The following is a 54,520-nucleotide window of genomic DNA, read 5'->3' as shown; positions in this document are numbered from 1 at the left end:
TGCTGTTTCGCACCATGAGCCGGGTGCGCGTCGAGCAGCTTGATTTCAAGCCGGTGCTGGCCTATTTCCTGGCCGTCATCGTGCTCTTCGGCGGCACCCTGCTGGTGCAGGGCTTTAACCGCCGCGCGGCCGTGCTGGCGCTGGCCAACACCTTCTCCAACACCGTGATGATAGGTATCGCGCTGATAGGCCTGATGTACGGGCCCCAGGGGCTGGTAACGCTGTTCACGCTGGTGTCCGTGCACTCGCTGGTGCTGCTGACCAGCGCCACGGTGGTGCTGGAACTCGCGGTGGCCCATGAACAGAAAATGGGCGCCACGGACGAGGTGACCAGCGCACCGCGGCACCCGGTGGCCACCGTGATGATGGCCGTGAAAAACGCGCTGCTGCACCCGGTGCCGCTGCCCATCATCGCCGGCCTGCTGTTCGCGCAGACCGGTTTCACGATTCCCGCCGTCGTCGACAAGCCGCTGGAACTCATGGCCAGCGCCTTCGGCCCGCTGGCGCTGGTGCTGGTCGGCGTGACCCTGGCCAACACACGCGTGGGCGAGCACTGGCGCCAGGCGCTGGCACTGGCCGGGGTGAAGAACCTGCTGCACCCGCTGCTGGTGTTCGGCCTGTGCCGGCTGCTGGGCGTGGGCGGCGTGCCCATGGCGGTGATGGTGGTGGCCTCGGCCCTGCCGATAGGCGCCAATGTGTTTTTGTTTTCCCAGCGCTACAAGGTCGCCGAAGAGCTGATCACCGCCAGCGTGGTGGTGTCCACCGCGCTGGCCCTGGTCACGCTGACTTTGGTGCTGATTCTGGTCGGCCATTTCGGCTGACACCTGTCCCGGAGTCCCCTGATGCAATTCCTCCAGTCATTGCCCGTGTCGGCGCAGACCATAGGCCTGCTGCTGCTGTCCAACATCTTCATGACCTTCGCCTGGTACGGCCACCTGAAGAACCTCGCGACTTCGCCCTGGTACATCGCGGCCCTGGTCAGCTGGGGCATCGCGCTGTTTGAATACCTGCTGCAGGTGCCCGGCAACCGCATAGGCTTCACCCAGTTCAGCGTGGGCCAGCTCAAGATCATGCAGGAGGTCATCACGCTCAGCGTGTTCGTGCCCTTCGCCGTGTTCTACCTGAACGAGCCGCTCAAGCTCGATTACCTGTGGGCGGCGCTGTGCATGGTGGGGGCGGTTTACTTTATCTTCCGCAGCGCCTGATTCAGCCTCTCTTTAACCCAGCAGGGCCGCGGAACCGGCTTTGCCGGGCCGCAGGCGCAGCGCCCCTCTCGTGATGACAGGGGCAGGGAGACGCCGCAGGCTACACGCAGTGAACGAACGTGGGGGCGTTACACTTTCGTCATATTTTTGACTTACTCCTGAGGAAACCACATGCTGTTTGGCAAATTGCTGCCGCGCGAAGGCAATTTTTTCGAGATGTTCAACCAGCATGCCGAACGCATCGTGGAGGCGGCGCATGCTTTTTCCAAGCTGGTCGCCAACTACAGCGACGTGGAAAAGCGCGAAGCCTTCAACCGTGAGGTCGACCATGCCGAGCGCGCCGCCGACCGCATCACGCATGAAGTCAACCGCGCGCTGCACAGGACCTTCATCACGCCGATAGACCGCGAGCAGATCCACAAGCTCATCAATACCATGGACGACGTCGCCGACCTGATCCAGGACTCGGCCGAAACCATGGCGCTGTACGACGTGCGCCACATGACGGAAGACATCGTGCGGCTGACCGACCTCAGCGTCAAATGCTGCGAACGCCTGCAGGACGCCGTGGCGCTGATCGAAAAAGTCAGCGACGCCGCAACGGCCGAAGCCGCGCTCAAGACCTGCGAGGAAATCGACAAGCTCGAATCCGACGCCGACCGCGTGATGCGCTCGGCCATGAGCCGGCTGTTCCGCGAGGAACCCGACGTGCGCGAGGTCATCAAGCTCAAGGCGGTGTATGAACTGCTCGAAACCATCACCGACAAGTGCGAGGATGTGGCCAACCTGATCGAGGGCATCGTCCTCGAGAACTCCTGATCGCGGGCGCCTGAATCATGCAAACCGTACAGGCCGCCCTGTGGGTGGTGTTCCTGCTGGTCTTCCTGGCCATCGCCTTCGACTTCATGAACGGCTTTCATGACGCGGCCAATTCCATCGCCACGGTGGTGTCGACGGGCGTGCTCAAGCCGGGGCAGGCGGTGCTGTTCGCCGCCTTCTTCAACTTCCTCGCGTATTTCATCTTCCACCTGAGCGTGGCGGCGACCATAGGCAAGGGCATCGTGGCGCCCGGGGTGGTCGACACCCATGTGGTGTTCGGCGCGCTGACGGGCGCGATCACCTGGAACATCGTCACCTGGTTCTACGGCATTCCCAGCAGCTCCTCGCACGCGCTGATTGGCGGCATCGTCGGGGCCGTGATCGCCAAGGCCGGCGCCAGCGCGCTGATCGCCTCGGGCGTGTTCAAGGTGGTGGCTTTTATTTTTGTGTCGCCCCTTCTGGGCTTTTTGCTGGGCTCGCTGATGATGGTGGCGGTGGCCTGGATTTTCCGCCGCGCCACGCCGTCGCGCACCGACCGCTGGTTCCGCCGGCTGCAACTGGTGTCCGCGGGTGCCTACAGCCTGGGCCATGGCGGCAATGACGCGCAGAAAACGGCCGGCATCATCTGGCTGCTGCTGATCGCCGCGACCACCAGCAATGTGCAGGGCCTGCCGGTCTGGATGATGGCGACCACCGAGCACCTGCCGGTCTGGGTGGTGATCGTCTGCTACATCGCCATCGGCTTCGGCACCATGTTCGGCGGCTGGCGCATCGTGAAAACCATGGGCCAGAAGATCACCAAGCTCAAGCCCGTGGGCGGCTTTTGCGCCGAAACCGGCGGCGCGCTGACCTTGTTCCTGGCAACGGCGCTGGGCATTCCGGTTTCCACCACGCACACCATCACCGGTGCCATCGTGGGCGTGGGCTCCACCCAGCGCGCCTCGGCCGTGCGCTGGGGCGTGGCCGGCAACATCGTCTGGGCCTGGATTTTCACGATCCCGGCTTCAGCGTTCGTGGCCGCAATCGCGTATTGGGTCAGCCTACAGGTGTTCTGATCACTGAGATATCTTCTTCGCTTCTTCAACCTGGTATTCGAAGTAGCGCTGAAAGCTGAAGACGATGCTGGACATCAGTGAGATGGTGCCGAACAGCAGTGCAAACACCACCGCGCCTATGGTCAGCCAGTTGGTGTTGCCGGCCTGGGTGGCGGGCGTGCCGGCGTTGTGCAGTGCATTCCATTTTTCCGTCGGCATCAGGCCGTAATAAATCGCGGTCAGCGCCGTGCCGGCCAGGGTGAAACCCAGCAGGGGGATCAGCACCCAGGCCAGGTGGTCGTCCTGGCCGTACTGCCGCACACGCTCCACGCCCCACCAGCCCAGCGCCGCGACGATGGGATGCAGCCAGGCCCAGACGTCGCCCAGGCCGAACAGGTAAAGGCGGTGGATGCCGAGCTGGCCGCCTATGAAGGCCAGCCAGGCGGCGAGGGTTTTGTTTTTCGGGGCTTTGGGGGAGGACGCTGTGGCGGTTTGCATGCGGCGATTATGCGGCGGGCGGCTCGGGCGGCGGCTGGGTGTCGCCCGCGCCCAGGACTTTTTCCATGATGACGATGTCGCGCCAGGCGCCGAATTTCCAGCCGCAGGAACGGACGGTGCCGACCTCGGTAAAGCCGAGCGCGCGATGCACGCCCACCGAGCCGGCGTTGGCCGAGTCGCCTATCACCGCCATGGCCTTGCGAATGCCCACGGCTTCAAACCGCGCCAGCAGTTCGGCCAGCAGGGCGCGGCCCAGGCCTTTGCGATGCTGCCCGGGTGCCAGGTAGATCGAATCCTCCACCGAAAAACGGTAGGCCGGGCGCGGCTTGAACCAGTTGCCGTAGGCAAAACCGGCGATTTCCCCGTCCTGCTCGGCGACCAGGTAGGGCAGGCCCTTGGACAGCACGTCGGCCCGGCGGGCCGCCATGTCGGCCGCGCCGGGCGGCTCGGTTTCAAAGGTGCCCGTGCCGTGCAGCACGTGGTGGCCGTAAATGGCGGTGATGGCGGGAATGTCCTGGTCGCGGCTGGGGCGTATGAGGGGCATGGGGAAGGGGCGCGGGGCGGTTGGAAGCAGCGAAAGGGCAGGAAGAAGGGCAAATTTCCGGTAAAACCCTCCGGCAGGCTATAATCTCAGGCTTTGCAGCAATTCGCTGGCCGGGTGGCCATGTCGTGTGTCTCAAGCGCTGCAGAACATTGGGGTAACTACTTTACCGGTAAGCCCCACCACCCGAAGGATAAATCATGGTCGTTATTCGACTTGCACGCGGCGGTTCCAAGCACCGTCCTTTTTTCAATATTGTTGTGGCTGACAAGCGCGTCCGCCGCGACGGCCGTTTCATCGAGCGCATCGGTTTTTACAACCCGATCGCCACCGGTGGCGAAGAAGGCCTGCGCATCGCGCAAGACCGCCTGACCCACTGGATCGGCGTGGGCGCACAGCCGTCTCCGACCGTGCTACGCCTGGTCAAGCAAGGCGCCGCCAAGGCCGCCTGATCTCCGAAGCTTTTAATCCAAGTTTCGATGCAGCCCGGCCTCTCGCCGTCCGCGGGCTTGACACCCTCAAGCCTTCCGGACGACGCTGTTGAAGTCGGGCGCATCCTGGATGCCTGGGGCGTCAAGGGCTGGGTGAAAATCCTGCCGCACAGCTCCGATCCGGAAGCGCTTTTCGCGGCCAAATCCTGGTTTTTGCAGGCGCCCGACGCCAAATTCCGACCGGGTTTCACCGTGTTTTCCGGCACCGTCACGCTCGGCGTAGACGAAGCCAAGGTCCACTCCGATTCCGTCGTCGCCAAGTTCGCCGGCCTGGACGACCGCAATGCCGCCGAGGCCTTGCGCGGCGCCCGCATCTTTTTGCCGCGCAGCAGCTTTCCCGCCGCCTCCAAGGACGAGTACTACTGGGTCGATTTGATCGGCCTGAAAGTGGTCAATCGCGAAGGCGTTGACCTGGGCCTGGTGCGCGACCTGATGGCCACCGGCCCGCATTCCGTGCTGTGCGTGGAATACACCGCCCAGCAGGAAGACGGCGGCAGCGCCACCGCCGAACGCATGATTCCCTTTGTCTCGGTCTATGTCGACACCGTGGACATCGCCGGCAAATGCATCACCGTGGACTGGCAGCCCGACTACTGAGGCCCGCCGCTAACCGAGGTCTCTTGCGGGGCCTTTCCGGGTCCATTTCCCCTCGGCGCACGGCTCGCGCAAAATAGCCTATCCATGCGCTTTGACCTCATCACCCTGTTTCCTGAACTTTTCGCGCCTTTCCTGGCCAGCGGCGTCACCCGCCGTGCCTATGAATCGGGCCTGGTGCAGGTCAAGCTCTGGAATCCCCGCGATTTTGCCGATGGCAATTACCGCCGGGTGGACGACCGGCCTTTTGGCGGCGGCCCGGGCATGGTGATGATGGCCGAGCCGCTTGCCTTGTGCCTCGAAGCCATACACACTGATCGCGCCGCCGCCGGCGCGCCCAAAGTGCCAACGGTGCTGTTTTCCCCCGTGGGCAAGGTGCTTGACCATGCCGGCGTCGAAAGCTGGTCGGCCAGCACCGGTGCCGTGCTGGTGTGCGGCCGCTACGAGGGGCTGGACCAGCGCTTTATCCAGACGCATGTGGACCTGCAGATCAGCCTGGGCGACTTTGTGCTGTCGGGCGGGGAAATCGCCGCCATGGCCTTGCTGGACGCGGTGGCCCGCCTGCAGCCCGGCGTGCTCAACGACGAGGGCAGCCACCAGCTCGACAGCTTCAATCCGGCGCTCGACGGGCTGCTCGACTGCCCGCACTACACGCGGCCCGAAAATTGGCGCGGCCAGCCCGTGCCGGCCACCCTGATGTCGGGAAACCACGCCCATATCGAGCGCTGGCGGCGTGAGCGGCGGCTGGCTTTGACGCAGCACGAGCGCCCCGAATTGGTGCAAAAAGCGCGCGCGAGTGGCCATTTGAGCGAAAGCGACGAGGCTTTTCTGGCCGATCTGCTTGAAAACCCCGACAAGGATGCCTGAGAAAAGCCCTGGCTTGCTATAATCAAAGGCTTTTCGATCCTCTGGCGGCCACTGCGACCATCTGAATCATCTGCGGATGAATCCATGGATTTGCGGTCTTTAGCGTAGCGCGTGCATGAACGAAAAAGTTAGATGGAAAAATCATGAATCTGATCCAGACCCTCGAGCAGGAAGAAATTTCCCGCCTCAACAAAACCATTCCCGCTTACGCACCTGGCGACACCGTCATTGTCAGCGTGAACGTGGTTGAAGGCACCCGCAAGCGTGTGCAGGCTTTTGAAGGCGTGGTGATTGCCAAGCGCAATCGCGGCCTCAACTCCAGCTTCATCGTCCGCAAGATCTCCAATGGCGAAGGCGTTGAGCGCACCTTCCAGGTGTACAGCCCACTGATCGCCAAGATTGAAGTCAAGCGCCGCGGTGATGTGCGTCGCGCCAAGCTGTACTACCTGCGCAGCCGCAGCGGCAAATCCGCACGTATCAAGGAAAAGCTGGGCGCCTGATCTTCCGGTCCGGCTTGGCCGGACCCAGGGCAGCCCCAACAGCCCCTTTGGAAAAGCCGCTCACCGAGCGGCTTTTTTTATGCCCGGGCCTCAAGCCAGCAACCCATCGCCCACGTCAACGCACTCCATGAACTCCTTCAAGCCGCTGCCCAAGTTTGACCCGCGCAGCATCCCTGTGCTGGGCATTGACGACCACCTGGCGGGCGTGCCGCTGGAGCGGCTGTCGCCGCAGGCCCTGCGCGAGCGTTTCCGGCATCCGCCGGTCTGGACGCCCGAGCACAGCGTCGAGAAAAAATTCACCGACCGCACGCCGGCGCTGGCGGCCGTGCTGGTGCCCCTGGTCATGCGCGATGAAGTGACCTTGCTGCTGACCGAGCGCACCGCCAACCTCTCCACGCATTCCGGCCAGGTGGCCTTGCCGGGCGGCCGCACCGACGACACCGACCGCGATGCGGCGGACACCGCCATGCGCGAAGCCCACGAGGAAATCGGCCTGCCGCGCGACCATGTGGAGGTGCTGGGCACCTTGCCCACCTACGTGACGGGAACGGCCTTCATCATCACGCCGGTGGTGGCGCTGGTGAAACCCGGCTTCACGCTGCAACCCAACCCCGGCGAGGTCGCCGACGTGTTTGAGGTGCCGTTGGGTTACCTGATGAATCCCGCCCACCACCGCCGCCACGAGGCCGAGTTCGACGGCGTTCTCCGGCAGTGGCTGTCCATGCCGTATTCCGATCCTTCGATCGAAGCAGACAGCGGCGAAGCCCGCGAACGCTACATCTGGGGCGCCACCGCCGGCATGCTGCGCAACCTCTACCGTTTCTTGGTTGCGTAACACCCCTGTCCAAGCTCACTGCGTGTAGCTTGTTCCCCCCTCGAGGGGGGCGGCGCCTGCGGTCTGGCAAAGCCAGTCCCGCGGCCCCCGCTGGTAGTGTCCCTGAAATCTCCAGGCCAGCATGAGCCGTGGAACCGGCTTTGCCGGGCTACAGGCGGGCGGCCCCCTCGGGGGGCAGGGAGCGACACGCAGTGCGCGACCGTGGGGGCAGTATCATCCTTGCATGAGCTTTCTCGCCGTTTTGTTTGCACTCATCATCGAACAGGCCCGGCCGCTGGCCCGCGGCAACTGGGTTCATGCAGGCTTTCGCGGATGGGCGCGCTGGACCAACCGCAGCCTGGACGCCGGCAAACCCCAGCACGGCTGGATCGCCTGGACGGTCGCCGTCATCGTGCCGGCGCTGGTCACCATGCTGATCCACTGGCTGCTCTGGAACATCAACGTCGTGCTGGCCTTCGCCTGGAGCGTGGCGATTCTTTACGTCACGCTGGGTTTTCGCCAGTTCAGCCACTACTTCACCGACATACGCGATGCGCTCGACGACGGCGATGAAGCCACGGCGCGCGAGCTGCTCGCGCAGTGGCGCCAGGTGGACGCCAGCGAACTGCCGCGCAGCGAAATCGTGCGCCACGTCATCGAGTATTCGGTGCTGGCCGCCCACCGCCATGTGTTCGGCGTGCTGGCCTGGTTTTCAGTGCTGGCCGCGCTGGGCCTGGGCCCCGCGGGCGCGGTGCTCTACCGCATGAGCGAATTCGTCTCGCGCTATTGGGCCTACAAGCGCAAAACCGCCGCCGCGGCCGGCGAGGGCGCCAGCATGGCGCTGCAACTGGCCGCCAGCCGCGCCTGGGGCGTGATCGACTATGTGCCGGCGCGCGTCACTTCGCTGGGTTTTGCGGTGGTTGGCAGTTTTGAGGATGCCATCGACGCCTGGCGCAACTACACGCAGCGCTTTGCGGCCAATGCGCCGGCCGCTGCCGAGAACCGCAACGACGGCATCATCCTGGCCGCCACCTCCGGCGCCGTGAACGTGCGCCTGGGCGGCGAGGCGCTCAAGGCCGCGTTTTCGCCGAACACCTCCCAGGGTTTCCAGGCCGGCGGGCTGGACTCGGAAGACAACATCGCCACCGAGACCACGCCGGGCCGGGAGCCCGAGATCGCGCACCTGCGCAGCATCGTGGGGCTGGTGTGGCGCTCCGTGGTGCTCTGGATGGTGCTGCTGGCCTTGTTGACCCTGGCCCGACTGCTCGGTTGAGCGGCGCGGCGGCCCGTCAGGCCGCCGGGGGTGTCAATAACGGCTCTGCGAAAGCTCCGCGAACAGCTCGCTGTACAGCCGGTAGCGGTTGGCGCTGATGCTGCTGGGGTGGCCGCTTGCATTTACCTCGGCAATCACGCCGCAGCCCGGCTCATGCAGGTGGGTGCAGTTGTAAAACTTGCAATCCTGCGCATGGAGCCTGAGGTCCGGCATATAGCCGGCCAGGCGCATGGGCTCGATGTGGTGCAGGCCGAATTCCTGGAAACCCGGCGAGTCGATCAGGGCCGTGGCGCGCGTGTTGCCGTCCCCGGTATCCACCCAGTACAGCGTGGTGCTGGTGGTCGTGTGCTTGCCCGAATTCAGCGCCTGCGAGATCTCCGCCGTCAGCACGCGCGCATCGGGCACCAGCAGGTTGGTCAGGCTGCTTTTGCCGGCGCCCGAGGGGCCCAGCACCAGGGTTTTTTTTCCGCGCAGCAGCTCGACCAGTTCATGCAATTCCGCGGCCTGGGTATGCGCCGGCCTTGATGCTTCGACCTTGGGCTTGATCGCCAGCGAGAGCATGCGGTAGCCCATGGTGCGATAGGGCGCCAGCTTCGCCCAGGCGCGGGTGAAGGGCTCGCCCAGGTCGCTTTTGTTCAGTGCGATGACAGGGGTGATGCCTTCGGCTTCGGCGGCGATCAGCGCGCGGGTCAGCTGGCTTTCCGAAAACTCAGGCTCGGCGGCGATCAGGATCAGCACCTGGTCCAGATTGGCCGCGAAGGACTTGGTGCGCATCTCGTCCTGCCGGTAAAACAGGTTGCGGCGCTCCTCGATTTTTTCGATGGTGCCCTCGTCCTCCGAAGCCAGCCAGCGGATGCGGTCGCCGACCACGGCCTGGCTTTTTTTGCCGCGCGGGTGGCAGATCAGGCGCTCGCCGGTTTCGGTTTCCACCAGCACATGGCGGCCGAAACCGGCCACCACCAGCCCCGGCTGCGTTCCCGCCATGGGGGCCGCGGCGGGACGCCGGGGTTTGCTCAAGCGAGCAGGGCGTCTGCCTTGGACGCGCAGAAGAAGTCGCTGACGGAGATGCCGTTCACATCGTGTGTATTGAAGCGCACCGTGCATTTGCCGTAGCTCACCGCGAGGTCGGGATGGTGATCCTCGGCGTTGGCGATGAAGGCCAGCGCGTTCACGAAGGCAATGGTCTCGTAGTAGTTCTTGAAGCTGTAGGTTTTTTCCAGCGAGCCGTCGATCAGGCGCCAGCCCAGGGCCTGCTCACCGTTGAGTTTGCTCAACTGCGTGACGATTTCGGTGGCGCTCAGGGCTCGCCGGTTCTGGTGGATGGGGTTGCTCATGTCGCGGCACTTTCAAGGGAAGGGGCCATGCGGCCCAGCCGCTCGGAGGCGGGAGGGTGCGAATAGTAAAATTTCACGAACACCGGGTCGGGTGTCAGCGTGCTGGCGTTGTCCTTGTAGAGCTTGAGCAGCGCGCTCTGCAAGTCCCTGCCGTCGGTCTGGGCCACGGCATAGGCGTCGGCCTCGAACTCGTGCTTGCGCGAGAACTGCGCGAACACCGGCGAGATGAAAAAACTGAAAAGCGGCACCACCAGCAGGAACAGCAGCAGGGCCAGCGCGTCGTTGGCACCATTCAGGTTGGGACGTACTCCCAGGCCGGTATAGAACCACACCTGCGACGACAGCCAGCCGAGCAGCGCGAAGCCGGCCAGGCTCATGGCGAACATCGAGACGATGCGCTTGATGATGTGCTTGTGCTTGAAATGGCCCAGCTCATGCGCCAGCACGGCGTCGACCTCGCCGGGACTCAGCTGCTTGAGCAGGGTGTCGTAAAACACCACGCGTTTGGCCGCGCCGAAACCCGTGAAGTAGGCGTTGGCATGGGCCGAGCGCTTGCTGCCGTCCATGACGAACAGGCCCTTGGCCGCGAAGCCGCAGCGCTGCATCAGGGCCGTCACGCGCGCCTTCAGTGTTTCGTCTTCCAGCGGCTGGAACTTGTTGAACAGCGGCGCGATCACGGTGGGATAGAGCACCAGCACCAGCAGGTTAAAACCCATCCAGGCGCCCCAGGCCCATAGCCACCAGAGGCGCCCCGCGCTGCCCATCAGCCACAGGATCAGCGCCACGATAGGCAAGCCTATGACCAGGCCCACCAGCGTGGATTTCACCAGGTCGGCCAGCCAGAGCTTGAAAGTCATCTTGTTGAAGCCGAAACGTTCTTCGATGCGGAAGGTGCTGTACAGCGTGAAGGGCAGGTCCAGCGCGCCGCTGATGAGGCCGAAGCCGGCTAGCAGGGCCAGTTGCGGCGCCAGGGTGCCCCAGGCGGCGAGGCTGGAGCCGGCCAGCGCCTGGTTCAGCGCGTCTATGCCGCCCAACAGGGTCCAACCCAACAGTATGGCCGAGGCGAAAGCCGTCTCCAGCAAGCCGAAGCGCGCCTTGGTGATGGTGTAGTCGGCCGCTTTCTGGTGGGCTTCGAGCGAGATGGTGCCGGCAAAGGCCGCGGGCACGGCATCGCGGTGGCGCGCCACATGGCGGATCTGCCGCGAAGCCAGGTAGAACTTCGTGAGAAGGCCCAGCACCAGCAAAGCCGAGAACACCCCGGTGAAAAGAAGCGAATAGTCGGTCATAGCGGGCAGTTTAGGCGATCAGCGAGAATCTCGGCATGCCCGAAATTGAAACCACACTCAAAAAATCAGACCAGAACCTCGTCTGGCTGGACTGCGAAATGACCGGCCTGGACCCGGAAAAGGAGCGCCTCATTGAAATCGCCGTGATCGTGACCGGCCCGCAGCTTACGCCGCGCATCGAGGGCCCGGTCCTGGCGATCCACCAGACCGACGAATTGCTGGACCAGATGGATGCCTGGAACAAGGGCACCCATGGCCGCAGCGGCCTGATCGACAAGGTCAAGGCCAGCACGGTGGACGAGGCGGATGCCGAAGCGCAGATACTGGCCTTCCTGGCCCAGTACGTGCCCAAGGGCAGCTCGCCCCTGTGCGGCAACACCATCAGCCAGGACAGGCGTTTCCTGGTCAAGTACATGCCCAGGCTGGAAGCCTTTTTGCACTACCGCAACGTCGACGTCAGCACTTTCAAGGAGCTGGCCAAGCGCTGGCGGCCTGAGGTCTATAGCGCTTTCAAGAAGCGCCAGAGCCATACGGCGCTGGCCGATGTGCACGAGTCCATCGACGAACTGGAGCACTATCGGGAACACTTCCTGAAGTGATTCTTTGACTGGTTTTGTTAGGCTGGGTAAGTGCAACCTGCTCCTGAAATGAGAGCGTCTGCAAGGCCCGATAGCCCTTGATCAAGCGGGGGACTGGTAGAAACCCGTAAAACACACTATAATCGTGGGCTTGCGGTTGCACAGGGTGCGCTGCATTTGTACATCTACCTCACACTTTTGGACTCCAACAACGGAGTCACCGCTTCGGGCACAGCGTCAAGTTTGCCGCCCGGGCCGCATATTCGTTTGATGGTTGATGTTTTATTAACCATGAACGAATCCTTCCGCATCGCGGGAGGGGAAGTTTCCTGTTCCTTCGCCAAAAGCGCTGCGAACAGGTGATTAGTGAGAAAAACATGACTGACTCTTTTGAGGCTCGTGGCGACTTTTTGCCTGAAGCCATTGCCAACGACAACAACGACACCGCTTTCAACGCCGTTCCGGATTTTTCCGATGCGCCTGAGGCCTCCACTTCGCTCGACGCAGTCGTGGCCGAACCCAACGGCTTTGTAGCGCTCGGCCTGGCCAAGGAACTGCTGCAGGCCGTCGCCGACATGGGCTTTACCAAGCCCACCGCGGTGCAGATGGCGACCATCCCCAAGGCCATGCAGGCCCTGGATGCCGACCCCAAAGCTGCCAAGTTCACCGACCTGCTGGTTTCCAGCCAGACCGGCAGCGGCAAGACCGCTGCTTTCCTGCTGCCCGTGCTGCACACCCTGCTCAAGCAGCAGGAAGAAGCCGAACGCTTTGAGCGTGCCGAGTTCGAACGCCTGAGCGCTGAAGCTGTCGCCCGCGGCGAAGCGCCGCTGAAAAAGCCCAAGCGCAAGGACCCGACCAGCCCCCGCAACTTCAAGGCCGCCACGCCCGGCGCGCTGATCCTGTGCCCCACGCGTGAGCTGGCCCAGCAGGTCTGCGCCGACGCGATCGATCTCGTGCGCCACTGCCGCGGCCTGCGCATCGCCAACGTCGTTGGCGGCATTCCTTACCAGTTGCAGATCGCCAAGCTGCAGAACGCCAACCTCGTGGTCGCCACGCCCGGCCGCCTGCTCGACCTGCAGCGCAGCATGCAGATCAAGCTGGACCAGGTGCAGTTCCTCGTCGTCGACGAGGCCGACCGCATGCTGGACCTCGGCTTTGCCGACGACCTGACGGAAGTCAACCAGCTCACGATAGAACGCAAGCAAACCATGATGTTCAGCGCCACGTTTGCGCCCCGCATCATGCAGCTGGCCACCCGCGTCATGCGCACGCCGCAGCGCGTCGAGATCGACTCGCCGCACGAAAAGCACACCTCCATCACGCAATCGCTGCTGTGGGCCGACAACATGACCCACAAGCGCAAGCTGCTGGACCACCTGCTGCGTGACACCACCATCAACCAGGCCATCGTGTTCGCGAGCACCCAGGTTGAGTGCGACGGCCTGGCCAACGACCTGGTCCAGGAAGGCTTCAGCGCCGTGGCGCTGCACGGCGCGCTGAGCCAGGGCCTGCGCAATCGCCGCCTGATGGCTTTCCGCGACGGCCGCGTGCAGGTGCTGGTGGCAACCGACGTGGCCGCCCGCGGCCTGGACGTGCCCACCATCACCCACGTGATCAACTACGGCCTGCCCATGAAAGCCGAAGACTATGTGCACCGCATCGGCCGCACCGGCCGTGCCGGCCGCGAAGGCAAGGCCGTCACCATCGCCGAGTTCCGTGATCGCCGCAAGATCCAGGACATCGAGCACTACATGCAGCAAAACCTCAAGCCCAGCGTGATCGCCGGCCTGGAGCCGCAGCAGCGCTTCGCCCCCACCTCGGAGCGCCCGCGCGGCAACTTCGGCGGTGACCGTGGCGGCCGCGGCTTCGGCGGCGGCGGTGATCGCGGCGGCTTTGCCGGCCGCAAGCCGGCGGGTGGTTTTGGCAACGGCGGTTTCGCCGGTTTTGGCAACAACCGTTTCGAGCGCGACGACCGCGGCTCCTTCCAGGGCCGTCCTCCCGCACCGCAGGGTAACGGCTATGCCGACCGCTCCGGTTTCAACGACCGCGGCCCGCGCCGCCAGGACGATCGCGGCGGCTTCGGCGGCGGCCACAACGCCGGCTTCGCCCAGCGTGACGACCGCAATTTCGGCGCACGCAACGAAGGCTTCGCACCGCGCCCCGACTTCGCCAACCGCAAGCCTGGTTTTGCCAAGCCCGCCGGCAAGGTCTTTGTGCCCCGTGATGCGGCCAAGAAGGGCGGCAAGTTCTCCAAGCCCGTGCGCGACTGATCTTTAGCGTCGTCGTCACGACGGCAAACAAAAAAAGCCGCTGCAGACATTGTCCGCAGCGGCTTTTTCTTTTCCGCATCCGCGTACCCTGGGCCGCGCCCGTGCCGGCAAGTGCGGCCGCCCAGACGCTATGATGCGATGGCGGTGCCGGCAGTCCGGCGCCCTCCAAAAAGCATAGACATGTACGCAGCCGCCTGGCCCCCTCTTTCAAAGAACTGAAATCTTGCTTCTGCCGGTGCCCGGGCCTTTGTCCTGAGGTACCGCGGAAGTATTGCCCGCACCCCGCTGGATAGCTTTCCGGCCGGTGTGCCCGATCACGACCGCGCTTTCGATTGACGACGATCCACGTCGTGCCCGCGGTCTTGTCCATTTCATTTCTTTGGAAACTGTCATGTCCCTGTTCAATACCTTGATGGCTTCGGCCATTGCCCTGGCGCCGCGCGCGCTGATTCGTAAAATCTCACGCCGTTACATCGCCGGTGACACTGTGGCCGATGCAATTGAGCGCGTTGCAGCGCTCAATGCCGCCGGCTTTGCCGCGACGGTCGACGTCCTTGGTGAAACCACCGAATCACTGTCTCAAGCCGACGCTACGACCCGTGAATACCTCAAAGTGCTCGAAGCGATTGCGCGTGAGGGTTTGCGCGCAAATATTTCGGTGAAGCCCACCGCACTTGGCTTGTTACTCGATGAAGCGCACTGCGAGCGCAATCTCGAGCGTTTGCTCGATGCCGCCAAGGTTTACTCCATCTTTGTGCGCATGGATATGGAGGATGCGAGCTGCACGCAGCGCGAGATCGATCTGCTGCTGCGCCTGAAGCGCCGCGGATACGGCAATGTCGGTCTCGTGTTGCAGGCCTACCTCAAGCGCACCGACGCGGACATCGCTTCCTTGCTCGGTGCGCGTGAAAACCTGCGCATCTGCAAAGGGATTTATGTCGAGGATCACGAACATCTCGTTGAAAGGGCCTGGCAAGACCGGCGCGCGATCAATCCGCACTTTCTGCGGCATGTCGCGTCTTGCTTCGAGAGCGGCACCTTCGTGGGCGTTGCGACGCATGACGAAGAACTCGTCGACGAAGTGATCGCACTGGCGCGCCGCCGGCAGGTGCCCCATGCGGCGTTCGAGTTCCAGATGCTGCTCGGTGTGCGCGAGAGCCTGCGCGACCGCCTGTTCAAAGAGGGTTACGCGGTCCGCATCTACGTGCCCTACGGCAGGGACTGGTACGGCTACAGCATGCGGCGCATCAAGGAAAATCCGCGCATCGCCGGCTACCTGTTGCGCGCCCTGCTGACCCGCTGAGGGATTCAGCTCATGCCGTTGCGGCTGGCCAGTTCGACAAACAGCGCCGACTGGTCCAGGTCGGTCAGGCCGTTCTCCACGCCCCCGGCATAAAGCCGCTCGAACAGCGACGTGATCGGTACTTCAAAGCCGATCTCCTGCGCGGTCGCCAGTGCGTTGCGCATGTCCTTGAGCTGGATGTCCATGCGCGCGCGCGGCGCGAAGTCGCGCTCCAGCATGCGCTGGCCGTGCACTTGCAGCACGCGGCTGTCGGCAAAGCCGCCGGTGATGGCTTCCCTGACTTTGGCCATGTCGGCCCCGCCGCGCGAGGTGAACAGCAACGCTTCGGCCACCGCGCCAATCGTGATTCCCACAATCATCTGGTTGGCCAGCTTGGTGAGCTGGCCGCTGCCGTGCGGGCCCACGTGGGTCGCGCGGCCGAAGTGATGGAGCACCGGCAAGGCCCTGGCGAAATCTTCCGGCTTGCCGCCGGCCATGATGGCCAGCGTGCCGGTTTCCGCGCCGCCGGGGCCGCCCGACACGGGGGCATCGAGGTGCGAAATGCCCAGCGCGCCCAGGCGCGCCGCATGGTCGCGCGCTTCGCGCGGCTGGATGGACGCCATGTCGAGAAAGAGGGCGCCCGGCTTCATCGCGGCGGCCACGCCTTGCGCGAACAGCACCTCTTCGACCACCGGGCCGCTTTCGAGCATGCTGATGACGATCTCGGCGTTCGCCACCGCGGCGGCGGCACGCGCGTGCACGGCGGCGCCCAGCGCCGCCAGCGGCCCGGCCTTGGCCGGCGTGCGGTTCCACACCTGCGGTGCGCAGCCGGCTGCGCAAAGCCGCCTGGCCATGGGAAGCCCCATGATGCCCGTGCCCAGGAAGGCGATGCGGGGAAGGGGCGTGTCGCTGGCGGTGGTCATTCGGGTCCTCACAGTGGCTTTTAGCCATCATGAGGCCGGCCGCGCGAGAAGGCTGTCAGCGAGCTTTCTAGGCAGCGTTTCAGGATGTTTTTATGCCGCTTTTTTCAGGGCCGGCGCGAACATGGCTTCCATTTCCTGCCGCACTTTACAGGCCGGGGTGGAGGTGTCCATGGCCACGTCGCCCCAGCTCAGGCTCTGGCCCTTCTTGACCGCGCGCACCACCTTGACCTGGTGCGCCAGGCCCAAGGGCAGGCCGCCCATCTTTATGGAGGTATCGGCCGGCAGCAGCTTGCCCCAAACGGTGTAGCCGCCTTCGCCGTCAAGCATGTCGCCGGGCTGCAGGTCGCGCTTGGCCGTGGCCACCACGTCGGCGTTCCAGCAGGTCGCCACGCCGGTCGGCTCGCCGCGCAGCGCGACGCTGGCGACCGAGACGCCGACCTCCAGGCCTATCAGGTGCCAGCGCTTGTACAGCGTGAAATAGCGCCCGCTCGGATCGGTGTGGGCGTTGTATTCCTCAAAGCAGTTCTTGATGTAGTCGGTCTCGGCCTCCACCGTCACCCAGACCCCCATGCGGATGTCATAGGGGATCTTGCGGCCGTTGGCTTCCAGCGAAGAGATGACTTCCACCATGCCCTTGCGCTCCAGCACGCCGCCTTCGCTGATGGGTCGTGTCACATAAGGGATGTCTTCCACGCTGGCAGGCGGGTAGAGCAGGCCGTTGCTGGGCACCGTGAGGCCCGTGGCGTTGGCGACAGCCGTGGATTCGATGGAGGGCTTGGAGCCGTCCAGGAAACTGTTAAACATCTTCGGGTTCAGCCCGCCGCGCGCGGCCTGCTCGGGCGTGAGGCCGTAATTGCCCCACACGGTCTCGGGCGTGGACTCGCAAAAATGCGGCAGCCATTTGTGGCCGCGGCCCGCCGCCACCACCGGGAAGCCACAGGTGCGCGCCCAGTCCACCAGGTCGCAGATCAATGCCGGCTGGTCGCCGAAGGCCAGCGAATACACCACACCGGCCTGCGCCGCCTTGCGCGCCAGCAGCGGGCCGCAAAAAGCGTCGGCCTCCACCGTGACGTTGACCACATGCTTGTCGTGCGCGAAGGCCTGCAGGCAATGCTCCACCGCGGCAATCGGGTTGCCGGTGCACTCCACAACGATGTCGATCTGCGGATGCGTGACCACCGCCTGCCAGTCGTCGGTAACCCAGGTCGTGCCGGCCTTGATGGCCGCCTGCGCCGAGGCGGCCTGGGCCATCTCGGGTTTCCAGCCCACGCGGGCGAGGTTGGTGCGCGCCGCCTCTGGCGACAGGTCGGCAATCGCCACCAGGTGCACGCCGGTCGTGCGGGGAATTTGCGCCAGGTACATGGAACCGAATTTGCCGGCGCCTATCAGGCCTATGCGCACCGGTTTGTTGTCGGCCGCGCGTTGCTGGAGTTTGGAGTAAAGATTCATATCACTTTCTCTGTTGGGCTCCGCGCAACCTGGGATGGTGGGAGTGGAGCGCGCATCTTTTCGAGGGATCACCGTGGAACTGGCTTTGCCAGGCCACTGGTGATGCCCCTTGAGGGGGAGGCTGCTACACGAAGTGAGCGAGCAACGGGGGGAACGACATTTATGCTGCCTTGCGCTCAGGCGAGATTTCCTCCATCGAGGTCTGCAGCGCCGAGGCCGGCACGCCATCCTTCCAGGGCAGGTCCACCGGGTAGTCCTTGAGCAGGCAGTCGTCGGGCAGGCAGCTGATGGGCCTGAAGTCGCGGTGGGCGATGTACTCGGGGCGCTTGTGGCGGCGTATGTGGTTGCTGACGGCGCACAGGCTCAGGTAGACGCTGACCCGGTTAAAGGGCGAGAGGTTGCTGCCCGAGGCGTGCACCAAGCAGGAGTGGAACAAAATCATGGAGCCGGCCGGGCCCTTGGGGCTGACGATGCCGCCTTGCTTGCCGCCGGCGCGCTGCACCAGCTGGCGTATCAGGTCGTTGTCCACCGTCCAGAGGGGATAGCTGGTGGTGGTGAGGTCGTGTTTTGCATCGACCACGCCTTTTTTGTGGCTGCCCGGGATGAACATCAGCGGACCGTTGTGCTCGGTTACCTCGTCCAGGAAGATGGCCACGTTCATCGCGCGCTCGGTCGGCATCATGTCGTCGTTGAGCCAGGTGCCGTAGTCCTGGTGCCATTGCCAGACATCGCCTTCAAAAGCCATCTTGCCGTTGATCTTGAACTGGTGCATATAGAGCTGCTCGCCCAGCAGGTCCTCCACCGGCTCGACCATGCGCGGGTGCTGGGCCAGGCGCGCAAAGGGCTCGCTGTACATATGCGCCGCGAAGTTGGTGCGCACCGCGTCCTTGCCTTTTTCGCGGATGTTGTAGTTCTCGCGCCGCTCGTAGAGTTCGGGCACGGCGTCATTGAGCACCTGGGTTTCCTCCGGCGTGAACAGGCCGGGGAAAAACAGGTAACCGTCGCGGTCGAATTGGGCAAGCTGTTCGGGGCTCAGTCTCATTGCATGTCTCCTTCGGTCGTTGTTCGGATGCTTCAGGGAGCGGTGGACGCGGCGGGCTGGGCCAGCGCGCTGGACAGCAGCCTGGCCAGGTTGTGGCCGGCTTCTTCACCATGCTCGCGTATCAGCGCCTCGGCCTTGTCGGCGTCGCCGGCGGCAATGGCCTCGGCGATGGCCTCGTGTTCGTCCCAGATCGATTCGCGCATGGTCGACAGCTGCAGCACGGCGCCCATGGCGCGGCGTATGTGATGCCAGTGCAGCTGCGCGCTCTGGGCGATCAGCGGGTTGCCCGAGGCTTCATAAATCGCCGCATGAAAGCGCGCATCGGCCGCCATCATGGCCTTGACGTCACTGCCGCGCGCGGCTTCGCGGCCCTGGCTGACCAACCGCGGGTCCAACCGGGCGCGAGCCTGCGCGGCCAGCCGGGCGGCCAGCGCATCCAGCGCGCTGCGCACCTGGTAAATCTGCACCAGCGAGGCCACGTCCAGCGGCGCGACCAGCACGCCGCGGCCGGGCGCATCCAGCACAAAACCGTCTTTTTTCAGCAGCCGCAAGGCCTGCAGCACCGGCTGGCGCGAGACCGCGAGCTGCGCGGCAATCTCTTCCTGCGTGATGCGCGCGCCCGGCGCCAGCGAGCCCTCGCTGATGGCGTCCAGCAGGTTGCGGTAGACCTGGTCGACCAGGTCGGGGGTGGATTCGATTTTGATCAGCTGGGATGGCATATTTGTACTCTGTATACAGAATACGCTGATCGACTGACCAATGGTTCCGGGTTTACCCGTATCCGGCTGCGCGCGGGCCGGGCTGTGCCAAGATGGCGGCCACTGACTGCTTTGCCATTTTTCAGGAGAACAACAATGAACCCCTTCGATCCCGCCTGGCTGGACCGCATGTACAACAACCGCGCGCTGGTGCCGGACCACCCGGCCTACTTTGCGCGCTGGGCCGCCGACTCACAAGCCGTGCGCAAGCGCCTGCCCTGCCAGGTCGATGTGCCCTACGGCAACCATGCGGGCGAAATGCTGGATGTGTTTCCGGCCGGCGGCTTCGGCGTCCACGGCGCCCAGCTGGGCAAGGGAGCGCCGGTGCTGGTGTTTATCCACGGCGGCTACTGGCGGGCCCTGGACAAGTCCGACCACTCCTTCATCGTGCCGCCCTTCGCCGAGGCCGGCGCCTGTGTCGTGGTGCCCAACTACGCCCTGTGCCCCGCGGTGACGATTCCCGAGATCACGATGCAGATGGTCAAGGCCCTGGCCTGGACCTGGCGCCACATCGCCCGCTACGGCGGCGACCCCAGCCGCATCACGGTGGCCGGGCATTCGGCCGGCGGACACCTGGCGGCCATGCTCTTGCTGTGCGACTGGAAGGCCTATGCCGACGACCTGCCGGCGGACCTGGTGAAAAATGCGCTGTCGATTTCAGGCCTTTACGACCTGGAGCCCATGCGCCACGCGCCTTTCGTGAAAGACTCGCTCAAGCTCACGCCCGAGCAGGTCGCCAAGGCCAGCCCGGCGCTGCTGCCGGCGCCGCGCCGCGGCACGCTCTACAGCGTGGCGGGGGCTGACGAAAGCGCCGAGTTCCTGCGCCAGAACCTGCTGATCCAGCAGGCCTGGGGCGAGCGCATCGTGCCGGTGTGCGAATCGCATCTGCGCCGCAACCACTTCAGCGCGTTGGATGCATTGGCTGAAACGGATCACCGCCTGCACGGCCTGGCGCTGGACTTGCTGGGGCTTTCCGCCAAGACCTGAGCGGCGGGCCCTACATGAGCAGGTGCTCACCCGCGTTGTCGCCGCCCAGCGTGACGTAGTTGACCTTGCGGATGTCCAGCAGCCGGGTGCCGCCGGCATAGCTGATGGAGCTCTGGATGTCTTCCTCCATTTCGCGCAGCGTGTCGGCCAGCGTGCCCTTGACCGGCTCCAGGATGCGCTTGCCCTCGACGTGCTTGTACTCGCCCTTGTTGAAGTCCGAGGCGCTGCCGTAGTACTCCTTGAAGAGCTTGCCGTCGACCTCGACGGTCTTGCCCGGGCTTTCTTCCAGGCCCGCGAGCATGGAGCCGATCATGACCATGGTCGCGCCAAAGCGCACCGATTTTGCGATGTCGCCGTGCTCGCGGATGCCGCCGTCGGCAATGATGGGCTTGGTCGCCACGCGCGCGCACCACTTGAGCGCGGACAGCTGCCAGCCGCCGGTGCCGAAGCCGGTTTTCATCTTGGTGATGCAGACCTTGCCCGGGCCAATGCCGACCTTGGTCGCGTCGGCGCCCCAGTTTTCGAGGTCGATCACGGCTTCGGGCGTGCCGACGTTGCCGGCGATCACAAAAGAGGCCGGCAGCTTCTGCTTGAGGTAGGCGATCATCTTCTGCACGGTATCTGCATGGCCGTGCGCGATGTCGATGGTGATGTACTCGGGCACCAGGCCCTCGGCGGCCAGGCGGTCCACCGTGGCGTAGTCGGGCTTTTTCACGCCCAGCGAGATGGAGGCGTAGGCGCCGCGGGCCTTCATGTCTTTCACGAACTGGACGTTGTCCAGGTCGAAGCGGTGCATCACGTAGAAGTAGCCGTTCTTCGCCATCCAGGCGCAGATCTCCTCGTTGACCACCGTCTTCATATTGGCCGGCACCACCGGGATACGGAAGCTGCGCCCGCCCAGCGTCGCGCTGGCGTCGCATTCTGAACGGCTCTCCACGCGGCATTTGCGCGGCAGCAGCAGGATGTTGTCGTAGTCGAAGATTTCCATGATTCCCAAGCTCCTGAAAAAACTGTTGAAGAACAGAAGGCGCTTGGACTGGACCGGCTTTCGTTGCCTGGGCGGCAACAAAAAAACTCTCGCAAGAGAGTTTCAGCGGAAGCTGACAATTGCCCGCAGGGCTTGTCATGCTGAAGCTAAAACCGGGCGCAATTGCTTGGGCCCGGTGATTGATTCTAGGCGCCTCTCATGCCGGCGGCATTCGCCAAAGCGGTATAGCCTTTATATGCACAGTGGCATCACGCTTTTGGGCGGCTTCAGCGCAGCTCGATCTCGGCCACGCGCACCGTTTCCTGGCCGCGCGTGAGCCGCAAGGTGGTCCATTCGTCGCGCGCCTGCGGTGTGCCGAAGCCGGTGGTCACGCGCACCATCACCGTGGTGCCGGCCGACAGCACCTGCTGGCGATGGCCGAAAAACTGGGCTTCCACGCCGTACTTGCCGGGTTTGGCCGTCTTGAGCGAGAACTCCTCCGGGCCGTAGCCGCCCGTCGCGTCAGGGCTCATGGCGCCGCCCTGGTAGCTCAGGCGGTTGGCGTAGCTGGCCCTCTCGCCATTCGGGTCGCTCACCCACATGTCGATGTCGGTGTCGTCGGTATCCCAGGCCATGACCACGCGCAGGGCCAGCGGCAGGTTGCGGCGCAGGCGGGTGTCCACCCGGCCCAGGTCCAGCGCGGGCTGGCCGCTGGCGTTTGCCTGGGCGGCAATCGCGTTGAGTTCGGCCAGCGCGATCATGTTGATGCCGGCGAAGCGACCGTTCCAGGGCTGCGACACCACCTCCCACAAGGCATTGACGGCACGCTGCGGCTGGCCGCTCTCGGCCAGCGCCAGGCCCAGGTCGCGCCAGGACTGCGGCTCGTTGGGCGCCAGCTCGCTGATGCGCTCGAAGACCGGCACGGCCAGGTCGTTGCGGCGCGCCTGCACCAGGCGGTAGGCGTAAAGGCGCAGCAGCTGGCGGTTTTCCAGGTTCATCTCCGCGAGGTTGGAGAGCACGCGCAGGCCCAGCTCGGGCAAGCCGCGCTCAAAAAACACACCGGCCGCATCCATGTAGAAGGAGCTGCTGCTCAGGTAGGCGGCGCGCTCGTCAAGGTAGACGCGGTACAGATCATCCTTGCCGGCATTCTGCAAGCGCTTCATGTAGGGCGCATCGGGCGTCCAGGCCTGCAGCGCGATGGTGGCGGCGGGCGCGGCGGCGGCGGCTTTGGCGCTGCGCCTGTCGGTGTCGGCCGCGCGCGCCGTGGCCTCGGCCATGGCGGGTGCGGCTGCTGGTGCCGCCGCAGCGGGAGCAGCCGCTGCGGGTGCCACGGGCGCCGGCATCGGTGCGGCCCTGGCCTGCTCGCGTGAGCGCGCCGTGCCGGCCAGGCTGCCCAGCCCGCCCTGGCTGACCTGCATCTCGGCCTTGGGCTCGGCACGTTTGGGCGTGTCCTTGGGGAAGTCCTTGTCCCACCAGCGTTGTTTTTCATCAAACTGCCGCACCATGGCCTCGATGTGCGCCTGCCGTGTCTGTGCCGCCTGGGCGAGCTGCTGCTGGCCCAGCCGCGCGACTTCGTCGGCCAGGTCGGGCGGGGCGGGCAGGCTGTAGCGCGCGTAGTCGGACGCCAGCTCCAGTACGATCAGCGAGCTGTTGGGCCCCACGATGCCGTGAGCCGCCGCGATGCGCTGGAGTTCGCCGCTGTGAAGGCCGGGGTTTTCGGCCAGTTCGGCGCTGCGCCACTGGGCCCATTGCTGGCCGGGCCAGTGGCCGCTGACCGGCCTGGCATTGACCTGCAAGGCCAGCGTGCGCCGGCGCCCGTCCGGGTGCGCGAGCATGATGTCGACGCGGGCGCTGCTGTCGAGCATCTCTCCGGCCACCGAGACGCGGCCCTGGCTCACGCGCGTTGTCGGCGCCACGAGCTGCCGCGCCGACAGGCTGGATAGTTTCTCTATGCGCCAGCCATGCATCAGCATGGCCTGCGCGCCCTCGTCCGGTGATTGCAGGGCGGCATCCACCAGCGCGCCGCCGGTGCGGTCGGCCAGCAGGGCCAGCCGCGCCATGTCGGCGGAAGCCGCGCCGTTGATCACCATCACCGGCGCCGTGTGGGTGTAGCGAATGGTTTTTTTGCCGTCCGTCATCAGGCCGTCGGTCACCATCAGGGTGGTGTCCACGTCGGAGGGAATCGGCAGGTCGTCGAAATTGCTGGAGCCGTCGAAAGGCTCGGCGCGCAGCATGTCGGCCAGTTCCTCAAAGCGGCCCGGCGCCACGGTGAGGCTGCGCACGGCTTCGGCCTTGTTGCGCACCACCAGCAAGCTGAGCCTGACGGGTTGTCCGAGCCTGCGGAAATAAGCTTCCAGCACCGGCAGCACCCGGGCCTGCACGGCGGCCGAAGCCGAGGCGTCCCACACCAGCGCGATGTGCGACGGCGCGGGCCGCCTCACGGGCTCGTCGCGCACATCGATCTGTCCGGCAAAAAAAGTCTTGCCACCGGTCTCACCGACCATGACTTGCGGCTTGCCCGTGCGGCGCAGCGCGAGCTGCAGCCAGCCGGCCGGGCCCTGCGGCGCCTGCCACTGGTTTTTTTGCAGGCTCAGTTCCATGCCGGTGGTGCCGGCGTTCAGCCCGGTGCCGGCGGGTGCCTGCAGCAGCTGCACATCCTGGCGCGAGGCGCCGTGGGCGCGAACGCTGACTTGCAACTGGCCCACAGTGGAGGCGAAGGCCAGCGGCACCCTGAGCACGCCGGCATCGCGCTGGCGCGCCAGGGTTTCGGTGATGCTGAGCACCACGCGCCGCTCTCCCATGGCCGGGATGGGGTAGACGCGCAGCTTGTACTGGTTGCCGGCCGCGGCTTCCAGCAGCCCCGGATCCACACGCCGGCGGCGTATGTCTTCAAAGATTTCCTGGCCCTTGGCCTTGGGCACGGGTACCGCATCGCGCAGCCGGCCGTTGACGTCCAGCGCGAAGCCGGTCACCACCTGGCCCTCCTGCAGCGGGAACTGCAGTTCGCCTTCGAGCACGCGGGGGTTGGGGTTGAAGAGGCGCAGCTCGACACGGGTGCGGGCCTGGTCGCCGAAGACGTCGACTTCCACCGAAGCCGCGCGCAGTTGTATGGGCTGGCCCGTGTTGTGGTTGACAGCGATGGCCGGCGGCCGCCAGTCGGGCGGCGGCATGAATTTGATGCCGGGAGGCGGCGGTGGCGTCGGGCTTGTGGCCAGCGCCTGGAGGCTGAGACAGGCCGCAACCAAAGCCTGGAGGAAACGGATGGCGCTGCGCGCGGTGTAGCCGAGTGGCATTGAAATCCCCTTGTTGTTGGCGATGCACCCTGAAACGGGGCTCGCGCCGAAAAGGGGTTAAACGGCGCGAACTATTTTTTAAGAGGTACAGCGCGACTGGGCCGCAGCCAGCACACGGCCCTTGTCGTCCTCCACCCAGCCCAGCACCCGCATGCGTTCGGGATTGGCGCCTTGCGCGATGCTCATGGAGCGCGCGTCGAAGAATCGATTCGGTGCGCCCTTGGCCGGCGGCTTGCGGCCGTCCCAGGGGACCTGGATCACATTCCTGACCAGGTTGCGCTCCACCGGCGAGCCTTCGGTGCCGGCCGGCAGGGTTTCGACCAGGGCCAGCCAGGCCGTCCATTGCCGGCCCTTGGCGGCCGTGGGTATGGGCTTGAGCTCAATCGAGGTGCCCAGGTAGCCGCTGAGCGGCAGGCCGTGGGCCACGCGCAGGGTGGCCCCCTTGAGCCCGCGCACTGGCAGGGTGCTGGCCAGGGTTTGCGCGGGCGGGCTTTGGCGCAGCGCCGCCAGCCGGTCCAGCGCCTCGCGGGCGGCCACGGCCGACAGCGGCGCGTCGTCGCCCTTGTCGCCTGGAACCACCCAGTCGATCACGGCCTGGCCTGCCGCAACCTGCGGGGTGGCGGAGTCGGACCAGCAACTGTCGCAGTTGGCATTGATAAATCGCTCGAGCAAGGCCATAGGCCGGCCCTGGCCATCGCTGGAGCAAAAGGACTGTGCATGCGCCATACCGGCAAAACCAAGGCTCGCCGCCATCAGGCAGGTGGTCAGCCATGGCGGACCTGATTGGGCCAAACCTTTAATCATGTAAACCCCCCAAATGGGGTTATGTTCGCAGAAACTGCGAAGCGGCGTGATGGTTGCTCATTCGCCACCCCGGTGAATGCCTGCGTGGCGGATGAAACGAAACCGAACCCTACAATTTGACAAGCAGCAAAGTTGGACCGGGGGTGCGAGCGGTGTTACCCTGCACGCAGCTCTTCCACCCTTGCAGCTGCCTGCTTCATGGCTGTTGCGCGAACCCTTGCCGCCTATGCCCGCCATGAACGAAATTCCCGCTTTCGTATCTGCCTCGGTTTCTGCTTCCACCTGCGACGTCCTCGTCGTGGGTGGCGGCCCGGCCGGCTCCACCATTGCCGCCCTGCTGGCGGCTCAGGGCCGCGATGTGGTGCTGCTCGAAAAGGCGCATCACCCGCGCTTTCATATCGGCGAGTCGCTGCTTCCGGCGAATGTGGAGCTTTTCGAACGGCTGGGGGTGCGCGAGCAGGTTGACCGCATCGGCATGCCCAAATGGGGCATTGAGTTTGTTTCACCCGAACACGCGCACTGCAGCTACATTGAGTTCGCCGACGCATGGGACAAATCCATGCCCTCGGCCTGGCAAGTGCGGCGCTCTGAACTGGACGAGCTTCTGTTTCGCAATGCAGCGGCGCGCGGTGCGAAAACGCTCGAGGGCTGTACCGTGCGCGATGTGGTTTTTGACGCGGAAGGCGCCACCGTTCAGGCCGAACTGGAGGACGGGGCCAGGCTCAGCTGGCGAGCCCGCTTCGTGGTGGATGCGTCGGGCCGCGATACCTTGCTGGCCAACAAACTGCGCTCCAAGGCCAAAAGCAAGGAGCACAACAGCACGGCGCTGTTCGGCCATTTCACCAACGTCGAACGGTTGCCGGGTAAGCGCGAAGGCAACATCAGCATCTGCTGGTTTCCGCATGGCTGGTTCTGGTTTATTCCGCTGGCCGACGGTACGACCAGCGTCGGTGCGGTGTGCTGGCCGTATTACCTGAAGTCGCGCGAAAAGCCGCTGCGCGAGTTTTTCATGGACACCATTGCCCTGGCGCCGGAGCTCAAACGCCGCCTGGCCAATGCCACGCTGGTCGACGATGCGGTGCACGCTACCGGCAATTTCTCTTACAGCAGCACCCACGCCACCGGCAACCGCTACCTGATGCTGGGCGATGCATTCACCTTCATCGACCCGATGTTCTCGTCCGGCGTGTACCTGGCGATGCACAGTGCCTTTGACGGTGCCGAACTGGTGGCCACAGCGCTTGACCAGCCCGCTGACCTGCCTGCCGTGCGCAAAAGCTTCGAGGCCATGATGCGCAAGGGCCCCAGCGAGTATTCGTGGTTTATCTACCGCGTGACCAACCCGACGATCCGGGAAATGTTCATGTACCCGGCCAATCCGCTGCGCGTCAAGGAAGCCCTCCTGTCGCTGCTGGCCGGCGACATTTTCGGCAAGACGCCTTTCTGGGGGCGGTTGCGCATGTTCAAGGCGATCTATTACGGCATTTCACTGGCGAATTTCCGCCGGACCTGGGCTGGCTGGAGGCGCCACCGCGTGGCCATTCGCGATGTCGGGGCGCTCAGGGGAGAGACCATCCTGAAGACGGACGGCAGCTGACCGTCAGCGTGCAGGGCCTTCGCCCCAGGGCGCCGGGCCGGGGCCGGTGTTCTTTCTACAATGGGGGATGTCCCCAGAAGTTTCCAGCTCCCCCCTCCTGCAAAACCTCAACCCGGAGCAACTCGCAGCGGTTACGCTGCCTAACACGCATGCGCTGATCCTGGCTGGTGCCGGCTCCGGCAAGACCCGGGTTTTGACGACGCGCATCGCCTGGCTGCTGCAGACCGGCCAGGTCTCGCCGGGCGGCATCCTGGCCGTGACCTTCACCAACAAGGCCGCCAAGGAAATGCTGGCGCGCCTGTCGGCCATGCTGCCGGTCAATGTGCGCGGCATGTGGATAGGCACTTTCCACGGCCTGTGCAACCGATTTTTGCGCGCCCACTACAAGCTGGCCAACCTGCCGCAGAGTTTCCAGATCCTGGACACGCAGGACCAGCTCTCGGCCATCAAGCGCCTGTGCAAGCAGTTCAACGTCGACGACGAGCGTTTCCCGCCCAAGGAACTGATGTGGTTTATCGCCGGCAACAAGGAAGACGGCCTGCGCGCCAAGGACGTGCAGGTGCGCGACGAAGAGGGCCGCAAAAAGGTCGAGATCTACGCGCTCTATGAAGAGCAGTGCCAGCGCGAGGGCGTGGTCGATTTCGGCGAGCTGATGCTGCGCAGCTACGAGCTGCTGCGCGACAACGCGCCGGTGCGCGAGCATTACCAGCGGCGTTTCCGCCACATCCTGATCGACGAGTTCCAGGACACCAACAAGCTGCAGTACGCCTGGATCAAAATGCTGGCGGGGCAGGGAGATGCCGCCGAAGGCGGCCAGGCCATGCCCGGCGGCTCGGTGATCGCCGTCGGCGACGACGACCAGAGCATTTACGCCTTTCGCGGCGCGCGCGTGGGCAATATGGCCGACTTCGTGCGCGAGTTCGAGGTGCAGCACCAGATCAAGCTGGAGCGCAACTACCGCAGCTTCGGCAACATCCTCGACTCGGCCAACGAGCTGATCAGCCACAACAGCAAGCGTCTGGGCAAAAACCTGCGCACCGAGGCCGGCCCCGGCGAGCCGGTGCGCGTGTATGAATCGACCAGCGATTTCGCCGAGGCGCAATGGTTTGTCGACGAGGTCAAGCAACTGGTGCGCGACGGCGTGGAGCGCAAGGAGATCGCGCTGCTTTACCGCAGCAATGCGCAGAGCCGCGTGATGGAAACCGCGCTTTTTAATGCCGGCGTGCCCTACCGCGTCTACGGTGGCCTGCGCTTTTTCGAGCGCGCCGAAATCAAGCATGCGCTCGCTTACCTGCGCCTGCTGGAGAACCCGCGCGACGACACCAGTTTTATGCGCGTCGTCAACTTTCCGCCGCGCGGCATAGGCGCGCGCAGCATAGAGCAATTGCAGGACACCGCGCGCGCCGCGGGCTGCTCGCTCTACGACGGCGTGAGCGCCGTGCCGGGCAAGGCCGGCGCCAACCTGGGCGCCTTTGCCGCCAAGATCGACGTGCTGCGCGAGCAGACCACGGGCCTGAGCCTGCGCGAGATTATCGAGCTGGTGCTCCAGCACAGCGGCCTCGAAGAACACTACAAGACCGAAAAAGAAGGCCAGGACCGGCTGGAGAATCTGGCTGAACTGGTCAATGCCGCCGAGTCCTTCGTGAGCCAGGAGGGCTTCGGCCGCGACGCGGTGGCGCTGCCGGTCGACGAACTGGGCGCGCGGCTCACGCAGTCGCCGGCCAGCCAGGGCCTGGACGCCTCCGCGCCGCAACTCAACGAGCCCTTGCCAGAGGCCCTGGCGCCCGACAGCGAAACCGGCGAGACACTGTCGCCGCTGGCGGCCTTTCTCACGCATGCGGCGCTCGAATCCGGCGACAACCAGGCGCAGGCCGGCCAGGACGCGGTGCAGCTCATGACGGTGCATTCCTCCAAAGGCCTGGAGTTCGACTGCGTCTTCATCACCGGCCTGGAAGACGGCATCTTCCCGCATGAAAACTCCATGAGCGACCGCGACGGGCTGGAGGAAGAGCGCCGCCTGATGTACGTCGCGATCACGCGTGCGCGCAAGCGGCTGTACCTCAGCCACTCACAGACCCGCATGCTGCACGGCCAGACGCGCTACAACCTCAAGAGCCGCTTTTTTGACGAGCTGCCCGAGGCCGCGCTCAAATGGATCACGCCCAAAAACCAGAGTTTTGCCTCGGGCATGGGCGGCTCAGGCGCCTGGGGTGGCGGCCAGGCGGGCGGCGGGCGCAAGGACTGGGCCAGCAATGTGTTTTCGTCCAAGGCCGGCGCCTCCGAGCGCTTTGCCAACCCGCCGGTGCCGCCGCAAAAGAGCGCGCCCTCGCACGGGCTCAGGACCGGCATGGAAGTGTTCCACGCCAAGTTCGGCGAAGGCAAGGTGATGATGCTCGAAGGCAGCGGCGACGATGCGCGCGCACAGATCAATTTCACGCGTCACGGCGTGAAGTGGCTGGCGCTGAGCGTCGCGAAGCTCACCGTCGTCTAGCGCTTATCGCGTCGTCGGCGGCATGACCGGCATCTGCGCCGGGTGCATCTGGCCCGGCTGCGGGTCCATATAACCGCGGCCGTCCTTGACGCCTTTTTTGCCGGCGACCTGCCAGGCGGTTTGCTGGTTGACCAGCCCGGCCAGGAATTCCAGTTCCTCGTCGCTGTGGTTGATGGCATTGGCGGGCGTCAGCCGGCGGCCGTCCCTGGGCGCCGCTTCGCCCCAGAAGGCCTGGTGGTAGTTGGACTGCGAGAGCACTTTTTCGCCGTTCGACTCCATGTCGACCGTGCCGTAGCAGTTGCAGAAATAGCTGCGATTGTCCTGGTTGGCGAACACTTCGGCATACACGCCGGTGCCGCGTATGCCGGCCGTCAGGGTGGGCATGATGATGGAGCGGCTGCTGCCCTTGCCCCAGACGCTGACCACGGCGCCGGTGATCATGCGCAGCAGGCTCACGCTGTTGAGCGAGCTGCCGCGCTCCACCGTCATCACCGAGTTCTCGCGCACCTGAAAGGCCGAGTTGCCGATGACAAACATCAGGTTGGAGCCCGGCCCGGTCTGTATCTGGTCGCCGGTCATGATGGTCTGGCCGTTTTGCAGCCGGCCGCCATTGAGCAGGGCGTCGCCCCGGAGTTCGACGATATTGCTGCGCTGCTGGGCCATGGCGGCGGGCAAGCCCCCCATGGCGACCCAGGCCGCGGCGGCCTTGAGCGTGTCACGTCTTTGAAACCACAAAATCTCTTTTTCGCTACGGCCTTGCAACTGGTGCTGGGTCATGAAAAATCTCCGGTGGGATAACGATGGGGTCGTCAGGGTTTGTCGTCGGTGTTATGGGCGTCCTCAGCGCTCCCCGTCGAATCGTCGGGTGGCGTGGCCACGAAGCTATCACGAAACGTGAAGTAAATCGAGGTGGAAAACATGGCTGCCATGAGCAGCGCCAGCGGCATCATGGCCGCGGCCATCAGGGTGGCGCTGCCCGTCAGGCCCGTGATGATGCTCAGCGCAATGCCTATGCCCAGGAACACGCCGAACCAGCCCAGGCCGTACATCAGGAAGGCGCCCGCGTTGCGTATGCAGGCGACAAAACTGAAAAACAGGCTTTTGACCGGTGAAATGCCGTGCCAGTGGACCAGTGCCGGCGCATGCCAGAACAGCAGCGAAACCGGCAGGTAGAGCAGCATGGTGACCAGCATCGTCAGCTGGAACTGCGGCGCCATCATGGCTTCGCGGCCGGCGTCGGCCGTTGAGGGCGTGACGAGCGGCACAGGCGGCGCGTCCACCAGGAAGGGCACCACCATCACGATCAGCAGGCAGGCCGCGGCATACAGGGCGCCCAGCACCAGCATGGCGCGCATGCGCTGGCGGCCCGCGCGGAAAGCGCTGACCAGCACCGTGGGCATGGGAAATTTGCCCTTGAGGGCTTCCTGCGTGGCGGCCATCAGGCCCAGCGTGGCGGCCGGCACGATCATGAAGGCAAGGATCAGCCCCAGCACCGGCAACAGCGACAGCAGCGTCCCTACCGCCATGTAGAGGAAGAACAGGCCCGACATGGCCAGCGGCTGCTGCAAAAAGGTTTTGACGCCCAGCTTGACCCAGGTGAGGCCGGTGCTCGCGGGAACGATGTTGAGTTTCATGGTCTTCGGGACTTCGGAAAAGGGTTGCCAGGGAGGGGCCGGGCAGGGATTGCAGGGGCAGTGTGCCTCAAACCGGCGGGCGCTGCCCGCCGCGCCCGCGGGACTTAAAGAAGGTAAGGCTGCGCAAGCCGCTCGCGCAGCACGCGCTCGAAGTGGCTGGGGTCGTGCGCCTTGAGCACGGCGGCCTCGCGCGGCAGGTGCAAATCCCACAGCCGGGACAGCCAGAAGCGCAGGGCGCCGGCGCGCTGCATGGCCGGCAGCAACTGGCGTTCCTGCGCGGTCAGCGGGCGCACCGCCTGGTAGGCCGCCAGAAAGGCCGCGGAGCGCTCGTCATCCTTGGCGCCCGTGGCCAGGTCTATGCACCAGTCGTTGAGGCAGACCGCGATGTCGAACAAAAAGGTGTCGCAGCCGGCGAAGTAAAAGTCAAAAAAGCCGGTGAGCTTGCCGTCCTCGAACATCACGTTGTCGCGAAACAGGTCGGCATGCACCACGCCCTGCGGCAGGCTGCGGCAGGCGGAAGAAGCCGCCACGTGGTTCTGGTAGGCGAGCTCGCCCAGGATGAGGCTGCTTTGCTCGGGCGTGAGGTGAGGCAGCACCACCGGTACCGTTTCGTTCCACCATTCCAGGCCGCGCAGATTGGGTTGGCGGCGCGGGTAGTCCAGGCCCGCCAGGTGCATGCGCGCCAGCGCCTCGCCCACGCCGGTGCAGTGCGCCGCCGTGGGTGCCAGCTCGCTGTGGCCGCGCAGCTTGCTGACCACCGAGGCGGGCTTGCCCTTGAGTTCGTGGAGGATGTTGCCCTTGGTGTCGCCCGCCGGGTCGGGCACGGGGATGCCGTGGGCCGCCAGGTGCCGCATCAGGTGCAGGTAGAAGGGCAACTGCTCGAAGCTCAGGCGTTCGAACAGGGTCAGCACATACTGGCCCTGGTCGGTGTCCACAAAGTAGTTGGTGTTTTCGATGCCGCCCGCGGCACCCTTGATGTTCTGCAGCTGCCCCAGATTCAGGGCGTTCAAGAACGCTGCAGCCTCGTCAAACGAGACTTCGGTGTATACGGCCATGCCTGAAACTGAACCCTGGAATTCTTGGAATTGTGTGTCTGGAGATGGTGGACGTCAGAACTTCAGCACGTTCCACACGCGGCTGCCGTTGGTGTCGTTGCTGGTCGAGCCCGGTGCGCTGCCGCGTGCGCCTTCGGCGGGCTTGACTTCATAGGCCGCGCCGCCGGTCTTGGGTTGCACGGTGATCTGCTGGGTTTCGCCGCCCACGCGAAGCTCGTCGATGCGGGTGCCGGCATCTTCGGTGCGTATGCGTTTGATGGTCTGGTCGGGGCGCCCCGAGGGGGCCGGCGCCGCCTCTGCCTTGGCGGGCGGCGCGGTGTTTTGCGCGGGTGCCTGGGCCATGGCCGCAGCCAGCGGCAGCGCTGCGGCTGCAGCGATAAGGAGGCGGAAAGCGTGGTTCATGCCTGCATTGTAGGCCTGCGGCGGCTGGGCGACAAAGCCCCGCCCTGTCGTAATAAAGAGGCTGGCCGTGTAGGCAAAAACCGCCTGCCGGGGCCGGTTCGGGGCGCTTGCGGCGCCCCGGGCGGGGCCGGGCCGATATCCCCGACAATCAGGCCCCATGAGTACCGACAAAAAAACGCTGCTGCTGGTGGACGGCTCCAGCTACCTGTATCGTGCCTTCCACGCCATGCCCGACCTGCGCGCCAACCCGGGCGATCCGGCCAGCCCGGCCACGGGCGCCATACGCGGCATGGTCAACATGATGCAGAAGCTGCGCAAGGATGTGCGCGCCGACTTCGCCGCCTGCGTATTCGACGCCAAGGGGCCGACTTTCCGCGATGCGCTCTACCCTGAGTACAAAGCCCAGCGCTCGCCCATGCCCGACGACCTGCGCAGCCAGGTCGAGCCCATCCACGAGGTGGTGCGCCTCTTGGGCTGGAAGGTGCTGGACGTTCCGGGCGTGGAAGCCGACGACGTGATAGGCACGCTGGCCTGCCTGGCCTCCAGCCAGGGCATTGAGGTGATTATTTCCAGCGGCGACAAGGACTTGAGCCAGCTGGTCGACGAAAACATCACCGTCATCGACACCATGAACGACAGGCGCCGGGACGTGGCCGGGGTCGAGGCCGAATTCGGCGTGCCGCCGCGGCTGATGATCGATTACCAGGCCCTGGTCGGCGACGCGGTCGACAACGTGCCCGGCGTGCCCAAGGTCGGCCCCAAGACCGCCGTCAAATGGCTGCTCGAGTACGGCTCGCTGGATGCGCTGGTGGCGCGCGCCGGCGAGATCAAGGGCGTGGTCGGCGAGAACCTGCGCCAGTCGCTCGACTGGCTGCCCAAGGGCCGGGAACTGCTGACCATCAAGAAAGACTGCGCGCTGGACGACTACATCGCCGGCCTGCCGGCCCTGGACGCGATTGCCATGGGCGGGCAGCAGACCGAAGCCCTGAAAGCCTTCTACGAAAAATACGGCTTCAAGGGCCTGGTCAAGCAGATCGACATCGAAAGCATGCCCGCCGAATTGCCAGGCGGGCCGGAAGGCCGGCACAAACCCGCGCCGGCGGGCGGTTCGGGCGGCCGCTCGGATTCGCCGGGCCTGTTTGATGAAGCGCCCCTGACCGACACACCGCTGGCCCAGCGCACCAGCAACCTCAACTACGACACGGTGCTCACCTGGGAGGCCTTCGACCGCTGGCTGGCCAGGATAGCAGCGGCCGAGCTCGTCGCGCTGGACACCGAAACCACCTCGCTCGACGAGATGCTGGCGGAAATCGTCGGCCTGAGCTTCAGCGTCACGCCCGGCGAGGCGGCCTACATCCCGCTCACCCACGACTACCCCGACGCGCCCGCGCAGCTGCCGCGCGATGAGGTGCTGGCCCGCCTCAAGCCCTGGCTGGAAAACCCGGCCAGGCCCAAGCTGGGCCAGCACGTCAAATACGACCGCCATGTGTTCGCCAACCACGGCATTGAAGTGCAGGGCTATGCGCACGACACCATGCTGCAAAGCTATGTGCTGGAAGTGCACAAGCCGCACGGCCTGGCCAGCCTGGCCGAGCGCCATGTGGGCCGCAGCGGCATCAATTACGAAGACCTGTGCGGCAAGGGCGCGCACCAGATCAAGTTCAACCAGGTCGACATCGCCAAGGCCGCTGAGTATTCGTGCGAAGACTCCGACCAGACCCTGGACGTGCACCGCGTGCTGTGGCCGCAACTGCAGGCCAACGAGAAGTTGCGCTTCATCTACGAACTCGAGATGCAAAGCAGCGAAACCCTGTACCGCATTGAACGCAACGGCGTGCTGATCGATGCGCCCACCCTGGCTGCGCAAAGCCATGAACTGGGCCAGCGCATCATCCAGCTCGAAACCGAGGCCTATGAGATCGCCGGCCAGCCCTTCAACCTGGGCAGCCCCAAGCAACTGGGCGAGATCTTCTTTGACAAGCTCGGCATGCCGGTCATCAAGAAAACCCCCAGCGGCGCGCGCAGCACCGACGAGGAGGTGCTCGAAAAACTCGCCGAGGACTACCCGCTGCCCGCCAAGCTGCTGGAGCACCGTTCGCTGAGCAAGCTCAAGGGCACTTACACCGACAAGCTCGCGCAGCTGGCGCTGCCCCGCACCGGCCGCGTGCACACCCACTATGCGCAGGCCGTCGCCGTCACGGGGCGGCTGTCGAGCAACGACCCCAACCTGCAGAACATCCCGATACGTACGGTCGAAGGCCGGCGCGTGCGCGAAGCCTTTGTGGCGCCCGCGGGCTGCGTGATCGCCAGCGCCGACTATTCACAGATCGAGCTGCGCATCATGGCGCACATCAGCGGCGACGAGGCGCTGCTCAGCGCCTTCACCAACGGCCTGGACGTGCACCGCGCCACGGCCGCCGAGGTCTTCGGTGTGGCGCTGGAGCAGGTCAGCAGCGAGCAGCGCCGTTACGCCAAGGTCATCAATTTCGGCTTGATCTACGGCATGAGCAGCTTCGGCCTGGCGCGCAACCTCGGCATAGAAACCAAGGCCGCGGCGGCATACATCGACAAGTACTTCCAGCGCTATCCAGGCGTCAAGAACTACATGGACCAGACCGTGGTGTTCGCCCAGAAAAACCACTTCGTGGAGACCGTCTTCGGGCGGCGCCTCTACTTGTCGGAAATCAACGGCGGCAACGGCCCCCGCAAAAAGGCCGCCGAACGCCAGGCCATCAATGCGCCCATGCAGGGCACGGCGGCCGACCTGATCAAGCTCAGCATGAACAAGGTCCAGCAGGTGCTCGACGAAGAGAAACGCGCCACCAAAATGATCATGCAGGTGCACGACGAACTGGTGTTCGAGGTGCCCGAGGCCGAAGTCGAATGGGTGCGCACAGAGATCCCGCGCCTGATGGCCGGCGTGGCGGATTTGAAGGTGCCGTTGCTGGCTGAAATCGGGGTCGGGCCGAACTGGGACAAGGCGCACTGAGGATGCTGTCCCTTCCTGCGGCCAGGCGTTGCGCCCAGGCCGGCGTGGTGGTGGCCCTGCTGGGCCTTGGGCTGGTATTCGCCGACCTGGTGTATTTGCCGCTGTGGGGCGGCGAACTCGTGGCTCGTTCAGGTCCCAGGGACCCGCGCGCCGTGCCGGTGACCAGCCTGCCGGGCGGCGAGCAATTCGCCCATCACCAGAAGAGCAAGACGGGTGAAATTCCCCTGGTGCTGCCGCTGGCCATCCGCCCCGGCGACGGCCCGATTGCCGTCGTAACCCGCGACTGGTCCTGGCAATTCGACAACCGTTTCGGCCCGGGCCTGATGGAACTCACCCCTGAGCGCTTTACCTATGCCATGTGGAAGCGGGAGCGCCGGTTGCGCACCAAAAAAGGCGGGCCGGCCGACCCGGGTCTCAACCTGCATGGGCTGGGCGGCAACTATGTGCAGCAGGGCCTGTATGACCTGCAGGAAGGCAAGGCCTACTACCTGCTGTTGCCCGTCAGCGCGGGCAAGCAGGGCGACTATTACGAGGTCTGGGTGCGGCGGCAGGCCACCGAGGAGCCGGGTAGGCGCCTGCTCTGGGGCGTTGTGCTGTTTGCCATGGGCCTGGGGACCGCGTTTGTGGTGGCATATGGGTCGCGCCGTCGTCTGCGCGCTGAGGGCGGCTGGGGACCCTGATCCCGTCCAGTCCGGTGCGGCGGCATCCAGCCGGCTTGCCGGTTCAGGCGGGTGACCGGCCGGCATGGTGGCAGTCAAGACAGCGCCGCGTCCCCGGTGTGTTCACTGCGTGCCTTGTACATGTCCAGGATCACTTCTGAAAAGTTGCCCAGCAGACGTTGGGCAACCCAGTTCGCGTACGCGTCGAAATCCGTACTGATGCGATAGCTCACGCGAATATGCAGTCGCGTGCCGCCTTCTTCGGGTGTCAGCGTGTAGGACGTGTCGCGCAGGTCGAAATAGACGCCGCCCACTTTCACGTGGTCGTCCAGCGCGCCTGCGGGAAATGAATCTTCCGCGAAGCGGTAGGTCCAGCGCACATGCCGCTGGGGCTCCCACTGGCGTATCACCTCGTCAAAATGAACGCCTTTGCCCCAGGTGCTCTTGCGTATGGGGCCTTCAGCCGTGTCGGTCGTGATGCCGCTGACCGGAAGCGGAACGCCAATTCGGTATGCCCAGGCATGCTGGACCTCGGCGGGCGCGATATCGCGTGCATTGTTGATCTGTTGCCACACTTCGGCAGCCGTTGCCTGTATCAAAACACTCCGTTCCACGCTGCCTATGCGCTGCACCTGGTTTTGAGGAAGTGCCATCGCCACCAGCAGCGGCAGCGCTGCAATGCTGTAGACCGCTTGCTTGGGCCAGTTGGTCAGCCGGCAAACAAGCCCCATGACCAGGCCGCCCAACATGCCGAGAAGGGTGAACATCGGCAGGATGACGATGGCGCAGATCAGCCCTTCTATCAGGATGGCCAGGCTACCGAGCACAAACACGAAAGTCGCCAGCGCTGGTGCGAAGAGGTAGTAGGCAAAGCTTCTTCTCTTTTGCCGCTCGGCCATATACACCGTGATGGCTCCCACCGCGAATGGCGCGAACCAGACGAAGCCGGCGGCCATGGCCGACAGCGCGCTCCCCGGCGATCCGGAAAACATCAGACGCAAAAGAAGCCCGCTCAGCGCTCCGGCGATAAAAGGCGTCCAACCTGAAAACGGCATGCCTTCCGACGGTACGCGCTCCTCTTGTGCCGCAGGGGCGCCATCCTGCGCGGAGAGGCTCGATGGAACAGTTTGGTGATCCGGGGTCATGATGGTGTGGACGGGTTTTTGTGCGATGTGCCGGCGTCCGCTGGTTTGCGGGCCGTGACCATGTAGTAGCCAAATCCGGGCAGCCACAGGCCCAGCAGAAAGGCCGCGTAGGACGCCACGATGTGGCCGAGCCGCAGCGGCGACAGGCGAAAGCGGGCCTGCAGGAGTTCTCGTAAGGCAAAGCGCGTGGCGAACAGCGGAATCTGCAGGGCGCTGGGCGCCAGGCGAAGGCTGATGTCCTGAAAGCGGATGTCGGTGAATCCCTGGCTCACAAGCGCGGTGTGCAGCGCGCGCTTCTCGGCCAGTTCGTTCACCGCCCAGTGACGGCACCAAAGCCTGTAAATCCATTCCATGAATCCCGGCAGTGGCTTGTCATTGCGGCGCAAGGCGTCGGCCATCACCAGCGTGCCGCCGGGTCGGAGCAAGCGAGCCGCCTCGCGCACCAACGTCCGCTTGTCGGCACCGGATGCATGGCAGGCGCTTTCCAGGGCGTAAACGCCGTCGTAGGCGCTCGCATGCAAGCCGGTGTCTACATAGTCGGCCAGGTGGAAGCGGACCTGGTTGGGCAAGCCCGCAGCCTGGTTGAGCTGCACGCCCTGAACGATTTGCCGCGCCACCAGCGTGACGGCGTCCACGGTGCTGTGCTTGCGGTTTTTCACGATGGTCCTGGCCGTGGCGCCGGCGCCGCAGCCCAGATCGGCAAGCCGGACGGCGCCGCTGGGCGGCAGGGCCAGCCGATGCAGCACTTCCAGATTCATGCGCTCCAGCATGGCCTCGCGGCCCAAGGGATTGACCTTCCAGGACCAATAGCCGAAGTGCATGTTCATGCCGGGGCTCCAGGCGCGGTAGTCATCGGCCACGGCGTTGTAGTAGGACCTGATGTCCGCCAGCCTTGCTTCCTTGTCCTTGGCGTTTGAGGTGCCGGTGCGGTAGGCAACAGGTGTTGTGGTGCTCATTTTTTTTCGTCCACGGTGCTTTCAGTTTCTGGTTGCTGCTGAGTGTCCCTCAGTGCGCATCGGCAGTGGCAGGCGCGGGCGGCTGGGCGCTATGCACATGGGCGGCCAACTCCTTCGCCGCGATCCATTGGCGCACCTGCGTCCAGACATTGCGCGAGATGATGGCCACGGTGGCGAATACGCCGGCCATCACCAGCCACAGCGAACGCCGCATCGCGTCGATGGCGCTGCTGCGGTCGCTGAATTCGCCGAAGCTCAGCGTCAGCAGCAGCGTGCCCGACACGGCCAGCAGGTAGGCGCAGCGTATCCAGAACTCCGCACCGCCGTCCGCGTCGCACAGCATGCGCAGCACCTTGTAGAGGATGGGCTGGAGGTAGCTGATCGCCACGATGGGGCCGATCACTGCGACCAGCAGCGAGACAAAAAACAGGGTGGCATCGAGATGAGCTTCCATGATGGGTGTTTCCTTTCTTTCTTTGTCTTTGTTTGAAGAGCCTGGTTTAACGCGAGCAACTGGTGGCGTCGCAACGCGCGGCAGCCGAGCGTTCGGCCGCGCGCCGCACGGCGCCTTCAAACATCAGGCGCACCATCCCGCGCGGAATCCGGTGGCGGTTGCGTGCCAGCACCGGGTAGCCCCATTCCGCGAAGGGGCGCAGCAGCGGCAAACGCATGGCGGTGCTGACCCAGCCCAGGCCGACGGCCTCATAGGCCAGGCGGAACACCTCCACGCCCTTGAGCACGCGGCCGTCGGCCCTGCGCGCGTGGATCAGCGCCAGCAAGTCCTGCATCGTGGTGCCTGCGGGCGGCCCGGAAAAATCCGGCGCCGAGACATCGGCAAAGCGCAGATGGCCTTCGGTGTTGCGCAGCATCAGGTTGCTCATTTCGGCATTGCACAGCGGGCAGGCCGATTCGTAATACAGGGTCAGCGGGTAGATGGCCGGGTCCATGCTGGCTTTGAGGCTGTCATAGCGGGTGTTGCCTGGGCTGCTGGCGGGGTGCTTTGCTGAGTGGATTACAGTCATTTTTCTCTCCTTTATAAATTTCAGTAAAAACAGAAATTGATAATCAAAAAAAAGCTGGCCGGCCTTTCAGAAGGTGGGCGGCAGCAACTCCGAAGGGTCCATGGGTTTGGCATCGCTGTCGCCGCGCACGAACTTCTGCACGCTGGCGCCCATGCGCAGCACTTTTTCAAGCGTGTTGGGCGACAGGCGCAGCATCTCGTCGGCCCACAGGCCCAGCGATTCCATCAGCCTCAGGGTTTCACGCACGCGGTCCTGCGCGTCGGCGGGCTCGGCTTCGAAGCCCTGGTCTTTGACGAGTTCGCGCAGCATGCGCACCGTCGGGTCGTATTCGCGCTCCTTGCGCTCGCGCACCACGGTGCGGAACAGCTCCCAGACGTCCAGCGAGGTTTCGTAATAGTCGCGCCTGTCGCCCAGAACGTGGGTGGCGCGAATCAGGTTCCAGTTCAGCAATTCTTTCAAGCTGGTGCTGACATTGGAGCGCGCCACGGCCAGGGTGTCGGCGATGTCCTCGGCATGCAGCGGGCGGCCGTGGAAGAAGAGCAGGGCGTGGATTTGGGAAACGGTGCGGTTGACGCCCCAGGCGGTGCCCATTTCTCCCCAATGGACGACGAATTTGCGGGCGACGGGGCTGAGTTCCATGGCTCCGACTATACGTTGTCTGAAATTTCTGTCAATACAGAAATTAAAGATGCGAAAAAGAAACAACAATACGGCGATGACAGACATCAAGACCTACGGCATGTCCGAGCGGGCCGACCACCTGGACTTCGACATCCGGTCCCAGCTGGTGCGGCCGCCGCTGGTGCGCCCGCACCGGCACGAGTATTTCCAGATCCAGATCAGCCTGCAGGGTGACACAGAGCAGAACGTGGCCGGCACAGTGCGGCCTTTCCGGCGCGGCTACCTGAGCTTCATCCTGCCCTACCGTGTGCATGTGATCCCGCACCCCGAGGGCTCGCGCTACGTCATCATCAATATGTCGCAGCAGTTCCTGCGCCCCGGCCTGGACGTGGACCCGCTGGACCTGGAGGATGTGCCCTTGAGCCGCGCGCCCGAGCTGGCGCCCTTTCTGTTCCAGGAATACGCCGATTTCTATTTTTCCGAGGACGAGTTTCCCGAGATCGAGGCGCTGCTCGAAAAGCTCGCGTCTGAGAATGCGCATCGCCGTTTCGGCTCCATCGAGATGATCCGCGGCCTGATGCTGCAGCTCATAGGCCTGGTCTGCCGCAAGTACGAAGCGGCCCTGCTGCGCTTTTCGGCCAGCCAGGCGCAGCAGGGCAGCCGGCGCGCCAGCCTGCAGCGCGCGGTGCGCTATATCCGCGAGCACCTGGCCGGCGAAGTGACGCTGGCCGACGCGGCGGCGGCCGCCTTTCTCTCGCCCAACTACCTGGCCCATCTTTTAAAGAAGGAAACCGGCAAAACCTTCACCGACCTGGTGACCGAACGGCGCCTGGAATTTGCCCAGGAGCAGCTGGCGCACAGCAGCCAGCGCATCGCCAGCATCGCCCATGCTTCGGGTTTTGCCGACGAGGCTTATTTCGCGCGGCGCTTCCGCCAGCGCTTCGGCCAGACGCCCAAGGCTTATCGCGACAGCGTACGCGCGAAGATTTCGGGTGCCTGAAGCCTGCTGCAGTGCAGCAGCACTGCATTGAATCGTCCGGTAAATGCGTAATTGCGTCTGCCTGCACAGGGACTGCCCGTCATAAGCTCAATGGCTGGAGAAAAAACACGTTGACAACAAGCTCCATCTTTCATCAATCCCAGGAGACACACATGACAAAACCAGACATGAGCAAACGCGGAATTCTGCAAACAGGCGCCCTGATGGCGACGGGCGCTGTCGTCGGCTGCGCCACGCCCGGCACGGCGGCCAATGCGCCGGCCACCCCCTTCGCGGTGGCCGGGACCTACATCCCCATCGCGGGCAGCACCGAGATGTTCCCGGTGCGCCGCATCTACTGCATAGGCCGCAACTACGCGGCCCATGCGATCGAGATGGGCTCGGACCCCAGCCGCGAGCCGCCCTTCTTTTTCCAGAAGCCGACTGACGCCATCCAGGTGGTGCCGCCCGGCAAGGTCGCCGACCATCCCTATCCCACGCTGACCAAGAACTATCACTACGAAGTCGAACTGGTGGCGGCGCTGGCCAAGGGCGGGCGCAACATCCCCATGGACAAGGCGCTGGACCTGGTTTACGGCTATGCGCTGGGCCTGGACATGACGCGGCGCGATTTGCAGCGTGGCATGGGCGACCAGAAAAAACCCTGGGAAATCGGCAAGAGCTTTGACATGTCGGCCCCCATAGGCCCCATCCACAAGGTGGCGCAGACCGGCCACTACACCAAGGGCGCGATCTGGCTCAAGGTCAACGGCCAACTCAAGCAGAACGCCACGCTGAACCACATGATCTGGTCGGTGGCCGAGCAGATCTCCAAGCTGTCCGAGGCCTTTGAGCTCTTCCCCGGCGACATCATTTATTCAGGCACGCCCGAAAACGTCGGCCCGGTGGTCAAAGGCGACGTCATCGAATGCCACATCGACGGCCTGCCGGAGCTCAGCGTCAAGATCGTATAGGGGCAGGGCCTGGCGTAAAGGGGCGAGGCAAGGGAAAACACCGTGCCATCGCCCCGCGGTGGCAAGAACTTCCGGGGCCGCATAGACTCCGACTGTTTGCCTTTTGCTCCCAACAACTATCTGTGAGGAAACCGCCATGCTTGAACACGACCAGAAAAAAGACTTCGATGCCTTGCTGCCTGGGCGCAGCACCGAAGCCGGCGCCAGCCGCCGCACCGCGCTCAAAACGGCCCTGGGCGTCGGTTATGCCGCCACCGCCATGCCCATCATGGCGCAGACGGCCATCAAGACTTCCTCGGAAGGACTGAAGACCGGCGAGACCACTTACGAGGTCAACGGCTTCAAAGTACCCGCTTTCTTTGCGGCGCCCGCCGGCAAGACCAACCTGCCGGTGGTGCTGGTGATCCAGGAAATCTTCGGCGTGCATGAATACATCGCCGACACCGCGCGGCGCTTCGCCAAGGCCGGCTACCTGGCCATCGCCCCCGAGCTCTACGCGCGCCAGGGCGACCCCAGCAAATACAACGAAATGGCCAAGCTCCTGGCCGAAGTCGTCTCCAAGGTGCCTGACGAACAGGTCATGGCCGACCTGGACGGCGCGGTGAAGTGGGCGGGTGCCAACGGCGGAAACACCAAAAAGGTCGGCATCACCGGCTTTTGCTGGGGCGGCCGCATTACCTGGCTGTATGCCGAGCAGAGCAAGAACGTCAAGGCCGGCGTGGCCTGGTACGGCCGCCTGGTCGGCCAGCCCTCGGCGCTCACGCCCAAACACCCGCTGGACCTGGCGGCAGGCTTGAAGGCACCGGTGCTCGGTTTGTACGGCGGCCAGGATGGCGGCATCCCGCTGACCACCGTCAACCAGATGAAGGACGCACTGGCCGAAGCCGGCGCCAAGGGCAACAAGGCGGCAGCCGCCTCCGAGTTCGTGGTCTACCCGCAGGCGCCCCACGCCTTTCATGCCGATTACCGGCCGAGCTACCGCAAGGACGCGGCTGAAGACGGCTTCAAGCGTGCGCTCGAGTGGTTTAAGAGCCATGGTGTAGCCTGATTCCCTGCCGGCAGGCTGCAAGCCGCCAAGCCCGAAAGGGCTGGCGGCTTTTTTATGCCAGCCCCACTTGACAAGCTTGATAAGATTAAAAGAACCCCGGCGCGGCATTCAATGTCTGCGGCCGGGGTTTTGTCGTCTGTGGTGTAACCTCCGGGTTGCCCTTGCAGGCATGGGCTGAACAATTTGGGCTTCGGTCCAGTCAATACGGGCATATGTAGCTATGACTTTGCTAGCAATCTTGATGGGAACCCTGGCCGCCGGCATAGGCAGCGTGTGGCTGGCGGCCTTGCTGAGCTTTGGTGTGCTGGCCCGCTACACCCAGCACATGCTGAGCCTGGCCGCCGGCGCGCTGCTGGCCACGGCCTTTATGCACCTGCTGCCCGAGGCCTTTGAAAGCCAGGCCGGCGCCAAGGAGCTGTTCGCCACCTTGCTGGTGGGGCTGGTGTTCTTTTTCCTGCTCGACAAGGCCGAGCTTTGGCACCATGGCCATGAGCACCACGGCGGCGAGCACCACGGCCCCGAGGCGGCGGCGCATGCGCAGCATGACCACACCGGGCATGTGCATGCGGCGCACAGCCACCACGGCCACAGCCATGGGCATGGTGAAGCCCGCACCGGCGGCTGGGCCGTGCTGGCCGGTGACAGCGTGCATGCCTTCGGCGATGGCATTTTGATCGCCTCGGCCTTTATGGCGGACCTGCGGCTGGGCGTGGTCGCCGCGCTGGCGGTGCTGGTGCACGAGGTGCCTCACCACATGGGCGACCTGGTGGTGCTGCGCCAGACCTCGAACAACCGGCGCGCCGCCCTCATCAAGGTGTCGCTGGCCGGCGCGGTGACGGCCTTGGGCGGCGTGGTCGGCTACGCGCTGGTCGACCAGCTCTATGACTACCTGCCGTTTTTCCTGATCATGGCCTCCAGCAGCTTTATCTACGTCGCGCTGGCCGATTTGATCCCGCAACTGCAAAAACGCGTGACCGCGCGCGAAACCATGGCGCAGATCGCCTGGCTGGCCATAGGCATAGGCCTGGTCACGCTGATCAGCGGGATGGCGCACCACCACTGAGTTTTTTTTGGCCGGGCGGCGCCGCTGTAAGACGGCGCCTGACAAGCCCATGGCTTGGCGGCCTATAGGCCGGTTTGGGGCGCGGCGGGAAGATAGGGCTGGCATTCTTCCCAGCCCCGTTCCCTTGTGCAAAGGCAGGCCCGCCATGAACTTCCATTCAGAACCCACCACGGTTTCCAGCGCCTTCCGCCCGTCGACCGCGTTCGTCAGCGGCGAACCGCCGCACAGGGCGCCGCAGCGCAAGCCGCGCATTGTTCGCCGCCCCCGCGCGGCCGCCTACATTGCGTTTTTCATCACCGTCTTCGCCAGCATGGCAGCGGCCGCGGCGCTGGCGACCCACGACCTGCCGCTCATGGTGGTGGGCTTGTGATGGGCACCAAACCCGGCCATTCGCCGGACGGCGGCGTTCCACTGGGCACGGGCTCGCCCGATGAGCCGGCGCACACCCTGCCGGCCGAGCCGGCGCAGATCACCAAGGCTCAGTCCGCAAAAGCCGCGGCGGCGCAGCCCCGTGCCGGCGCACACAAGCGCCCGGGCAATGAGGAGCCCGAACCCACGCTTGAAGACGACCTTCCCTCCGATGGGCGCGACAAAAAAGGCGAGGCCATGATCCGCGAGTTGCCGCGCCAGGCCGGGAAGAAAGAGAAATAGCCGTGGCCACCAGCCCCAACGTCCCGCCGCCCGAGCCGCTGCCGCCCCTGGAGACGCCGCCGGACCCGGGGGAAGTGCAGACCACGCCCATGCCAATGACGCTGAAATAGGCGGAAAAATCGCCGTCGGCAATGAAATCGAAACCGGTGTAGTGTCGTGGAGCACAACAGGACGTCCGGGCTCGATATACCTGTTCCGGGTTTCCCGCAGGGTTTGACTGCTACAAGGAGAACCGACATGCCGATAGACACCAGCCCCGAAGGCGCCGAGCTGCTGCACCAGCCGGTCGTCAAGCCATTTCCCGAAATCAGCCCCAAAGAGTCCCATCACGCCCACCCTGCCCGGCAGGCCATCGAGGATGACGGCCACAACCACGATGAGGGCGACGCCGGCGCCGTATCCGGCACTTCCCCGGGTGCAAGCCTGAAACCGGGCCCGGTCCCCGCGTCGCCGGCTTGAACGCCTGTTCCGCGCTTGCACCGCGCGGCAAGCTTCTATAAGGTCGGGGGACTTTTCCCCGAGGGAGGCACCATGGCCGAAGTTCTCAAGGTCCGCTGCTGCATCGCCGGCGGCGGCCCGGCCGGCATGATGCTGGGCCTGCTGCTGGCCCGTGCCGGCGTGGAGGTGCTGGTGCTCGAAAAGCACGCCGATTTCCTGCGCGACTTTCGCGGTGACACCGTGCATCCGTCCACTCTGCAGGTGATCCACGAACTGGGCCTGCTGGACAAATTCCTGGCGCGCCCGCACGAGGAGGTCAGCGAGCTGCGCGCGATCGTCGGCGACACCGAAGTGGTGCTGGCCAGTTTCAAACGTCTGCGCATACGCTGCCAGTTCATTGCGATGATGCCGCAGTGGGAGTTCCTGGATTTTGTGCGCGACGAAGCCGAGCTTTACCCCGGTTTCCGTCTGCTGCAGAACGCCGAAGTCACGGGCCTGAGCGAAGAAGGCGGCACGGTGACCGGCGTGCGTGTCACGACGCCGGAGGGCCCCCTGCAGGTGAGGGCGGACCTGGTCATAGGCGCCGACGGCCGGCGCTCGACGGTGCGCGCCGCCGCCGGGCTGGTGGTGCGCGATATGGGCGCACCCATCGACGTGCTGTGGATGCGGCTGCCCAAGCTGCCGGGGGATCCTTCCACCACGGGCGGGCGCATCACCACGGGCATCTTCCTGGCCATGATTGATCGCGGCAGCTACTGGCAGTGCGCCTATGTGATTCCCAAGGGCGGCATCGAGGCCGTGCGCGCGCGCGGGCTGGAGGCCTTCAGGGCCGACATGGTGAAAGTGGCGCCGCTGTTCGCGGGCCGCATGGACGCGCTGGCAAGCTGGGACGACATCAAGCTGCTCAGCGTGACGGTGGACCGGCTGGAGCGCTGGTACCGGCCCGGCCTGCTGTGCATAGGCGACGCCGCGCATGCCATGTCGCCCGTGGGCGGCGTCGGCATCAACCTGGCGGTGCAGGATGCCGTGGCGGCGGCCAACACGCTGGCGCAGCCGCTGGCCGATGCGCGCGTGGACACGGCGGCCTTGACACCTTTCCTGGCGCGGATGGAAAAACGGCGCCTGCTGCCGACCCGGCTCACACAGGCGGCGCAGGTGGCCATCCAGAACCGTCTGCTGAGCCCGGTGCTGGCGGCGCGCGGCAGCGAAGCCCCGCCCATGGCGCTGCCCTGGCCATTGAAGCTGATGCGCCGCTGGCCGCTGCTGCAGGCGCTGCCGGCTTACGCGGTGGGTGTGGGCGTGCGGCCCGAGCATGTGCGCTCCCCGGCGCGGCCTCCACGCGTCGATTTGTAGGTCGTCTCCTACGTCATGGGCAGGCATTGCCTACAGCGGCCGTGCCGTGCGGCTTTTAGAGTGAAACCAACAGACTCTGTGCAGCCCTCGCGGCAGGCGAGCCGGACTTCCGGCGAGGCCGGCTGGGGCCTGCAAGCCAAGGAGACCTTCATGAAAAGCAGCGACACCCTTCATGCCCACAAACCCGAGCCCAGCCCTTCCAAAGGCCAGGTGGGCGACAGGCCGGACAACGGTTCCAGGAGCAGCCGCGGCGCCGGCCCCAGTTCGGGCGCGCGGCGCGACAACCCGCACAGGCGCATCCGCCTGACAGGCCACGCCCGCGCCTGCTAAAGCGCGCCTTCCGGTGTGCGCACTCCGGCGCCTACCCATCGAAAAATCCCTACAGGCCCGTGGGACACCGTCTCATGGGGCATACCCGCAAGGCGCGGCTAAATTGACGTCTGGCTGCCGTTCAGCCAACTTCCGCCGATCGACAGATTGATCTTCCTATCCCTTCATCTCTTCACACAAGGAAACACACATGCACGCATCCAAATTCAAACCCGCTGCCGCAACGGCCCTTGCCCTGGCTGCCCTGCTGGCGCTGGGCGCCTGCGGGAAAAAAGTCGAAGACACCGGCGCGACCTCTTCGACGCCGTCCAGTTCCAGCCCCTCGACTTCTTCCCCGCCTTCGACACCTTCTACCAGCAGCGGCACTAGCCCCACGCCAATGCCGGAGTCCAGCGCGGCGGCGCCCGGCACGCCGGCCAGCGGCACCAAGTAAAGAGCGCTGCATCGGCTCCTTGCGAGCCCCAGAACAAAACAAAACGCCACCGGGCATGCGCCGGTGGCGTTTTTTTTTTTGGAGGAACCGAAAGCCTTGGGCTCAGCCCTGCGCCACCGGGCGTTGCGGGTCGCTGCACCAGTCGCTCCAGCTGCCGGCGTAAAGACCGGTCCTGCCCAGGCCGGCGATTTCCATGGCGACCAGGTTGGGCACGGCGCTGACGCCGCTGCCGCAGTGGTGCACCACGGTCGCCGGATCGCGGCCGGCCAGCAGGGTTTCAAACTCGGCCTTGAGTTGCGCGGCCGGCTTGAATTTGCCGTCGGGCGCTATGTTCTGGCTGAAGGGCCGGTTCAGCGCGCCGGGGATATGGCCGGCCACCGGGTCCAGCGGCTCCACCTCGCCCTTGAAGCGCGGCGTGGCGCGCGCGTCGATCAGGGTCTGGGCCGGCCGGCCCAGTTGCGCGGCCACGGTATCGGCCGACACCAGCGTCGCCCTGGCCGGCGCGAGCAGGAAGCTGGCCTGGAAATGCGCGGGCTCCTCGCCGCTGTTCACCGCGCCGCCCGCCGCTTGCCAGGCCTGCAAGCCGCCGTCGAGCATGGCGACGTTTTCATGGCCGGCCCACTTGAGCATCCACCAGAGGCGCCCGCAGTAATTGGCGCCGTTGCGGTCGTAAACAACCGCCTGCATGTTGTTGGCGAAACCGACGCTGGACAGCCAGGTCGCGAACTTCTCGCGGTTCGGCAGCGGGTGGCGCCCGCCGGACGCGGGCGCGTCGGCGCCACTGGCGGTGATGATCCCGTGGGCGCCGGGCACGCCGTGTTTGGCGCTCAGCGCGGTGTCCAGGTTGGCGTACACGGCGCCGGGGATGTGCGAGGCCAGGTACTGCTCCTGCCCCAGGCCCGGCTTCATGAGGTCGAAGCTGCAGTCGAAGATGCGCAGCGGTTTGGCCGAGGCGACCAGGGCTTGCAGCTGTTCGGCGGAAATCAGGGTGGTGTAGCTCATCTTTTACTCCTTAATGTTCCTCGGCCGGGGCGTTCGGCGCGGCGCGGGCACGCAGCACCGTGGCCGCAATCGCGCTGACGATGATGAGCACCATGCCGGCCCAGCCGATCAGGGGAATATTGTCGCCAAACAGGATCAGGCTGTAGAGGGCTGCGAACACAATGCCCGAATACTGCAGGTTGGCCACCATCAGCGTGCCGCCGTGGTTTTCCGACATGGAGTAAGCCTTGGTCATGGCCAGCTGGCCCAGTGACGCCAGTATGCCTATGGGCGGCAGCCACAGCGCGTGCCGCCAGTTCCAGGGCGTGATGCCCACGACCAGCATGCCCAGCGCGCCGGCCACCGCCGTGCCCACGGCAAAATAAAACACGGTGCGGGTTTCGGGCTCGCCCATGCGAGAAATCGCCATGACCTGCATATAGGCGAAGGCGGCGCCCAGGCCGGACATCAGGCCCACCAGGCCGGCAAAAGTCTGGTTCTGGTCTATGGCCGGGCGCAGCAGCATGACCACGCCGGCAAAGCTCGCCAGGATGGCCATCACCAGCGGCCCCTGGCTGGAAAACAAGGCTGCCAGGCTGGCCGTGCCGCCCTCCGGGGGCGTGTTGGCCGGGGCGCTGGTGTTGGCTTTCGGTGGCGTCCAGGCCATCAGCGCGCCGCCGACCAGGAAGGCCGCGATCCACACGCTGCTCATGTAGTTGAGCGTCATGGCGGTGGCCAGCGGCAAATGCGCGATGGCGTAAAACCAGGCCGACAGCGACATCACGCCGATCACGCTGCGCCAGGCGTGCATGGCCGGGTAGCGGGTGGCCAGTGTGATGCCGCGCACACGCGCATAGGCCGCCATGAAGAGGATGCCCAGGACGCCGCGGTAGAACACCAGCTCGGCGCTGTTGAAGTGCTCCGACGCGTACTTCACGCAGACCCCCATGGTCGCAAACATGAACGAGGAAAAGATCATCCAGACGGCTTGCATGGTGTGCGGCGGGCTTAAGGGCGGAGATGGGTGGAATGAAAAATGGCTGCGGCCCCGCCGATGTGCGGGACTGCAGCCATCCTATAGGCGAGCGAGGGAGCTTGCACGCAAAGAACCTGTTCACGATCTAAACGGGGCCGCGCAAGCACCTTCTCGGGATGGGATGCAAGGCGCGGTGCGACGCCCATAGTTTACCTATGGGCTAGCGCTGCAACGCCGCAGACCGCCCGAGAAGGCGCTTGCCCTCCGGGTTGGGGTGAAATCGGGCGATTGAGCCACCCGGGCCCTTGCATGGGCATTAGCCCACGCGGCGTGCCCGGCCGGCACACTCATCCCGATTGCATCCCAACGCGGCCACGTTTAGATCGTGAACAGGTTCTAGGTTCTCAGATCATCTGCGTGGTTTTGCTGGCGCCCATTTCGCGGCGGTACCACTCGTGAAAGTGCTGCATGCCGTCTTCCATGGGGCTCTGGTAGGGGCCGAATTCGTTGTCGCCGCGCAGCAGCAGGGCCTTGCGGCCGGCGTCCATGCGCAGGGCGATTTCGTCGTCCTCCACGCAGGTTTCCATGTAGGCGGCCTGCTGCGCCTCGATGAATTCGCGCTCGAAGGCGCAGATTTCCTCGGGATAGAAGAACTCCACCACGTTGAGCGTCCTGTCCGGCCCCTGCGGATGCAGCGTGCTGACCACCAGCACATGCGGGTACCACTCGACCATCACGTGCGGGTAGTAGGTAAGCCAGATCGCGCCGTATTTGGGCGGCACGCCCTTGCGGTACTGCAGCACCACGTCGTGCCATTTCTTGTAGGTGTCGGTGCCCGGCTTGCCGAGCTTGTCCGACACGCCCACCGTCTGCACCGAATAGTCGGCCTCGAGCTGCCAGCGCAGGTCGTCGGTGGTGACGAAGCCGCCCAGGCCGGGGTGGAAGGGGCCGACGTGGTAGTCCTCGAGGTAGACCTCGATGAAGGTTTTCCAGTTGTAATTGCACTCGTGCAGGTGCACCTTGTCGAGCTGGTAGCCCGAAAAATCGAGGTCGGTATGGGTGGCCAGCTGCGCCATCTCGGCCGCGACGTCACGGCCGTTGTCCTCGAACACCAGTCCGTTCCAGGTCGTGGTCTTGTAGCGGTTCAGATTCAGGCAGGGATCGATCTCAAAGTGCGGCGCGCCTATGAGCTCGCCCGAGGTGTTGTAGGTCCAGCGGTGCAGCGGGCAGACGATGTTGCTGCCGGTATTGCCGCGGCCCTGCAGCATGGTCGACTGCCGGTGCCGGCAGACGTTGGAGATCAGCTCTATGCCCGAGGCATTGCGCACCAGCGCCCGGCCCTCGCCCTCATGCGGCAGGGCGTAGTAGTCGCCCAGGTTGGGCACCGCCAGTTCATGGCCCAGGTAGCGCGGCCCGTGCGTGAACAGCTTTTGCTGCTCCCGCTGGTACAGGCCCGCGTCAAAATAGCTGGAAATCGGGAGCTGGCTGGTGGCCTGGAGGAGACGAAGGCTGAGATCGGACATGCAAATTTCGGGTGAACATGCCGCCGCGCGAGGCTTTGGAGGCAGTTGACAAACCAGGGAGCAGGCTGAGCGTCAGCCCACGGGTGAAAACAAGGCCGGGTATCCCGCAACGGGGTCACCACCGTTATCGAGAACTGTTATCAATTGTACCCGCGCGGGGTGGATTCGGGGACTTTGCGCGCCGCCGCCGGATAATGCGAATATTGCATTTGCAACCCCGGGCTGCCGGGCGCCGCAATCCCTTCGCAACGGCCTAAAATCAGGCCTACATCCAAAGAACCATGGCCAAAAGCGCTTCATCCTCCGCCTCTTCGACGCCCCCCGCCGCGGCGCTCCCCGCCAGCTACGAGGCCGCCCTGCAGGAACTCGAGGAGCTGGTGGACAGCCTGGAGTCCGGCCAGTTGCCGCTGGACCAGCTGCTGACGGGCTACCAGCGCGGCGCGCAGTTGCTCAAGTTCTGCCGCGACAAGCTTGAGGCCGTGGAAACCCAGATCAAGGTGCTCGAAGGCACGGAACTCAAGCCCTGGGTGCAGGAGTAAGGCGGCGCGAAAGCCGCGACCCAGCGACCCGATCCAGACACAAAAGAGATACCGATTGAACGCCCCTGAAAAACTACCCCTGTTCACGCTGAGCGACTGGAGCGCAAAGCAGCTTGCCACCGTCGAGAGCGCGCTGTCCCGCTGGGTGGCATGCCCCACCGATTCGCCCGCACCCGCCGGCCTGGGCGACGCCATGCGTTATGCCGTGCTCGACGGCGGCAAGCGCCTGCGCCCGCTGCTGGTCATGGCGGCCTGCGAGGCCGTGGGCGGCAACCGCGAGGCCGCCTTGCGCGCCGCCTGCGCGGTCGAGCTGATCCACGCTTATTCGCTGGTGCATGACGATATGCCTTGCATGGACAACGACGTGCTGCGCCGCGGCAAGCCCACGGTGCACGTCAAGTTCGGCCAGGCGCAGGCGCTGCTGGCCGGCGATGCGCTGCAGGCCCTGGCCTTCGAATTCCTGACACCCGAAGATGGGTCGGTCGACGCTGCCACGCAGGCGCGGCTGTGTCGCATGCTGGCCCAGGCGGCCGGTTTCCAGGGCATGGCCGGCGGCCAGGCGATCGACCTGGCAAGCGTGGGCATGCCCCTGGACTCGCAGCAGCTGCACGAAATGCACCGCCTGAAAACCGGTGCGTTGCTGGAGGCCAGCGTCATGATGGGCGCGGCCTGCGGCACTGTGGCGCCCGCGGCCTGGCAGGCCTTGCGCGACTACGGCTCGGCCGTGGGCCTGGCCTTCCAGGTGGTCGACGACATCCTCGACGTCACCGCCGATTCCGCCACGCTGGGCAAGACCGCCGGCAAGGATGCCGCCCAGGACAAGCCCACCTTTGTTTCGCTGATGGGGCTGGAGGCCTCCAAGGCCTATGCGCAGCAGCTGCTGGCCAGGGCCCTGGCCGGCCTGGACGCCACCGGGCTGGCCCGTACCGAGGCCTTGCGCGCGCTGGCCGATATGCTGGTCAACCGCCATCACTAGGACATAGCCCAGGACCCACCGACAGACAGGGAAGAGGAACCGGCCTCGCCATAACAACGACACCACGATGTACCCATTGCTCGAAACCATCCAAAGCCCCGCCGACCTGCGCAAGCTGCCGCGCAACGGCCTGAAACCCCTGGCCGACGAGCTGCGCGCCTTCGTGCTCGACAGCGTCTCCCAGACCGGCGGGCACCTGAGTTCCAACCTCGGCACCGTGGAACTCACGGTGGCCCTGCACTACGTCTTCAACACGCCTGAGGACCGACTGGTGTGGGACGTGGGCCACCAGACCTATCCGCACAAAATCCTCACGGGCCGGCGCGAGCGCATGGGCAGCCTGCGCCAGTTCGGCGGGCTGTCGGGTTTTCCGCGCCGCGACGAAAGCGAGTACGACACCTTCGGCACTGCGCATTCATCGACCTCCATTTCCGCCGCGCTGGGCATGGCGCTGGCCGCCCAGCAAAAGGGCGAGGACCGCCATGCGGTGGCCATCATCGGCGACGGCGCCATGAGCGCGGGCATGGCTTTCGAGGCCCTGAACAACGCGGGCGTGCACGACCACTGCAAGCTGCTGGTGGTGCTCAACGACAACGACATGAGCATCAGCCCGCCCGTGGGCGCGCTCAACCGCTACCTGGCCCAGCTCATGAGCGGGCGCTTTTACGCGTCGGCCAAGCATGTGGGCAAGCAGGTGCTGCGCGTGGCGCCGCCGCTGCTCGAGCTGGCCAAGCGCCTGGAGGCGCATGCCAAGGGCATGGTCGTGCCGGCCACGCTGTTTGAAAACTTCGGCTTCAACTACATAGGCCCCATAGACGGCCACGACCTCGAGTCGCTGGTGCCCACGCTCGAAAACATCAAGCACCTGATGGACAACAACGGCGGCCCGCAGTTCCTGCACGTGGTCACCAAAAAAGGCCAGGGTTACAAGCTGGCCGAGGCCGACCCCATCGCCTACCACGGCCCCGGCAAGTTCGACCCGGCCATGGGCCTGCAAAAGTCCAGCGCGCCGGCCAAGCAGACCTTCACCCAGGTCTTCGGCCAGTGGCTGTGCGACATGGCCGAGCACGACGCCCGACTGGTCGGCATCACGCCGGCCATGCGCGAAGGCTCGGGCATGGTCGAGTTCCACAAGCGCTTTCCCGGGCGTTACCACGACGTCGGCATTGCCGAGCAGCATGCGGTGACCTTTGCCGCCGGCATGGCCTGCGAAGGGCTCAAGCCCGTGGTCGCGATCTATTCGACCTTTTTGCAGCGCGGTTATGACCAGCTGATCCACGATGTGGCCCTGCAGAACCTGCCCGTGGTATTTGCGCTGGATCGCGCCGGCCTCGTCGGCGCCGACGGCGCCACGCATGCGGGCGCTTACGACATTCCCTACCTGCGCTGCATTCCCAACATGAGCGTGGCCTGCCCCGCCGATGAACGCGAATGCCGCAAGCTGCTGTCCTCCGCCTTCGAGCAGGACCACCCGGTGGCCGTGCGCTACCCGCGCGGCGCCGGCGCCGGTGTCGAGCCCGAAGCCGGCCTGGAGCCCTTGCCTTTCGGCAAAGGCGAAATCCGCCGCGAAGGCGCGGGCGTCGCCATCCTGGCTTTCGGCACGCTGCTGTACCCGGCCCTGCAGGCCGCCGAAAAACTGGGCGCCACCGTCGTCAACATGCGCTGGGCCAAACCGCTGGACACCGAACTGCTGCTCAAGGTCGCGGCCGGCCATGAAGCCCTCGTCACGGTGGAAGAGGGCGCCATCATGGGCGGCGCCGGCAGCGCCGTCAGCGAAGCCTTGCAAGCCGCAGGCATCAACAAGCCCGTGCTGCACCTGGGCCTTCAAGACGAATTCATCGAACACGGCGACCCCGCCAAACTGCTCGCCCTGCAAGGCCTCGATGCCGCAGGCATCGAAGCGGCAATTACTTCGCGCTTCGCCGCACAGCTGGCAAGCAAGCCTGCGAAGCCGGCGCTCAAGTCCGTCGCATAAGCACGGCATTCGCTGGGCCCTGAAGCCTTAACCCAGCAGGGGCCGCGGAACCGGCTTTGCCGGGCCGCAGGCGCAGCGCCCCCCGAGGGGCTGGAGCCCGC

Annotated in this window: 55 protein-coding genes (1 of these 55 cut by a window edge); 31 read left to right on the top strand and 24 right to left on the bottom strand. The window is 65.0% G+C overall.

Annotation, left to right across the window (positions count from 1 at the left end; genetic code table 11):
* The 4 genes from PMI15_RS07220 to PMI15_RS07205 form a co-directional block, all read left to right on the top strand.
* Positions 1–821: the 3' portion of an AEC family transporter gene (locus tag PMI15_RS07220; protein WP_007865888.1), read on the top strand. The gene continues 142 nt to the left of window position 1, outside the view; the window shows 821 of its 963 coding nt (coding positions 143–963); the start codon falls outside the window, past its left edge; it ends in the stop codon at positions 819–821.
* A gap of 21 nt (positions 822–842) precedes the next feature.
* Positions 843–1,205 (top strand): DMT family protein, encoded by a 363-nt coding sequence (locus tag PMI15_RS07215; RefSeq protein WP_007865885.1) that lies wholly within the window; start codon positions 843–845, stop codon positions 1,203–1,205.
* A 171-nt stretch (positions 1,206–1,376) separates the two neighbouring features.
* Positions 1,377–2,024 (top strand): DUF47 domain-containing protein, encoded by a 648-nt coding sequence (locus PMI15_RS07210; RefSeq protein ID WP_007865883.1) that lies wholly within the window; start codon positions 1,377–1,379, stop codon positions 2,022–2,024.
* Positions 2,025–2,041: 17 nt separating this feature from the next.
* Positions 2,042–3,079, top strand: a complete 1,038-nt coding sequence (locus PMI15_RS07205; protein ID WP_007865881.1) for an inorganic phosphate transporter — start codon at positions 2,042–2,044, stop codon at positions 3,077–3,079.
* Here PMI15_RS07205 and PMI15_RS07200 read toward each other — a convergent pair whose 3' ends face one another.
* Both PMI15_RS07200 and PMI15_RS07195 read right to left on the bottom strand, forming a co-directional pair.
* A complete protein-coding gene (locus PMI15_RS07200; protein ID WP_007865878.1) occupies positions 3,080–3,556 on the bottom strand; it encodes a hypothetical protein in 477 nt (158 codons plus the stop codon).
* A gap of 7 nt (positions 3,557–3,563) precedes the next feature.
* Complete coding sequence (locus tag PMI15_RS07195; RefSeq protein ID WP_007865875.1) at positions 3,564–4,100, bottom strand: GNAT family N-acetyltransferase; 537 nt, start codon at positions 4,098–4,100, stop codon at positions 3,564–3,566.
* A gap of 197 nt (positions 4,101–4,297) precedes the next feature.
* On the opposite strand from PMI15_RS07195, the gene rpsP reads away from it, so the two are divergent.
* The 6 genes from rpsP to PMI15_RS07165 all read left to right on the top strand — a co-directional run bounded on the left by rpsP (position 4,298) and on the right by PMI15_RS07165 (position 8,636).
* The gene (rpsP, locus tag PMI15_RS07190) at positions 4,298–4,549 is read left to right on the top strand and encodes a 30S ribosomal protein S16 (protein ID WP_007865872.1); all 252 of its coding nucleotides are present in this window, start codon (positions 4,298–4,300) and stop codon (positions 4,547–4,549) included.
* 27 nt (positions 4,550–4,576) lie between these two features.
* On the top strand, positions 4,577–5,185 hold the full coding sequence (rimM, locus tag PMI15_RS07185; RefSeq protein ID WP_007865870.1) for a ribosome maturation factor RimM: 609 nt from the start codon (positions 4,577–4,579) through the stop codon (positions 5,183–5,185).
* An 84-nt stretch (positions 5,186–5,269) separates the two neighbouring features.
* Entirely contained in the window at positions 5,270–6,049 is a 780-nt protein-coding gene (gene trmD, locus PMI15_RS07180) for a tRNA (guanosine(37)-N1)-methyltransferase TrmD (RefSeq protein WP_007865869.1), read from the top strand.
* Between the two features lie 143 nt (positions 6,050–6,192).
* Entirely contained in the window at positions 6,193–6,549 is a 357-nt protein-coding gene (rplS, locus tag PMI15_RS07175; protein ID WP_007865865.1) for a 50S ribosomal protein L19, read from the top strand.
* Between the two features lie 127 nt (positions 6,550–6,676).
* A complete protein-coding gene (locus PMI15_RS07170; RefSeq protein WP_007865862.1) occupies positions 6,677–7,384 on the top strand; it encodes a CoA pyrophosphatase in 708 nt (235 codons plus the stop codon).
* Between the two features lie 223 nt (positions 7,385–7,607).
* Positions 7,608–8,636, top strand: a complete 1,029-nt coding sequence (locus PMI15_RS07165; RefSeq protein ID WP_007865858.1) for a CobD/CbiB family protein — start codon at positions 7,608–7,610, stop codon at positions 8,634–8,636.
* A gap of 33 nt (positions 8,637–8,669) precedes the next feature.
* Here the strand turns inward: PMI15_RS07165 and rsgA are convergent, their stop codons facing one another.
* The 3 genes from rsgA to PMI15_RS07150 are packed head-to-tail and all read right to left on the bottom strand — an operon-like array spanning position 8,670 to position 11,256.
* The gene (rsgA, locus tag PMI15_RS07160) at positions 8,670–9,653 is read right to left on the bottom strand and encodes a ribosome small subunit-dependent GTPase A (protein WP_036837890.1); all 984 of its coding nucleotides are present in this window, start codon (positions 9,651–9,653) and stop codon (positions 8,670–8,672) included.
* Complete coding sequence (locus PMI15_RS07155; RefSeq protein WP_007865853.1) at positions 9,650–9,970, bottom strand: 4a-hydroxytetrahydrobiopterin dehydratase; 321 nt, start codon at positions 9,968–9,970, stop codon at positions 9,650–9,652. The genes rsgA and PMI15_RS07155 overlap by 4 nt, the downstream gene beginning before the upstream one ends.
* On the bottom strand, positions 9,967–11,256 hold the full coding sequence (locus PMI15_RS07150; protein WP_007865850.1) for a M48 family metallopeptidase: 1,290 nt from the start codon (positions 11,254–11,256) through the stop codon (positions 9,967–9,969). Before PMI15_RS07150 ends, PMI15_RS07155 begins: the two co-directional genes overlap by 4 nt.
* Before the next feature lie 35 nt (positions 11,257–11,291).
* On the opposite strand from PMI15_RS07150, the gene orn reads away from it, so the two are divergent.
* The 3 genes from orn (at position 11,292) to PMI15_RS07135 (ending at position 15,407) form a co-directional block, all read left to right on the top strand.
* Positions 11,292–11,855: an oligoribonuclease gene (gene orn / locus PMI15_RS07145; RefSeq protein ID WP_007865846.1), complete on the top strand. Its 564-nt coding sequence runs from the start codon at positions 11,292–11,294 to the stop codon at positions 11,853–11,855.
* 356 nt (positions 11,856–12,211) lie between these two features.
* Positions 12,212–14,104, top strand: a complete 1,893-nt coding sequence (locus PMI15_RS07140; RefSeq protein WP_007865843.1) for a DEAD/DEAH box helicase — start codon at positions 12,212–12,214, stop codon at positions 14,102–14,104.
* A gap of 391 nt (positions 14,105–14,495) precedes the next feature.
* Positions 14,496–15,407 carry a proline dehydrogenase family protein gene (locus tag PMI15_RS07135; protein ID WP_007865840.1) on the top strand — a complete coding sequence of 304 codons (912 nt, stop codon included), beginning with the start codon at positions 14,496–14,498 and terminating at the stop codon, positions 15,405–15,407.
* 5 nt (positions 15,408–15,412) lie between these two features.
* On the opposite strand, the gene PMI15_RS07130 is transcribed toward PMI15_RS07135, so the two are convergent.
* The 4 genes from PMI15_RS07130 to PMI15_RS07115 form a co-directional block, all read right to left on the bottom strand.
* Positions 15,413–16,309 carry an NAD(P)-dependent oxidoreductase gene (locus PMI15_RS07130; RefSeq protein ID WP_007865837.1) on the bottom strand — a complete coding sequence of 299 codons (897 nt, stop codon included), beginning with the start codon at positions 16,307–16,309 and terminating at the stop codon, positions 15,413–15,415.
* Positions 16,310–16,399: 90 nt separating this feature from the next.
* A complete protein-coding gene (locus PMI15_RS07125; protein ID WP_007865835.1) occupies positions 16,400–17,758 on the bottom strand; it encodes an NAD(P)H-dependent oxidoreductase in 1,359 nt (452 codons plus the stop codon).
* A 160-nt stretch (positions 17,759–17,918) separates the two neighbouring features.
* On the bottom strand, positions 17,919–18,800 hold the full coding sequence (locus PMI15_RS07120) for a phytanoyl-CoA dioxygenase family protein (protein WP_007865832.1): 882 nt from the start codon (positions 18,798–18,800) through the stop codon (positions 17,919–17,921).
* Between the two features lie 32 nt (positions 18,801–18,832).
* Positions 18,833–19,519, bottom strand: a complete 687-nt coding sequence (locus PMI15_RS07115) for a GntR family transcriptional regulator (protein WP_007865829.1) — start codon at positions 19,517–19,519, stop codon at positions 18,833–18,835.
* A gap of 135 nt (positions 19,520–19,654) precedes the next feature.
* Here PMI15_RS07115 and PMI15_RS07110 point away from each other — a divergent pair, with 135 nt between their 5' ends.
* Positions 19,655–20,545 (top strand): alpha/beta hydrolase, encoded by an 891-nt coding sequence (locus PMI15_RS07110; RefSeq protein WP_007865825.1) that lies wholly within the window; start codon positions 19,655–19,657, stop codon positions 20,543–20,545.
* A gap of 10 nt (positions 20,546–20,555) precedes the next feature.
* Here PMI15_RS07110 and PMI15_RS07105 read toward each other — a convergent pair whose 3' ends face one another.
* The 3 genes from PMI15_RS07105 to PMI15_RS07095 all read right to left on the bottom strand — a co-directional run bounded on the left by PMI15_RS07105 (position 20,556) and on the right by PMI15_RS07095 (position 25,558).
* The gene (locus tag PMI15_RS07105; protein ID WP_007865823.1) at positions 20,556–21,533 is read right to left on the bottom strand and encodes a GMP reductase; all 978 of its coding nucleotides are present in this window, start codon (positions 21,531–21,533) and stop codon (positions 20,556–20,558) included.
* Positions 21,534–21,799: 266 nt separating this feature from the next.
* Positions 21,800–24,805 carry a VIT domain-containing protein gene (locus tag PMI15_RS25115; RefSeq protein WP_007865820.1) on the bottom strand — a complete coding sequence of 1,002 codons (3,006 nt, stop codon included), beginning with the start codon at positions 24,803–24,805 and terminating at the stop codon, positions 21,800–21,802.
* Positions 24,806–24,883: 78 nt separating this feature from the next.
* Entirely contained in the window at positions 24,884–25,558 is a 675-nt protein-coding gene (locus PMI15_RS07095) for a hypothetical protein (RefSeq protein WP_157214560.1), read from the bottom strand.
* Positions 25,559–25,844: 286 nt separating this feature from the next.
* On the opposite strand from PMI15_RS07095, the gene PMI15_RS07090 reads away from it, so the two are divergent.
* Both PMI15_RS07090 and PMI15_RS07085 read left to right on the top strand, forming a co-directional pair.
* Complete coding sequence (locus PMI15_RS07090; RefSeq protein WP_007865805.1) at positions 25,845–27,206, top strand: NAD(P)/FAD-dependent oxidoreductase; 1,362 nt, start codon at positions 25,845–25,847, stop codon at positions 27,204–27,206.
* A gap of 67 nt (positions 27,207–27,273) precedes the next feature.
* Positions 27,274–29,697: a UvrD-helicase domain-containing protein gene (locus PMI15_RS07085; RefSeq protein ID WP_007865804.1), complete on the top strand. Its 2,424-nt coding sequence runs from the start codon at positions 27,274–27,276 to the stop codon at positions 29,695–29,697.
* A gap of 3 nt (positions 29,698–29,700) precedes the next feature.
* Here the strand turns inward: PMI15_RS07085 and PMI15_RS07080 are convergent, their stop codons facing one another.
* The 4 genes from PMI15_RS07080 to PMI15_RS07065 form a co-directional block, all read right to left on the bottom strand.
* Positions 29,701–30,474, bottom strand: a complete 774-nt coding sequence (locus tag PMI15_RS07080; protein ID WP_007865801.1) for a hypothetical protein — start codon at positions 30,472–30,474, stop codon at positions 29,701–29,703.
* Between the two features lie 32 nt (positions 30,475–30,506).
* Entirely contained in the window at positions 30,507–31,331 is an 825-nt protein-coding gene (locus tag PMI15_RS07075) for a BPSS1780 family membrane protein (protein ID WP_007865798.1), read from the bottom strand.
* A 104-nt stretch (positions 31,332–31,435) separates the two neighbouring features.
* Complete coding sequence (locus tag PMI15_RS07070; RefSeq protein ID WP_007865796.1) at positions 31,436–32,386, bottom strand: homoserine kinase; 951 nt, start codon at positions 32,384–32,386, stop codon at positions 31,436–31,438.
* Positions 32,387–32,440: 54 nt separating this feature from the next.
* On the bottom strand, positions 32,441–32,788 hold the full coding sequence (locus tag PMI15_RS07065) for a hypothetical protein (RefSeq protein ID WP_036837881.1): 348 nt from the start codon (positions 32,786–32,788) through the stop codon (positions 32,441–32,443).
* A gap of 157 nt (positions 32,789–32,945) precedes the next feature.
* Between PMI15_RS07065 and polA the strand changes: the two genes are divergently transcribed.
* Positions 32,946–35,777, top strand: coding sequence for a DNA polymerase I (gene polA / locus PMI15_RS07060; protein WP_007865792.1), 2,832 nt, complete (start codon positions 32,946–32,948; stop codon positions 35,775–35,777).
* Between the two features lie 2 nt (positions 35,778–35,779).
* Complete coding sequence (locus PMI15_RS07055) at positions 35,780–36,457, top strand: hypothetical protein (RefSeq protein WP_007865791.1); 678 nt, start codon at positions 35,780–35,782, stop codon at positions 36,455–36,457.
* 74 nt (positions 36,458–36,531) lie between these two features.
* On the opposite strand, the gene PMI15_RS07050 is transcribed toward PMI15_RS07055, so the two are convergent.
* The 5 genes from PMI15_RS07050 to PMI15_RS07030 all read right to left on the bottom strand — a co-directional run bounded on the left by PMI15_RS07050 (position 36,532) and on the right by PMI15_RS07030 (position 40,198).
* The gene (locus tag PMI15_RS07050; RefSeq protein WP_007865788.1) at positions 36,532–37,581 is read right to left on the bottom strand and encodes an SRPBCC family protein; all 1,050 of its coding nucleotides are present in this window, start codon (positions 37,579–37,581) and stop codon (positions 36,532–36,534) included.
* Positions 37,578–38,537, bottom strand: a complete 960-nt coding sequence (locus PMI15_RS07045) for a cyclopropane-fatty-acyl-phospholipid synthase family protein (protein ID WP_007865786.1) — start codon at positions 38,535–38,537, stop codon at positions 37,578–37,580. Before PMI15_RS07045 ends, PMI15_RS07050 begins: the two co-directional genes overlap by 4 nt.
* A gap of 49 nt (positions 38,538–38,586) precedes the next feature.
* Complete coding sequence (locus PMI15_RS07040; RefSeq protein WP_007865785.1) at positions 38,587–38,991, bottom strand: hypothetical protein; 405 nt, start codon at positions 38,989–38,991, stop codon at positions 38,587–38,589.
* 46 nt (positions 38,992–39,037) lie between these two features.
* Positions 39,038–39,559, bottom strand: a complete 522-nt coding sequence (locus PMI15_RS07035; protein ID WP_007865784.1) for a thiol-disulfide oxidoreductase DCC family protein — start codon at positions 39,557–39,559, stop codon at positions 39,038–39,040.
* Positions 39,560–39,625: 66 nt separating this feature from the next.
* Positions 39,626–40,198 carry a GbsR/MarR family transcriptional regulator gene (locus PMI15_RS07030; RefSeq protein ID WP_007865774.1) on the bottom strand — a complete coding sequence of 191 codons (573 nt, stop codon included), beginning with the start codon at positions 40,196–40,198 and terminating at the stop codon, positions 39,626–39,628.
* 76 nt (positions 40,199–40,274) lie between these two features.
* On the opposite strand from PMI15_RS07030, the gene PMI15_RS07025 reads away from it, so the two are divergent.
* The 10 genes from PMI15_RS07025 to PMI15_RS24695 all read left to right on the top strand — a co-directional run bounded on the left by PMI15_RS07025 (position 40,275) and on the right by PMI15_RS24695 (position 47,449).
* Complete coding sequence (locus PMI15_RS07025; protein WP_007865773.1) at positions 40,275–41,180, top strand: AraC family transcriptional regulator; 906 nt, start codon at positions 40,275–40,277, stop codon at positions 41,178–41,180.
* Positions 41,181–41,332: 152 nt separating this feature from the next.
* Entirely contained in the window at positions 41,333–42,133 is an 801-nt protein-coding gene (locus tag PMI15_RS07020) for a fumarylacetoacetate hydrolase family protein (protein ID WP_007865770.1), read from the top strand.
* A 136-nt stretch (positions 42,134–42,269) separates the two neighbouring features.
* Positions 42,270–43,181, top strand: coding sequence for a dienelactone hydrolase family protein (locus PMI15_RS07015; RefSeq protein WP_007865768.1), 912 nt, complete (start codon positions 42,270–42,272; stop codon positions 43,179–43,181).
* Between the two features lie 220 nt (positions 43,182–43,401).
* Positions 43,402–44,244: a ZIP family metal transporter gene (locus tag PMI15_RS07010; RefSeq protein ID WP_007865766.1), complete on the top strand. Its 843-nt coding sequence runs from the start codon at positions 43,402–43,404 to the stop codon at positions 44,242–44,244.
* Between the two features lie 145 nt (positions 44,245–44,389).
* The gene (locus tag PMI15_RS07005; RefSeq protein WP_007865765.1) at positions 44,390–44,614 is read left to right on the top strand and encodes a hypothetical protein; all 225 of its coding nucleotides are present in this window, start codon (positions 44,390–44,392) and stop codon (positions 44,612–44,614) included.
* Positions 44,614–44,895 carry a hypothetical protein gene (locus PMI15_RS07000; RefSeq protein ID WP_007865764.1) on the top strand — a complete coding sequence of 94 codons (282 nt, stop codon included), beginning with the start codon at positions 44,614–44,616 and terminating at the stop codon, positions 44,893–44,895. Before PMI15_RS07005 ends, PMI15_RS07000 begins: the two co-directional genes overlap by 1 nt.
* Before the next feature lie 237 nt (positions 44,896–45,132).
* Positions 45,133–45,354, top strand: coding sequence for a hypothetical protein (locus tag PMI15_RS06995; RefSeq protein ID WP_007865763.1), 222 nt, complete (start codon positions 45,133–45,135; stop codon positions 45,352–45,354).
* A gap of 72 nt (positions 45,355–45,426) precedes the next feature.
* Entirely contained in the window at positions 45,427–46,686 is a 1,260-nt protein-coding gene (locus tag PMI15_RS06990; RefSeq protein WP_007865762.1) for an FAD-dependent oxidoreductase, read from the top strand.
* A gap of 150 nt (positions 46,687–46,836) precedes the next feature.
* Positions 46,837–47,016 (top strand): hypothetical protein, encoded by a 180-nt coding sequence (locus PMI15_RS06985; protein WP_007865760.1) that lies wholly within the window; start codon positions 46,837–46,839, stop codon positions 47,014–47,016.
* 190 nt (positions 47,017–47,206) lie between these two features.
* On the top strand, positions 47,207–47,449 hold the full coding sequence (locus tag PMI15_RS24695; protein ID WP_007865758.1) for a hypothetical protein: 243 nt from the start codon (positions 47,207–47,209) through the stop codon (positions 47,447–47,449).
* A 102-nt stretch (positions 47,450–47,551) separates the two neighbouring features.
* Here the strand turns inward: PMI15_RS24695 and PMI15_RS06975 are convergent, their stop codons facing one another.
* The 3 genes from PMI15_RS06975 to PMI15_RS06965 all read right to left on the bottom strand — a co-directional run bounded on the left by PMI15_RS06975 (position 47,552) and on the right by PMI15_RS06965 (position 50,929).
* Positions 47,552–48,451: a sulfurtransferase gene (locus PMI15_RS06975; RefSeq protein WP_007865754.1), complete on the bottom strand. Its 900-nt coding sequence runs from the start codon at positions 48,449–48,451 to the stop codon at positions 47,552–47,554.
* A gap of 10 nt (positions 48,452–48,461) precedes the next feature.
* Complete coding sequence (locus PMI15_RS06970; RefSeq protein WP_007865751.1) at positions 48,462–49,424, bottom strand: DMT family transporter; 963 nt, start codon at positions 49,422–49,424, stop codon at positions 48,462–48,464.
* A 386-nt stretch (positions 49,425–49,810) separates the two neighbouring features.
* On the bottom strand, positions 49,811–50,929 hold the full coding sequence (locus PMI15_RS06965) for an aromatic ring-hydroxylating dioxygenase subunit alpha (RefSeq protein ID WP_007865747.1): 1,119 nt from the start codon (positions 50,927–50,929) through the stop codon (positions 49,811–49,813).
* Between the two features lie 281 nt (positions 50,930–51,210).
* Between PMI15_RS06965 and PMI15_RS06960 the strand changes: the two genes are divergently transcribed.
* The 3 genes from PMI15_RS06960 (at position 51,211) to dxs (ending at position 54,419) form a co-directional block, all read left to right on the top strand.
* Positions 51,211–51,468, top strand: coding sequence for an exodeoxyribonuclease VII small subunit (locus tag PMI15_RS06960; RefSeq protein ID WP_007865745.1), 258 nt, complete (start codon positions 51,211–51,213; stop codon positions 51,466–51,468).
* Positions 51,469–51,523: 55 nt separating this feature from the next.
* Positions 51,524–52,444 carry a polyprenyl synthetase family protein gene (locus PMI15_RS06955; protein ID WP_007865743.1) on the top strand — a complete coding sequence of 307 codons (921 nt, stop codon included), beginning with the start codon at positions 51,524–51,526 and terminating at the stop codon, positions 52,442–52,444.
* Between the two features lie 67 nt (positions 52,445–52,511).
* Entirely contained in the window at positions 52,512–54,419 is a 1,908-nt protein-coding gene (gene dxs, locus PMI15_RS06950) for a 1-deoxy-D-xylulose-5-phosphate synthase (protein WP_007865736.1), read from the top strand.
* Positions 54,420–54,520: the final 101 nt, after the last annotated feature.

Origin of the sequence: Polaromonas sp. CF318, assembly GCF_000282655.1 — a bacterium.
Classification (GTDB): domain Bacteria; phylum Pseudomonadota; class Gammaproteobacteria; order Burkholderiales; family Burkholderiaceae_C; genus Polaromonas.
This window is presented reverse-complemented; position numbering and strand designations above follow the sequence as displayed.

What these genes read in the sequence shown, in the direction of transcription:
- PMI15_RS07215 (WP_007865885.1), top strand. Translation starts at nt 843, where the DNA reads ATGCAATTCCTCCAGTCATTGCCCGTGTCGGCGCAGACCATAGGCCTG.
- PMI15_RS07210 (WP_007865883.1), top strand. Translation starts at nt 1,377, where the DNA reads ATGCTGTTTGGCAAATTGCTGCCGCGCGAAGGCAATTTTTTCGAGATG.
- PMI15_RS07205 (WP_007865881.1), top strand. Translation starts at nt 2,042, where the DNA reads ATGCAAACCGTACAGGCCGCCCTGTGGGTGGTGTTCCTGCTGGTCTTC.
- PMI15_RS07200 (WP_007865878.1), bottom strand. Translation starts at nt 3,556, where the DNA reads ATGCAAACCGCCACAGCGTCCTCCCCCAAAGCCCCGAAAAACAAAACC.
- PMI15_RS07195 (WP_007865875.1), bottom strand. Translation starts at nt 4,100, where the DNA reads ATGCCCCTCATACGCCCCAGCCGCGACCAGGACATTCCCGCCATCACC.
- rpsP (WP_007865872.1), top strand. Translation starts at nt 4,298, where the DNA reads ATGGTCGTTATTCGACTTGCACGCGGCGGTTCCAAGCACCGTCCTTTT.
- rimM (WP_007865870.1), top strand. Translation starts at nt 4,577, where the DNA reads ATGCAGCCCGGCCTCTCGCCGTCCGCGGGCTTGACACCCTCAAGCCTT.
- trmD (WP_007865869.1), top strand. Translation starts at nt 5,270, where the DNA reads ATGCGCTTTGACCTCATCACCCTGTTTCCTGAACTTTTCGCGCCTTTC.
- rplS (WP_007865865.1), top strand. Translation starts at nt 6,193, where the DNA reads ATGAATCTGATCCAGACCCTCGAGCAGGAAGAAATTTCCCGCCTCAAC.
- PMI15_RS07170 (WP_007865862.1), top strand. Translation starts at nt 6,677, where the DNA reads ATGAACTCCTTCAAGCCGCTGCCCAAGTTTGACCCGCGCAGCATCCCT.
- PMI15_RS07165 (WP_007865858.1), top strand. Translation starts at nt 7,608, where the DNA reads ATGAGCTTTCTCGCCGTTTTGTTTGCACTCATCATCGAACAGGCCCGG.
- PMI15_RS07155 (WP_007865853.1), bottom strand. Translation starts at nt 9,970, where the DNA reads ATGAGCAACCCCATCCACCAGAACCGGCGAGCCCTGAGCGCCACCGAA.
- PMI15_RS07150 (WP_007865850.1), bottom strand. Translation starts at nt 11,256, where the DNA reads ATGACCGACTATTCGCTTCTTTTCACCGGGGTGTTCTCGGCTTTGCTG.
- orn (WP_007865846.1), top strand. Translation starts at nt 11,292, where the DNA reads ATGCCCGAAATTGAAACCACACTCAAAAAATCAGACCAGAACCTCGTC.
- PMI15_RS07140 (WP_007865843.1), top strand. Translation starts at nt 12,212, where the DNA reads ATGACTGACTCTTTTGAGGCTCGTGGCGACTTTTTGCCTGAAGCCATT.
- PMI15_RS07135 (WP_007865840.1), top strand. Translation starts at nt 14,496, where the DNA reads ATGTCCCTGTTCAATACCTTGATGGCTTCGGCCATTGCCCTGGCGCCG.
- PMI15_RS07130 (WP_007865837.1), bottom strand. Translation starts at nt 16,309, where the DNA reads ATGACCACCGCCAGCGACACGCCCCTTCCCCGCATCGCCTTCCTGGGC.
- PMI15_RS07125 (WP_007865835.1), bottom strand. Translation starts at nt 17,758, where the DNA reads ATGAATCTTTACTCCAAACTCCAGCAACGCGCGGCCGACAACAAACCG.
- PMI15_RS07120 (WP_007865832.1), bottom strand. Translation starts at nt 18,800, where the DNA reads ATGAGACTGAGCCCCGAACAGCTTGCCCAATTCGACCGCGACGGTTAC.
- PMI15_RS07115 (WP_007865829.1), bottom strand. Translation starts at nt 19,519, where the DNA reads ATGCCATCCCAGCTGATCAAAATCGAATCCACCCCCGACCTGGTCGAC.
- PMI15_RS07110 (WP_007865825.1), top strand. Translation starts at nt 19,655, where the DNA reads ATGAACCCCTTCGATCCCGCCTGGCTGGACCGCATGTACAACAACCGC.
- PMI15_RS07105 (WP_007865823.1), bottom strand. Translation starts at nt 21,533, where the DNA reads ATGGAAATCTTCGACTACGACAACATCCTGCTGCTGCCGCGCAAATGC.
- PMI15_RS25115 (WP_007865820.1), bottom strand. Translation starts at nt 24,805, where the DNA reads ATGCCACTCGGCTACACCGCGCGCAGCGCCATCCGTTTCCTCCAGGCT.
- PMI15_RS07095 (WP_157214560.1), bottom strand. Translation starts at nt 25,558, where the DNA reads ATGGCGGCGAGCCTTGGTTTTGCCGGTATGGCGCATGCACAGTCCTTT.
- PMI15_RS07090 (WP_007865805.1), top strand. Translation starts at nt 25,845, where the DNA reads ATGAACGAAATTCCCGCTTTCGTATCTGCCTCGGTTTCTGCTTCCACC.
- PMI15_RS07085 (WP_007865804.1), top strand. Translation starts at nt 27,274, where the DNA reads ATGTCCCCAGAAGTTTCCAGCTCCCCCCTCCTGCAAAACCTCAACCCG.
- PMI15_RS07080 (WP_007865801.1), bottom strand. Translation starts at nt 30,474, where the DNA reads ATGACCCAGCACCAGTTGCAAGGCCGTAGCGAAAAAGAGATTTTGTGG.
- PMI15_RS07075 (WP_007865798.1), bottom strand. Translation starts at nt 31,331, where the DNA reads ATGAAACTCAACATCGTTCCCGCGAGCACCGGCCTCACCTGGGTCAAG.
- PMI15_RS07070 (WP_007865796.1), bottom strand. Translation starts at nt 32,386, where the DNA reads ATGGCCGTATACACCGAAGTCTCGTTTGACGAGGCTGCAGCGTTCTTG.
- PMI15_RS07065 (WP_036837881.1), bottom strand. Translation starts at nt 32,788, where the DNA reads ATGAACCACGCTTTCCGCCTCCTTATCGCTGCAGCCGCAGCGCTGCCG.
- polA (WP_007865792.1), top strand. Translation starts at nt 32,946, where the DNA reads ATGAGTACCGACAAAAAAACGCTGCTGCTGGTGGACGGCTCCAGCTAC.
- PMI15_RS07055 (WP_007865791.1), top strand. Translation starts at nt 35,780, where the DNA reads ATGCTGTCCCTTCCTGCGGCCAGGCGTTGCGCCCAGGCCGGCGTGGTG.
- PMI15_RS07050 (WP_007865788.1), bottom strand. Translation starts at nt 37,581, where the DNA reads ATGACCCCGGATCACCAAACTGTTCCATCGAGCCTCTCCGCGCAGGAT.
- PMI15_RS07045 (WP_007865786.1), bottom strand. Translation starts at nt 38,537, where the DNA reads ATGAGCACCACAACACCTGTTGCCTACCGCACCGGCACCTCAAACGCC.
- PMI15_RS07040 (WP_007865785.1), bottom strand. Translation starts at nt 38,991, where the DNA reads ATGGAAGCTCATCTCGATGCCACCCTGTTTTTTGTCTCGCTGCTGGTC.
- PMI15_RS07035 (WP_007865784.1), bottom strand. Translation starts at nt 39,559, where the DNA reads ATGACTGTAATCCACTCAGCAAAGCACCCCGCCAGCAGCCCAGGCAAC.
- PMI15_RS07030 (WP_007865774.1), bottom strand. Translation starts at nt 40,198, where the DNA reads ATGGAACTCAGCCCCGTCGCCCGCAAATTCGTCGTCCATTGGGGAGAA.
- PMI15_RS07025 (WP_007865773.1), top strand. Translation starts at nt 40,275, where the DNA reads ATGACAGACATCAAGACCTACGGCATGTCCGAGCGGGCCGACCACCTG.
- PMI15_RS07020 (WP_007865770.1), top strand. Translation starts at nt 41,333, where the DNA reads ATGACAAAACCAGACATGAGCAAACGCGGAATTCTGCAAACAGGCGCC.
- PMI15_RS07015 (WP_007865768.1), top strand. Translation starts at nt 42,270, where the DNA reads ATGCTTGAACACGACCAGAAAAAAGACTTCGATGCCTTGCTGCCTGGG.
- PMI15_RS07010 (WP_007865766.1), top strand. Translation starts at nt 43,402, where the DNA reads ATGACTTTGCTAGCAATCTTGATGGGAACCCTGGCCGCCGGCATAGGC.
- PMI15_RS07005 (WP_007865765.1), top strand. Translation starts at nt 44,390, where the DNA reads ATGAACTTCCATTCAGAACCCACCACGGTTTCCAGCGCCTTCCGCCCG.
- PMI15_RS07000 (WP_007865764.1), top strand. Translation starts at nt 44,614, where the DNA reads ATGGGCACCAAACCCGGCCATTCGCCGGACGGCGGCGTTCCACTGGGC.
- PMI15_RS06995 (WP_007865763.1), top strand. Translation starts at nt 45,133, where the DNA reads ATGCCGATAGACACCAGCCCCGAAGGCGCCGAGCTGCTGCACCAGCCG.
- PMI15_RS06990 (WP_007865762.1), top strand. Translation starts at nt 45,427, where the DNA reads ATGGCCGAAGTTCTCAAGGTCCGCTGCTGCATCGCCGGCGGCGGCCCG.
- PMI15_RS06985 (WP_007865760.1), top strand. Translation starts at nt 46,837, where the DNA reads ATGAAAAGCAGCGACACCCTTCATGCCCACAAACCCGAGCCCAGCCCT.
- PMI15_RS24695 (WP_007865758.1), top strand. Translation starts at nt 47,207, where the DNA reads ATGCACGCATCCAAATTCAAACCCGCTGCCGCAACGGCCCTTGCCCTG.
- PMI15_RS06975 (WP_007865754.1), bottom strand. Translation starts at nt 48,451, where the DNA reads ATGAGCTACACCACCCTGATTTCCGCCGAACAGCTGCAAGCCCTGGTC.
- PMI15_RS06970 (WP_007865751.1), bottom strand. Translation starts at nt 49,424, where the DNA reads ATGCAAGCCGTCTGGATGATCTTTTCCTCGTTCATGTTTGCGACCATG.
- PMI15_RS06965 (WP_007865747.1), bottom strand. Translation starts at nt 50,929, where the DNA reads ATGTCCGATCTCAGCCTTCGTCTCCTCCAGGCCACCAGCCAGCTCCCG.
- PMI15_RS06960 (WP_007865745.1), top strand. Translation starts at nt 51,211, where the DNA reads ATGGCCAAAAGCGCTTCATCCTCCGCCTCTTCGACGCCCCCCGCCGCG.
- dxs (WP_007865736.1), top strand. Translation starts at nt 52,512, where the DNA reads ATGTACCCATTGCTCGAAACCATCCAAAGCCCCGCCGACCTGCGCAAG.